The organism is Streptosporangium sp. NPDC049046, assembly GCF_040649155.1.
Taxonomy (GTDB): Bacteria; Actinomycetota; Actinomycetes; order Streptosporangiales; family Streptosporangiaceae; genus Streptosporangium.
Window position 1 is genome coordinate 54,441 of the sequence record NZ_JBEZEZ010000026.1, and the last position, 56,846, is coordinate 111,286.

A 56,846-nucleotide genomic window follows, 5' to 3' on the forward strand; every position below is an offset into this window, starting at 1 on the left:
CAGCGTACGACCATCGAGGAGACTCCCGCCCCCACGGCTACGCCGTCGGCGCTTCCCTCTGGAGCAGGAGAGCCGACCGGGGTGCTGAGCCGAAAGACTTCACTCTTGCCGCCCGAAGGAGACCGTTCAGTCCAGGATGCGGAGTCTCCACGGGTAGTTCGCGGGTCCCGCCTGATCGCAGGCGTACGACCTTGCGCCCATGGCGACCCATGCCGTGCCCGACTGGACGCACTCGTAATGGAACATGTAGTAGCCCTCCGTCCACCACACTGACGGTGCGGAGGCGCTCGCACCATGCGTCGCCTCGGTGGTGGCCGCAGTCGCCGCCGGGCTTGCGAACAGCAGGATTCCCCCGGCCACCACCGAGGCGGTCGCCATGGTAAGCGCGTTCTTGACTCGCATTTGTACGTCCTCTCCGTTCCTACTGCTGATGACGTGAGTTGGCGGTCACGTGTCCCCCGATCCCGGCGGGCGCGTGGCTCGCTTTCCTCCAGCAGGTCTACGGCACGGCCACTCGCGCAGGTCATGATCGTGCGCGTTCTTGTCCGTAATCCTGGAGTCCGTGTCCGTTTTCGACAGGGTGCGCGTTCCTGGACGAACCCCGCCCGGCCATGGCGGTAGAGGCCGGCACCTGCTGCCCGGTGCCCCGAGGACCAGGTGCTGCGCACGACACGGCGGGCGTCTTCCGCGTTGCCGAGCGCGTCGGCGGTTACGTCGCGTCGGCCGCCGAGTGCCCGCGGCCAACGGAACCCCGCTCCGAGCAGCTGCCGACAGACACGGGGCGATCGGGGTGTGCCCAGTGACATGAGCAAAACTTCATGGGACAAGGAAGCCGCCGCCCGAGTGCAGCCGGCCGCGGCGAAGAACCCCGACAGCCCCAACGCCCGCGACGGCCTGGATCGGGAAGCGCAGTCGCGGGCGCTGGCAGGGCGGTACGGTCAAGACGATCGGCGTCAAGCGGGAGGGCTCGCGCTGGTACGTGAGCGTGTCGTGTGACGACGTGCCCGCCGAACCGTTGTCCGCCACCGGCACTACCGTCGGGATCGACCTGGGTGTGGCGTCGCTGGTCACCACCAGCGACGGTGAGCACCTGGACAACCCTCGTCACCTGGCCGCCTCCGCCGACCGTCTCGTCGGCGCCCAGCGCGACCTCGCCCGCAAGAAACGCGGCGGCGCAAGGCGGTGGCCCGCGTCGCCGCCCTGGCCGAGTACAGCGGGCCTCCAGCTCACCGCGGCTCCATTCCCGAAACCATGCCAATCCTGAACGTACGAGCCACGTCCCGTCACGGAACGCGAATGGAGTTGATGAGTGAGGACGCCACCGAATTGGGCGGGACGGCCGCCGTGGTGCGAGGGGTCAGGTGTCGCCGTTGTCTCCGCGCAGAGCCGCCGCGAAGCGCCGACCCGGTGCCGGGTCGACCCCGAAGCGCTCGGCGTAGCGTTCGTGATTCTCCTCCCACCCCTCGTGCGCGTCCTCCTCTGAGAGGTCCTTGCCGGCGAGATGAGGCTCAAGCCGCGAAAGGTAGGCGTCCCAGCCGGTGGCGGTCTGCGCTGAGATGTCGCGGTCGTCGAAGACGTGGGTGAAGACCAGGCGGCAGCCGTCTCCGTGAGCGGTCAGATCGAAGCTGTACGCCTGGCCGGCATAGGTCCAGGCCAGGCGGTGGGGCGGATCGACCTCTGTCACCTCGCCGGTCACGCCGGCGACTTCGAAGCTCTCTCCCGTCGCCGGTGTCCAGTCCGCGGCCGCGGGAAACCAGCGCTCGAGCTCCGCGGGCACGCTGACGGCTCGCCACACGCGCTCGACCGGGTAGGCGAGCGTGCGCTCGAAGCGCAGCGCCGGGCGGCCGTCGATGGTTTCCAGGGTTCCGTCGATCATGGGTTCTCCTCCAGGTGTCGTTCCAGGGTGTCGAGGTGTCTGGACCAGAACACGCGATAGGGCTCCAGCCACTGGTCGACCTCGGCGAGGGGATCCGGGCGCAGCGCGTACATGCGCTGCTTGCCGTTTTTGCGCACCACGACGAGTCCGGCCTCGCGCAACACCTTGAGGTGCTTCGACACGCCGGGTTGGCTGAGGTCGAGGCGTTTCACCAGCTCCCCGGCGGGCCGCTCGCCGTCACGCAACAGGTCGAGAATCTGTCTGCGGTGCGGCTCGGCCAGGGCTGCGTAGGCGCTCATGCATTCATATTGCCAGATGGAAATATGATGCTGCAACGTAAAGCGGGGGCGGGCGACGATCCTCGTCGCCCGCCCCCGGCGCCGGTCAGGCACTCATCATCGCCGCCCGCCGAACCTCCAATCGTGGACCTCGATGTCGGCGTACCGGCCCGCGGTCAGGACGTCGCGTGCCGCGTCCGGTCCCGGCGCCTGGACCAGCAGCGCCGTACCCAGCCAGGTGGTGCCGTCGTCCGACAGCAACGGTCCATAGGCGATCAGGCCGTCCCGGCCGGGCGGCGGGACGAGGTCGGCAGCCTGCCCGGAGCCGAGGCCCACCACCAGATACCGGTCACCGCCGTCTCGGTCGCCGGGAAAATCCCACATGGTGCGCCCCAGTACGTTGCGCCATCGGCGCAGCATCACGTCCCGATACACACCGGCCTGGTAGTTGGGCTCTTCGAAGGCGAATGCACGCGCCGTGGCGAGATCGGGCAGATCGACGATATGCACACTGCCGGTGGCCGTCTCGCCGCCGGGGCCGAGGGTCGGGCCACGCGCGATCATCGTTGCCGCGTACCCGTCCATGTAGGACCAGTGCTCTTCCACCAGCTCGTCGCGCAGGGCCGCTGAGTCAGGTCGATCGCGGTGATAACAGAAAAACTCCATGCGAGGAGTCTTACCTTGACTTTCTCCCTCTCGTGAACGACGGGGGTTCCCGTTACGCCCTGAGGTTGGCGTACCGGCCTGCGATGCGCCTTCGCGCTGCCGGAGAAGCCGTGGTCCGGCCAGAGGTCGTCATACCCGCATCGTCGGACCAGTACGAAGGGCGGGAGAGCGTCACAGTCGTGTGGCCGTGCGGACCAGGCCGGCGAGGGCGAGGGAGCGGCTGTGCGCGGGCCAGGCGATGTGGGTGACGACGGGGGGCGCGTCGGTCAGGGGGACGGCGGTGTGCTCGGCCCACAGCCAGGAACGGGCGGAGTCGGGGAGGACGGCCACGGTGCGTCCGAGGGCGATCAGCTGGGCCAGCTGTGTCTGGTCGCGGATCTCGGGTCCCGGCCCTGGCGGGTAGACGCCGTGGCGGGGCCAGCGGGCGAGAGGAAGATCGGGGACATCGCCGACGTCGGCCAGGGACAGGGCCTTGCGCGCGGCGAGGGGGTGTCCGGCGGGCAGGATGGCGATCTGCCCCTCGGTCATCAGTTCCTCGCTGTCGAACCCGGCGAGGGAGTTGAACGGCGCGTGCATGAGCGCCACATCGGCGCGGCCGTCGCGCAGCAGCCCTTCCTGCTCGCAGAGGCCGCACGGCAGCACCTCGATCTCGGCAGCGCCGGGTTCGGCCGCGTAGGCGTCGAGAAGCTTTCGCAGCAGCTCGTGGGAGCCGGCGGCCTTCACCGCCAGTACCAGGCGGTTGCGAGGACCGTCCGGATCGTCGGCGCCACCGGCGCGGCGGGCGCGGCGGGCGGCGGCGGTGGTCGCGTCGAGGGCCGCGCGGCCCTCGTGCAGCAACACCTCGCCGGCGCCGGTCAGAAGGACGCCGCGGCGGTTACGTTTCAGCAGGGAGACGCCCAGGCGTCGCTCGAGCTGCTGGATCGCCCGGGACAGCGGTGGCTGGGCCATGCCGAGGCGTTCGGCGGCCCGGCCGAAGTGCAGTTCCTCGGCGACGGCCACGAAGTACCTCAACTCGCGGGTTTCCAGGGTGTCCACCGCCACAACATACCTCGGTGATACCTGCCGGGTATGACAGGATGCCGTATCGGTGTTGGATGCACCGCTTGTCCACCCGCGACCATCAACGGCATGAGCGAAACGAAGACCGCGCTGGTGACCGGCGCGAACAAGGGAATCGGGTACGAGATCGCGGCCGGGCTGGGCACCCTCGGATACCGCGTGGGCGTGGGAGCCCGCGACGAGGTTCGGCTCAAGACCGCCGTCGAGAAGCTGCGCGCCGCCGGGGTGGAGGCGTTCGGGGTGCCGCTGGACGTGACCGGCGACCAGAGCGTCACCGAGGCCGCGGAACTGGTCGAACGGCAGGCCGGGCGCCTGGACGTCCTGGTCAACAACGCCGGCATCTCAGGACCGGTGGGTCCGGGCTGGGTGCAGGACCCGACCGCGCTCGACCTCGATGTGGTCCGCACGGTCGTGGAGACCAACGTGATCGGCGTCATCCGGGTCACCAACGCGATGCTGCCGCTGCTACGGCGCTCGGCGTCGCCACGCATCGTCAACGTCTCCAGCAGCGTCGCCTCCCTCACCCGGCAGGCGGACCCGGACATCGAGATCGGCCCTGTCATGGCGGCCTACGCGCCGTCGAAGTCCTTCCTCAACGCCGTCACCGTGCAGTACGCCCGGCAGTTCGCCGGTACGGACATCCTGATCAACGCCGCCTGCCCGGGCCTGGTCGCGACCGACTTCACCGGCTTCCAGGGGCCCCGCACCCCCGAGCAGGGCGCGGCCACGGCGATCCGGCTCGCCACCCTGCCCGACGGAGGCCCGACCGGCTCGTTCTTCGAGGACGACGGCGTCATCCCCTGGTGATCTTCAACCTGTCGTGAACCTGCGGCAGGCCCCGCGCCCAGCCACTCGTCAGCCTTCGGCCCCGGATGGCTCGGCCCGCAGTTCCGCGGCGACGGCGCGTTCCCTGAGCTGGGCGGACTCGGCGCGCAGTGCCTCCATCTGGTCGCGTAGGTCCGACAGGCGCATCTGTTCCATGGCCAATCGCAGGCGCATCTCGTCACGTTCGGCGAGCGCCTCGGCGGCCCTGGCCGCCGCGCGCTCCTCCGCCTCGGCGATCTTCTCGGCGGCCCGTTCCTCGGCCTTGGCCACCCGGCGCGCCGTCCGCTTCTCCGCCTCGGCCGCCTGCTTGTCCGCCCGGTCGGCCCGTGTGCGCGCCTCGGCCGCCTCGGCCAGGGCTTCGGCATGGGCGGTCGCCGCGGCGTCGGCACGCGCCAGCGCCCGGTCCCGTTCCGCTTCGGCCGCCTCGGCACGTGCCCAGGCCGCCGAAGCGGAACGCTCGGCCTGTCCCCTGGCCTCCTGCGCGCTCGCGGCCTCCCGCAACGCCTGGTCGCGCTCGGCTCGTGCCCCCTCGGCCTGCTCCTGTTCGTGAACGGCCCGGGCCTCGGCCCGGCGCGCCTCGGCCTCCGCGGCCTCGACGCGCTCGGCCATCTCCCGCAGCGCCGCGTCTCTGGCAGCTTCGGCCCGCTGGGCCCTGCGAGTGGCCTCCTGCTCGGCCTGCCTGGCCCGGCGTTCGGTGCTGGCCGCCTCGTGCAGCGCGGCCAGTGCCTGCTCCCTGGCGGTCTCCGCGTCGGCCAGGGCGTTGTCGCGTTCGGCATTGGCCTCCTCCACGCGGCGCGTCATCGCGTCCCGCTCGCGCCGGGCGTGCTCGGAAGCCTCCCGCGCCAGGCGTACCTGCTCGAAGGCCTGTTCCCGCTCGGTGCGCGCGATCGCCACCCGGGTGTGCGCCTCGGCCTGCACCGCGCTCACCTTGGCCTCCACCCCCGCCGGGCTCAGCTCCTGCGCCAGCACCTGCGCCAGCGGCGCGATCGCCGCGGTCATCCCCTTCTCCATGCGCTCGTAGAACTCCTCGGCTCTGGCCAGTGCCCCCTCAAGCCCCGGTGTCGCCCGCCGCATCTCGCGTTCGCGCTTGGCCACCGCCTGGCAGTCTCCCTGCGCGCAGTAGGCCCTCGGTCGTCCCCTCCCAGGCCTCTGCTCGATCGGCGTCCCACAGTGTTTACACGGCGTCATCGCACCCGGCTCCCGCATGCGCAGCAGCCTAGCATCTTGATTTTCCAGAAATTAAAAATAAATAAACAAGATCTGTTGCGTCTCCCTCAGCTCCAAGTAACTACCGGGAATGTAAATTCCCGCAAGTTACTGTGCCGAACGGATCCGACGGCTGGAGACACCTGCAAATCCGCACTGGGATGTCTGCTGCAAACTGCCATGAAGTTGTCCTGGCGTAATGCCAGTTGATGTCAGTGGATTTGCCACTCCATGTCAGCAAAGTCACTAAGCCTCGCCCGATCCGCTCGGCGGAGATCCCCAGACGCAGGTAGTTTCCCCAGCTGAGAGCTCTGTTCTCCGGCAAACTCATCGCTTCGACGCCAGTCTGCCGCCGTGTCCAGGCCGCGTTCTTCCTCTCCACGAGCAGCGTCCCGTATGACCTGCTGAGGAGTCTTTAGCGTGCTCCGCGCCGCTCTTCGACCACGCTCGACTGACGAGCCGTGTCACTCTGCCACGTACTGACAGCCCTCATCAGCAGCTTGACCTGTGATTTTGCCGCTGAGTGTCAGTGCTGTTGTCACTGAGATGTCAGTAGCATGCCTTCGACGCTCCCCAACGGTCTCTCTCCACGATCGTCTGCTCTTGGTTCAACGCTCAGTCTCTTCGCCCGTCCGATTCGACGCCTGCACTCTTGAACGGGGGGCGGAAGTGGCGTTGAGAGAGGCGTTTTCCGGCGGCGATGGTCGCTGTGGCGCATGGGTGTGTGCGTCTCAGGGACGCTCAGCGAATTTCCTCTCGATGGGCGGCGGCGCCCGCGCCCTCGGCCGATGTGGTCTCCGGGGCCGGTTGGAGGGTGAGGAGCCGGCTGATTGTCTGCTGGGCGATCTCTTCGCGCTGCTCGGCGGCTTGGGCGCGGTGTTCGGCTCGCTCCAGTGCCTGTTGCAGGGCCTCCAGTCGGGCGTCGGCCACTGCGGTCGCGGTTTGCGCCTCATCGCGGTGAACTCGGGTTTGCCGCAGGTCCTCGCGTTCGGTGGCGAGTTTGTCCTTCAGTCGGGCGATGTGCGCGGTGAGTTCCTCGCGGACCCGGCCGGTCTCGGCGCGCGCCGCCTCGGCGTCCTGGCGCGCTTTCTGCTCGGCGGTCTCGGCGCGCTTAGTGCGGCTGCCAGCGGTTTTCAGGTCGCTGTGAGCTTGCTCGAGATCGGCGGTGCGCTCGGCGAGCGCGTTGCGCAGAGTGGCAACCTGCCGGTCGTGGTCGTCGGCCGCGGTGGCGGCCTGGCGGCGTTCGGCGTCCAGGACGCCTTGCAGGGCGTCGCGTTCGGAGGTGATCCGCCGAGCGGCGCGCTCAGCAGCCGCAGTGCGCTCAGCGGCGGTGGTGGCGTCCTGCTGGGCGCGGGCGCGTTCAGCTTGGTGCTCGCCGGCCGCGCGCCAGGCGGCCCGTTCGGAGTCCTCGGCACGTTGTTGCGCCGCGGTGGCCTGCTGGAGGGCCTTGTCCGCTGTGGTGATCGCGGCTTGGGCCTTGTGCTGGGCCTCGGTGGCCCGCTGTTCGGCGGCCGCGGCGGCGGCGCGGGCCTCTTCGGCGGCCTGTTCGGCGGCGTCGATCTGGGTGAGCGCGCCGGTGGTCACGGCGTTCAGTGCCTCGGTGAAGGCGGCCAGCTGGGCGCTCCACTGTTCGCCCGCGGCCAGTAGGTCTCCGCTGAGCGCGCCGGTGCGGCGGAGTGCGTCGGCGACGACCGGGGTGTGGGTAGCGGTGCGGGCGCGGTGCGCGGCGGCGCGGCAGGCGTCTCCGCAGTACAGGGCCGGGCGGCCGCTGCGCCGACCGGTGGGCTCCAGTCGGTTGACGCAGCCGGAGCGGGCACACATCCGCCCCGTATCGGGATCATCTGGGCCCGTCTCCAGAGGCGCAAAAGAGGCGAACATGCGGGAAGGATCTTCACTCACCGGCAAAGAATATCATCGTACCGTTCGCGAACGATCATATTTACGTACGTCACGAAACGAAATTTTGGAGATCGAGTGCACCTCGGGCAGGCTTGCGATAACTTTGCTTATCGAAAGCCTAAGAGCATCGAAATAGATCCGATGATCCTATGAATTGGTAGGGAGTGGCTGCATGCATCTGAAGCGCCCCAACGACGACGATGGCGTGATGTCGGACCTTGGTGCCGGTGACGGTGCCGAAGTGGATGTCTCTCCCGAGGAGCCGAGTTCGCCCGGGACCGCGCTCGCCTGGCGCGCTCCGGTCGATAATCCGGCACGGATGGACGATGCGGTCGTCTTGGACGGGGTGACGGTCACCGGCGATCGGCGCTCGGCCGACGAGTACGTGACCGAGGAGGCGGCGCGGCTGATCGCGGCGGCTCCGGCGGCCAACACCACTCGCGCCTACGCCCGTATCTGGGCCGACTACTTGTCCTGGTGCACCGCCACCGGCCGCACTCCACTGCCGGCCACCGCCGCCACTCTGGCCAGTTTCGTCGCCGAACTCACCGGACGTGGCCTGGCCCCGGCCAGCATCGACCAGGCGCTGGCCTGCGTGTCGTCCGCGCACGGCAAGGCCGGACTGCCCAGACCGCACACCACCGCCGCCCGCGACGCGTTGCGCGCCTACCGGCGCGCCTGGAGCGCCAAACCGGGTAACACGGTGCGCAAGGCCCCGCCGATCACCATCGACATCCTGCGCAGCCTCATCGCCCACACCCCCGACGACACCCCCACCGGGATCCGGGACCGGGCCGCGCTGGTGCTCGGCTTCGCGCTGATGGGCCGGCGCAGCGAGCTCGCCGCCCTCGACTGCGAACACCTCACCTTCCCACGCCAAGGACTGGAGGTGTTCATCCCCGTCAGCAAAACCGACCAGGACGCCGCCGGGCAGACCGTCGCGGTCCCCTACGGCTCACACTTGGCCACCTGCCCGGTCCGCTCGGTGCAGGCATGGCTGGCCGTGCTGGCTGAGCACGGCATCACCACCGGCGCGCTGCTGCGGCCCATCGACCGCTTCGGCCGCATCGGCGGCACCCCCGGCTGGGCCGGCCGCGGCGGCCTGCGCCTGTCCGGCGTCACACTGAACACCATCGTCAAGGACGCCGCCCTGCGCGCGGGCCTGGCCGACGCCGAACGCTACAGCGCGCACGGGCTGCGCGCCGGCGGCGCCACCACCCTGGCCGACGCGAACGTGCCCACCGGCAAGATCGCCGAACAGGGCCGCTGGAAGCCCACCTCCCCCACCGTGCACGGCTACGTCCGCGCCGTCGACCGCTGGAAGGACAACCCCATGGGCAAAGCCGGCCTGTAGGGGCCCGCCTTAACGAGATTAGTACCTTGCGCCGGAACTTCGATGGGTAGCCATGCCGTCCCATGCCACTCTCCTCTCAACGGGTGGCATGAATCCAAGAACCCGACTCCACCGAACTCGGGGTACATCACTCCACGAAACCCGGCGCGATTCAGTGGCCCGGGGCTGCGACCATTGCAGTCAAGCGCGCCAGACAGGCTGTCTGGCGCGGGCAAAGATGACAGTTGCCAATGTTTGTTATCTGCACCCTCAGCTGGACTGCTGAGCGCACGGAATTTCGTGATTATGGTTGCCCGAAACGGGATCCTTGAATGGCGACAAGATCGAATTCGCATCAGGATGGTAACGAAAGCGGTCAGAAGGTGAGGTCTCCGGCTTTCGGAGGGCTGAGTGGTCGAAGATGGCTGCGACATTGCAGAGGAAAGGGAAATCCGGTGTGGTCGAAGTGGTCATCGTTGGTCGCCGGACTGGCATTGTCGGCTGGTCTGGTGGCGGTTCCGGCCGAAGCGTCGGTGACATGGGCGTCGGTCACGAAGGTGACGGCCTCACCCGCCCGGCAGACGACCGACTGCCCGGCAAGTGTGGGATTCTCTGCCGTTGTCCACCTCGGCGGGAAGGGTGTTGTCCGCTACCGCTGGGTCCGCGCCGACGGAACCCAAAGCGCAGTCAAAACCATTACGGCGCGGGGGCCCAAACGCGTCACCGTACGAGACCGGCAGGTGTTCGACGGTGACGCCAAGGGCTGGCAGGCGGTGCAGATTCTCGGCGCCCGGCCCGTCCTCTCGCAAAAGGCGCGGTTCACGGTGACATGTTCGGGCCGCGAACCCGTTTACACACCCATTCGTCCCCTGCCTGAAGAAACCCCGCCAGAGCGGATACGGACTGCGGTCTCTGTCAAGGCCGCGCCTTCCAGCTACGCGGGCAAGTGCCCGGCGGAAGTGCAATTCACCACGCATCTCCAGGTCTCCCGAGTTCCGGCGCGGGTCGCTTACCAGTGGATCGACAGCGCGGGCGGCGAGGGGCCGATCCAGTACGCCATCTTCACCACCTCACGGAGTCGCACCCTCTCCACCACAGCCACCGTCACCAAGAGCACGACCGGTTGGAAGGCCGTCCGCGTTCTGCGTCCCCACGTCACCGTTTCGAGCCGGGCCGTGTATGCCGTCACCTGCGACACCGGGCCCGTCGTCGCGACCCCGAGCATCGACATCGGACCGTTCTGGAACTCAGGCAAGTGTCCGATGACGGTCCGGTTCACCGGGAAGGTGACTGTCAACAAGGTCCCCGCCACAGTGGTCTACGAATGGGTGAACGACCAGGGCGTCAAGGGCCCGTCGGGGACGCTGAGCTTCACCGGGCAGCCGGGCGCCCTCGCCGTCACCCCGTACGACTATCGGACGCAGGTCAAGGGCTCGGTCACGCTCAAGATACTCAGCCCCGCGGCCGAACCGGTCACGACCTGGTTCGGGGTGATCTGCCAGGATGGGAACCCGGTGGGAGCCCACGGCCAGGTGAACGAGGTCGAGTTCGCCGGGAACCAGGCCGACATGTGCGGGCCGCAGAGAGCGCTGCGCGCGAGGGGAACCGTCCGGGCCGCGAGTGGACCAGCCACCGTTACCTACGAGTGGATGATCAACGGTAGTCCCGTCGGCGTCACCGACTCAGCAACCTCCACGGGTACGGATCCATGGTTCCAGGACGTCGTCACCCTGGGGCTTCAAGGCCACCACGCGGTCTCCGGCTCGCTGGCGCTTAAGATCCACAACGACGGCACCATATCCCCGACGGTGAACTACGGCACGACGTGCGCCGACGCCGATCATGACATCTTCGTGGTCCACACGGTGCCGGACGCAAACCCCTTCTGCGGCAACAACGCGTGGGTCAAGAACCGCGCCTACTTCATCGCGAACGAATTCACTGGCACGGCCGACTACCAATTGATCAGGAAGGCGTCCGACGGCCAGTGGCAGCCGACCGGCGCCCCAACCACGGTCACGTTCACCGGGAAACCCAGCGAACGGATCTTCGTCAATCTTCCGTGGCCCGCGACCCAGACCGAGGCGGGCCAGTTCAAGCTGGCGCTGACCCACGGCGGCCAGATCTATGAGACAACACCGCTCTCATACACGGTCACCTGCCCTGCCTGACCTTCTCGTTGAGTTCGGCCGCGATCCCATCGGATCGCGGCCGAACTCAACGCCGGCGCACCGAGGCTGCCCAGGCAGGGGTCACCGTAGTCTTGGCCGAAAATCCAACGAACCCGCTCCTGACCTGCGATAAAGCTGGGTCTCGCGCTCATTGATCCGCCCGTCGGACACCCAATGATCGGGGCTTTCGCCCTCTGACGGTCCTCTGGCGAAGCGTTTAGGCCTCGGAACGGCCACCCGCGATGGTGACGGCGGGGTCTGTCGGTCAGCAACAGCGGAGAATGCAACGAACCCACCCGTGACCAGGGAACCCTTCGGGATTCGTGGGACGGTCAGCGGCGTTTTCGGCGGGCGACGTGGTCGGCGACGGCGTCGACGCCTGGACGGGCGTAGCGCTCCAGCGATCGGACGGAGGCGTGCCGCGAGCGGACGAGCAGGGTGGGGGTGTTGGTGCCGTCTTCGGCTTCGTGGGTCAGGGCGCTGTGCCGGAGCTGGTGGAGGGTCCACCCTCCGAGCAACTCGAGTTCGTCGGGGTCGGTGACGCCAGGGTTGGCCAGGGCGCGGGTGTGGAACTCGAACAACTCGGCGGCGCGCCGGTAGGACAGGCGGGCCCGGCTGGTGGCTCGGCACTTGTCCTTGGTCGGCGTGCGGGCGGGGGCCTTGCGGGTGGTGAGGAACATCGGGCCGCTTGATCGGCCTTTGATGAGGCGCGGCAGGAGTTGGGCGGTGCCGGACTGCCAGTGCACCCAGTCGGTCGCGCCGCCCTTGGAGGTGACGCGCCCGCGTTTGTCGTCGGGCAAGAGGTCGGGGATGTCGAGGGTGAGGATCTCCTCGGCCCGCGCGCACGTCTCGTACAGCATCCGCCACAGGGCCTTCTCCCGCAGCGGGACCTTCAACGCGAACAGGTCGGCGATCTGGTTCCTCGACAGTGCTCTCGTGCGGTCGGGCGGCGCGGGCCTGCGTTCGATCGATGATCGGGCTGGTGGTAAGCCATCCGCGGCCGCGCCATCAGGCGACGGCGGCCTTCATCACCGACAGCTCCCGGTTGACGGTGTTGGCGTCGATGAGGCGAGCACGTTCCACGAACGCTGCGGTGATCGCCTCGACCGCGCCGGGCGCCTCTAGTTCGGCGAGGGCGACGGCGGGCGGGGTGGCGCCGCGCCGGTCGGTGCCGAGTGGGGCCTGCTCGCCGCGGGCGAGCCACGCCCATGTGGTGAGGGAAATTTTGTAGATCCGCTTCGAGGATGCGGTGATGCCCGCGGAGCGGAGGTAGGCGTCGACCGCGGTGGCGAAGGTCTTGGGTTCGTCGCGTCCGAGGGGGATCACTTCGGCGGCGCTCGCGCTCATCGGCTCCGAACCCTCCCGTCTTCCCGCAGTAAATGCGTACACCTCGCGTCGGGGTGGTGATCTGAGCGTGCCAGGTCGGAGCGGGGACCGCCACCGCCTCGCGGGGCGTCTCCCGCAGTAAATCCGGTATTTACTGCGGGAGGTCTCTTGGGTGTCAGTTCAGCAGATGAAGGCGCGCTGCCACGGTTTCCAGGAACCAGGTCGAGTATTCGGCGGTGGGGTCGAGGTCTGCACAGACCGCGACCGACCAGTCGTCGCGCCGCAGGATGGTCAGGTACTGGTCGAGGAGGCGGGCTTGGTGGTCGGGTGGCAGGTTCGGGAGGTCGGGGTCGCCTTTGAGGAGGCGGTCTGCGATGTGGGCGGCGGTGTAGTAGCGGCGCGCGGTCGGTTGCTGGTGGGCCAGGTGGCTGACATGGGCGTCCAGGACTCGGCGGATCGCGTGATAGTAGTTCCAGGTTTGGCCCATGCCGTTGTTGTTCGCCATGAGGCTGAGCAGCCGGCCGGTGTGGTCGATGAGGTCATCGTCCGGGTCGGGTGCGGTGATGGCCTCGTGGACGTCGGCGGCTTTGGCGACGGCGCCGACGTAGTAGCCGTTGAGAACGTCGCCGTTGATGGCTTCGCGCAACAGCCACGGGCGGGCGGCGGCCCCTCCGACCTCGCAGAGGGCCTCAACGATGTAGACCCGGCCCCATCCCGCGGTGCGCTGGGCGAGCCACAGGAGCGCTTGGCCGCCGCCCATCCGCCGTTTCAGCGCGTGCGCAGCAAGGGGGCCGAAGGTCTCCGACAGCAGACCGATGTGCTTGATCAGGTCGATGTCCTGCTCGTCCCAGTCTGACGCGAGCATGGCGAGGCCGATGATGGTCGAGCATTCATCGGTACTGTGGCGGACGAGCCAGCGGCCGGTTTCCTGGACGCGTTCGAGGTCTGCGCGCAGCGCGGCTGCGGTGATGTGCTCGTTGAGGTGGATGGGGACGTCCACGTCGTGGAAGGCCCAGATCAGGTCCTGCGGCGAAGCGTCAGAGCGGTCGAAATAGGTATCCAGGATTACGGCCGCTCCGGCGCCCTGGCGCCGGCGATCGTCGTCTGGCGCACGGGTCCGCCGACGGTGGGCGTCGCTGACCGGGTAGGGCTTGCCGTCGTTGGGGAGGGCGGCTTCGGGACGCAGGCGGTGGAGCTGTAGAGCATGCTCGTACAGGCTCATCTGGTTGTCGAGCGGTCCAGGCCCGGATGCCTCGCTCACCGGCGGGCGGAGGGCTCGATTCTCTTGATCATGATTCCAGCATAGGGCAGCCTGGGTGCCCCGGCGCACGCCTGTCCTCGGCACCGACATTTCACCAGCGGAGTGTCGGCCTCGCGCCAGCGACGGGGCCGAGTCGGTGGAACGCCTACAGATAGTTGCGCCAAAAAGGCACAGCGGCCTGCGGAGTCCAGTCTTCGGGGCGTTCGGGCCGGGGTTCTTCGAACTCCTGGTTGATGTAGTCGAGCAGGTCGGTGCCGTAGTAGATGACGTCTGAGCCCCGCATCGACAAGACCGGGTGCCCGAAGGTGCCATGCCCTTCGGGCAGGAACCTGTGCGCGTAGACGGGAACCATCGTGGGGGCTCCGGACAGTTGTGATCGTGCGTGTTCGATGGCCGCTGCGAGCGAGTCCGGGCGCTCGCCCCAGACGGGCTGCCAATGTCCGCGCTCAACGTCCTCAAGGAGGAACTCCTCCGGCCAGTTCAGCTGCTTTCGGAGTTCGGCAGGATCGCCATCGCGCCAGTCGGGCCAGGGGCGTTCCCAGGCGTAGCTCACTCCGGGCTCGTCGTCCCGTGGTTCGTGGACAGGCAGGCCGGCAGAGAGGAAGGCCCTGTGGTCATCAGCGAACACGAATCCGTACTCGTCCTCGATCCGTGTGAATTCCGCGTCGGTCAGGCCGGGCTCGATCACACAGCAGCTCAGCTGGACCAAGCGCTCCGCTGCTGCCCTTCCGAGCAGGACTCCCTCTGCGCTGATCATGCTTGGACCGTATCGCGAGACCGCCTTTGCTGATGAGCGCGCGGAGTCGTCCAGGCGGTCCTTGCTGAGGAGCTACAGCCAAAGGAATTCAAGGGTTGAGGAGGAAGCTGGTGCCGGCGTCGGTGACGACGGTCGGTCGTAGCGGTCGCCAGCCCTTGATGAGCTTGGCAAGTTCGGCTTCGATGTCGACCGTGATGAACCCGAAGAAGTTGATGTTCTCGCGGTGGCCGAAGGCGATGAATGACAGCAACTCGTCGCGGATCTCGCGGCCCTGGGTGCGTAGCTCGCCGATCGCGACACCGTAGTACTCCGTTGTCCAGGTGATCACGGCGTTGGTGAGCACGGTCAGACACCATGCCTGCTCGGTCTGGTCACTGAAGTGCGGGCGGACGATGGTGCCCTGCTGGGCGTAGTGCAGGTCCCGGCGCAGGGCGTGCAGGCTCTCGCCCTTGTTGAGCTGCCGGGTGATCTTCCGCCGGTACACCGGGTCCGACAGGTAGCGGGCGGCATGCAGGGTCCAGCGCATCCGCCCCCACTCCTTCAGCGCCGCCGCCAGGGTGTTCTGCCGGGACGCCGCCGACCACTTCCCGACGATCAACGAGGCGGTCGCCTCCCCGAACTTCAGCGACCCGCCCATCCGCAGTAGGTCGGGGTAGCACTCAGTGATCAGGTCTTCGTTCCACCGGTCGGCCAGGAGCGGCCCGGCGTGCGGGTAGAGGGCGTTGGTGGAGCCCGGGTTGCCGACGCGCAGCATCGTGATCCGGCCCAGGTCCCGGATCCGCGGGGTGAGGGCCTTGCCGACCAGGTCGAACAGCCCGAAGTTCACCAGGGTGGCGCCGTGGGTGTCGGTGGCGTGCTCGGTGATCAGCAGATCGGTCTGGTTACCCAGGATCTCATCCAGGGTGAGGTGGCCCTCGCGGGTTGTGGGGACGATCTGCTGGGTGCCGTAGGTCGACCACTGGTCGGAGACGTGGGTGTAGGTCGACAGGACTTGGCCGCCGTGGATCGTCATGTTCCGGGCGGTCAGGGACTTCCCGCGGACCGGGAATCGCTGCCCGTCCGAGGACGACATGGTGCCGCCGCCGAACTTCTTGGCCAGCTCCAGCCCGTAGTGGTGGTTGACCAGCACGGTGTTGGCCTCCCGCAGGGTCTCCCCACGCACGTACCACTCCTGCGTCCAGGCGAGGGGGTCGTAGGGGACGCCGCACGCCTCCGACATCCGGGTCAAGCCGAGGTTCGTGGCGCCGGCGATGAAGTTCGTGCGGGCCTCCAGTTCGATCAACAGCGAGGCGATCGGCACGAACGGCAGCATCCCCGACAGCTCGTCGCGCAGCTGGCGCGCCTCGCCCGGGATGTCCTCGGCCGACAGCGGCGGGATGATCAACCGGCCGTTCTCGTCCAGCCTGACCGCGCCGGCATCGTTCGGTGCCGAGTTCGCCAGGGTCTGCTCCAGGTCCTCCATCGCCTGGTGGAACTCCTCCTTCACCTGCGCGATCGCGTCCGCCGCCGCGGCCGGTTTGCGGATCAGCTGGCAGAACTCCGCCCGCCGGGGCTCCCACTGCTCGGGGGTGAACAGGTAGGTGCCGGGGTCAGCGTACCGGCGCGACCCGGGCACGTATACGTCCCCGCTGCGCAGGCCGTCGCGCAGCACCAGCACGGTACACAGCTCCCAGTAGTGCCGGAACGCGGTGTCGTCGCCGTCCCGCTTGGCCTTGGCGAGGTAGTCGGCGTACCGGGCGGGCACGAACGACTTCGGAGCGCCGGCCGGGACCTTCCGGCCGCCGACCCGGTTCAGCTCCTTCAACCTCCCGACCGCGTCCATCAGGTCGGCGGTGCCGGGCCCGCCCTGGAAATCGATCACGTTCAGGACGTGTGGAGTGAACTGCCGCAGGTAGGTGTAGGACGCCTCCAGCGCCGACAGCCGACCGTGGTCGCGCGGCAGTGGCTTCCACGACACCGAGGCGACCTCGCGCAGCTTCTCCAACCCGATCTGAGTCCGCAGCAGCCCGCCGACCTTCTCATCCGGGATGCTCGGATCGTTCAGCACCGGCAGGATCACATCCATCAACAGCTGCCGGGCCTCGCCCTTCTTGGCCCGCTCCGCCAGCGCCGCGTCCGTCTTGGCCTTCGCGCGGGACTCGCGCGCCGACACCGCCTGGTCGAACAGCGCGATCACCTCGTCCAGCTGATCGACCGCCGACTGTGCCACCAACGCCAGCAGGATCGGGAACCGCCGCTCCCCGTGCCGCTCCAGGCCTTGCGCCGAGGAACGGCGGCCCAGCGTCGCCAGGAACCTGCGACGCTCCCGCGACAACGTCGAAACGTCGAGAGGTCCAGCTCGTGGGCGTCCATCCCGCGCAGGAACAGCAGCCGCTCGATCGCCGTCTTCACCGCCGCCGCGGTCGCCTCCACCGCCGGCGTCGTCAACCACGTCGACCGGGTCATCCCGATCTCGGGATCGACCGCCAGCAGACCGTCCAGATCACGGCGCATCCGCCCCGTCAGCATCGGCGCCACCCGCTCGGACGTCAGTGCCGTGGCCCCAGAGCGGGCCGTGCCGACCATCTCCATCAGCGTGACCACGCCCGGCCGCTCCACCTTCGCGCCGATCAGGTACTCCGCCGCCTGGTGGAACAGCAGGCTGGGCGTGTCGTGCTCCATAGCCCGATCCAGCAGGAACTGCTCCAGTTCCTTCAACGACTCCCCGCCGGTCGGCACCGGCTGCCATTCCAGATACTCCCGCACCAGCTTCAGATGATCGCTTCGGGTCTGCGCCCGATGCCCGTACTGGGACAGCACTCCGGGGAACACCGCCAGCTGGTTCGACAACCGCGTCATCGCCGCCTGCGGCACAGACCAGATGTCATCCGGCACGAACCCCAGCCACGGCAACGTGCACACTGGACGGCCAGCCCCATCCTCGCCGCAGGGCCCCGGCCGCCGCTCTTGCCGAGGTTGTCGATGAACCCCAGATCCTTCCGCGTCAGCGTGAAGTACCGGATCAGCTCCTCCCTGCCGATGTCCGGATACGACCGCAGCCGCTCCATCTGCTCATCAGTGAAGAACCGAGTCGCCAACCCACAAACCCCAACGAACGCATCGAAAACGGTACGAACCGTAACGGCAAACGATCACCGTCGTCCCCGAATCCCGGAGGATTCACTGGTCACGGGTGGGTTCGTTGGATTCTCCGCCGTTGCTGTCCGACGGGCCCCGCCGTCGCCGTCGAGGGCCGTTCCGGGGCTTGAGTGCTCAGCCAGAGGCCGATCAGGGGGCCGAGAGCCCTGTTCATCGGGCGACGGCGGGCGGATCAACGAGCTCGAGACCCGGTGTTATCACAGGTCAGTGCCGGTTTCGTTGGATATTCGGCCAAGACTACGGGGACCCCTCCCAAGAAGGACAAGGCCGCCCGACGGCGCCGCCCCGAGCGGCGCGTGGCGTCCTCAGGCAGGCGGGCGCGGATGAGCCTGGAGACGGTCAGCACCGTGATGATGAACGCTTTGCCGGAGGTGTTGCCGCTGCTCGGGCTGGCCGGAGTGTGGCTGTGGAACGTCGCTGAAGACGGCGAAGGCGCCGCCTACTGCGTGGACGGCTGCCTGACGTTGCACCACGCCCTGGCCGAGTACGGCATCGACTCACGGGTGGAGGCGGTGATCCTCGACCTGGAGGGCAACGGCACGCACACCCGGTACGGCGGCGACGGCCCCAACTACAACCCCAACGGCACCTTCAACGGACACGCCGTGCTGATCGTCCCTGCGCGGCCAACCGTCTGCTGGACCCGACCTTGCAGCAGTACCGCGAGGTTCCCGACACCGAGGCGGCCACGCTCCCGCTCGTGCTCAAGCTTGATGGGGCGAGCCTCGGGCCGGGGGCGATTGAGGTGGCTCGCAGCGATCACCGGGTGCGTTATCACCCCGTGCCGGAACACCTGCGCGAGGCTTGGCGCAACGCCAAGATCACCGCGAACGAGGACGTCTATCGATGGGCGGGCGCCAACCTCGCGGCGAACGTGTTCGACATGCTGCGCAGCAAATTCTTCCGCGACGCCACCCTTGCCTCGCCCTATCCCCGCTTGCATCGCCTGGTGCAGGCGCTGGGCGAGGCCGAGACGGTCGCCGACAGGCAGGGGGGCTACCGGTTCCGCCGAGCCGGGGCTGCCGGTGAGGTTCGCCTGGCCGACATCCCCTGACCCGTCGCGGTACACAGCAGATGCAGGTCTCGACAACGAGTCCGACCTACCGGTGTCCGCTCGTCAGCTCTGGTGGTGCCGAATGCTCAGGTGCGCCGCCAGCGCCTCGATGTGGGCGGGGTCGGCGGCCGGCTGCAGCGCGGGGAAGTGCCGATTGAAGTACCCGTCGCTGATCGCCCGCATCGGCAGTACGGGGCCGCCCTTGCCGGGAGTGGAACACAGGGCGTGCTGGATGCTGGGATCCAGCAGCGTGGTGTCGGGGACGATCCATGCCGTGCCGCCCTGGATGCCGCCGGTGAGCCGGTAGATGATGCCACCGCGGGAGTAGGAGCGTCGATCATCAAGCCACCTCTGCGGCACCAGGGTGCCGTCGGGCTTGAGGAGAGCCCCCTTGCCGTCCTGGTCGAGCCCCAGCGTTCCGGCGCCGCATCCCTTGGCGTCGATGACGAGCCAGGTGGCGCCGGTCAGCACGACGTGGTCGATGTTGGCGCTGCCCAGGCTGAGCGGTTTCATCCCCGCGCCGCGCACCTGGTCGAACCTCTCCAGGTCGTGGAAGAGGTGGAAGTGCTCGGGGCGGGTGTTCAGCCATTGCTCCAGGGCCCGGGCCACCTGCCGTTCGTGAAAGGCGCCTCGCCGTGCGTCCGAGCCGTACTTCGCACCGCCGGAATCGCTCAGGCTCCAGCCTGGCGTCCCATGCACGGTCACACTCATCGACACACCCCCATCGGGACCTTCGAGAGTTGGGTGAGTTGGCCCCGACGTTACCGGCCGACACCGGCTTCATGGCGGCCGTTCTCTCACCTTTCGAAGGATCCACTCCCGCCGTGTGGCGGCGTGCCGGATCGGCGCGGTCACTGCAGCGCGACCGGCATGGGTTTGTTGCTCGCCAGCGCCCGCCGTGTGGGCGACGAATCATGCGCCCTCCGCAGCGAGGGCCGGTCTGCTTGCGCGTGGGCCTGGTGTACAGCACGGACCTTGTCAGCCAGGCGCTGGAGCCCGTCGTCATCGAGCATGCCGCCCGCCCAGCCGCCGCCGGTGGGCGTGGAAGCCTCCAAGGCGGCGGCCTTGACCGGCCGCCCCTCCGGGGACATCCGTGCCAGCATCTCCAGGGCCAGGTGGCCGTTGGGCGCCGTGGTGTGCACGATGAAGGTGCCGTCAGGGCGTAGGACGCGCTTCGGGCGGTCAGAGGCCGTACAGATACCGATCCCGTGTTCTCCTGGAGGCTTACGCCCCCCATCTATGTAGAGGAACGCGCGTGCAGAAAATGTCCCCTGCTGCAGAACGGCTTGTCCGGCTCCAGCTGGAGGACGGCCCGGGACCACGGCGCGGCCGAGGCGCCGACCCGGCCGGTCGGCCGACCCAAGGCCGACTCACACAACAAGAAGATCGGGGAAGCTGAAGTACTGCCCGGCCTTCCCCTGCCGGTTTGGCTCGATCGAGGACGCTCGCGTCTTACGCCAGGAGTTCTACGCCTGGTACAACCACGATCACTACCACTCCGGGATCGGCTATCACCTTCCCGCCGACGTGCACTACGGCAAGGCCGGCATGGTCCGCGATCGGCGTGTCCACGTCCTGGCCACCGCCCAGGCCGCCTGTCCCGAGCGATTCGCCTCCGGTGGCACACCCACCCCGCCCGATCTGCCCGGACCGGCATGGATCAACAAACCCAACGACCTGGACCAGAAGGGCGAACAAGAAAAGCTGACACGGAATTAGACCAGTTCAGCTGCCTTGATCAAATTGACAGGTTCCGCGTCGACCTTCTTACTTGCGCGGAGCAGGCTGGCCTGAGCCGGACGCTGACGTGCCTTGACAGCACCCTTCCGGATGAAAGGCTGAGGTTCTTCTTTCTGGTCAAGGAGGACCACGATGACCGCGACGCCCCCCGAAGCTCTCACCTCAGACCCCGCGGCACCGCAGATCGCACAGTCGCTGGCAGAGATCCGCGCCAAGGGCACGGGCCTGTTCTCCCAGGCGCTGGTGATGGCCAACGGAGACCTCTCCTTCGACGAGGCGCACAGCTACAAGACCCCGGTCGCGGGAGCGCGTTCCGGGGGGACGACACGCTACTCCCTGACGGATACCAAAGACGCCAGCCGCAGCTACCAGGGACGCGTCGACAAGGCGCAGGCGCGCATGTCCAAACAGGACAGCGAGGTCGCCGTCCTGCAGGAAGCCTGGGACTGGATCGAGGCGCTTCATTCCTCGTTCCCTCATGACGCCCACATCCGGGTCGTGGTGGTCGGCAACATCGGGCCGTGCACCGGATGCAAGGCCCGCCTGAAGCTGTTCCGGCAGGACCTCATCGGCGTGTTCGGACCCGGGCGGGTGATCGTGGAAAGCGTCTACGACACCAGCCAGATGTTCATCACGAAGAACTACGAAGAGAAGTACGAAGACTACGAGACGGGGGCCACGAGCACGGTCTCGACGACCTACGGATACGAGGGCGCGACGGTGGAGGCCTACCAGCCGCCGGGTGCTCCGCAGAGCGTGTCGTACTGGCTGTACCAGGTGGGGTAGGTGGTCCCGGGGCAGTACGCTGCCGAGCTCGTCGGCATGGTGATCACGCCACCCACGACGCTTGGCCCTTTGAGCTGCAGCGAGGTCTTCCCCAGCGCCCGCGCCACGGAGGGGGCCTGATGGTAGCGGCACAGAAAACAACGGATATGCAGGTCAGCGGCCTCTCTTCCGGGCTGTACTCGAAGACCCTTACAAGGGGTTCCGGTAGTAATGGGCTTTCCCTCGTAACGTAGAGACATCGCCATAAGGGGGAAACGGCGACGACAGCTTGAACCCGAGGAGTGCACCGTCAAGCACTTCCGGGCAGCGTGTGAGCGGATGGGCGTTGCCCAGTCAATGGGCCTGGTCGGCTCCTCCCCCGACGACGACGCCGCCGAATCGCTGTTCTCCAGCCCTGGAAGCGGACACGGTCAGTTACTCCCGGCTAATGCTGGTAGTAGCCACACCACACGGCAGACCACTAAAAAACGGCAGGCAACACCACACAACAGAATCACGGGGTGCTCCTGTCCTGGCGAGGGCATAGAAAGTGCTTGACCCGCCCCGCCCGGGGCGTATGGTCCGATCAGGAACGTTTCTTACCGGTTCGCCGGTGAGGTGGTCACGCTGGGGGTGTAGCCGGACTGCTCGTCAACGAGTGGCGCGACAAGGTGCAGCGCATGCCAAACGCCAGCCGGTGGGTGACGCGGGACCCGATCACTGGAGAGATACGACATCGACGCCGGTAACCATTCATTGACCAGCCCTATGGGGTGCGTACAACGGATTGTCGTCGGCCGCACGGATGATCTCCCGGCGTGGTTACTCACCGGCATGTTCCGCCTCCGCTACGAGGTGTTCTACGAACGCCTCCGCTGGGACGTCGACAGCCTCCACGGAATGGAGCGAGATTCCTACGACGACTGCGATCCGGTCTATGTGATCAGCCATGGGGAGGTCTGCCGGGAGGTCACAGGGTGCTGTCGGCTCCTGCCCACCGACGGTCCTTATATGATCCCCGACGTCTTCTCCGAGACGCTGCGCGGCGCCCCTGCTCCTCGTGATCCGAGCATCTGGGAGCTCAGCCGCCTGGCCACTGGCCGGGCCTGGCCCCGCACTACGGCAGCGGGTTTCGGCACGCTTGCCCTTGCGCTGCTCCGGGACGCGTTTCGCTGGGTTGATCGGTACGGTGACACGGTGGTCGCGGTCTCAGGCGTGGCCCTGGAACGGCGCCTGCATGTCATGGGTGTTCCCACCCGGCGTTTCGGTGACGGCAGGGCGACGCGCCTTGGCCGGCTTCTGTGTTCCGCTTATGCCGTCTCAACCCAGGCCTTCCTTGAGAACGCGCCTGCCGCGCCAACGGCGGCGACGATTCCCTGCCAGGACGAGTCCTAGGTAGTACTTCGTTAGGTTGGTTCGGGTGGGTGGTGTTCTGGCCGTTCTGCGGCGGTTATGTCGCGGTGGCAGCTGGGGCACGTGCCGGTCCATCCCCCGTTCCGATGCATGGCGGCGCAACCCGGCCTGGCTCACACTGGTCGACAAGGCGTACCTGATCGCCGACCACCCCAATTCGAATGAGCCGCAGACCTCAGCGGAGTGATCAGTGCGCGTGACGCTCGCATTAGTGGCCCGTCTTTCTCTTAGAGGTCGTCTCATTTGGCCAGGTTGCTATAACAAATCGCGCAGCGAGTGGTTGGCCCACATTCTTGCCCCGCTCCACTCGGTCACCCTCCGGGGCGCCGCCACGCAGGTGCGGACATTCAGACGGACGGGGAAGTACGGGCACGGTGGATGTCAGCGGCGGGGTAGGTGGCCGTCCTGGTCTCGCCGAGCAGCCTGCCGTAGAAGTCGTTCATGACAGCGGCGACAAGCGCGTGGCGCCTGACGATCGCCGCGACAGGCTCCGGGACGCCCGAGAGAAAGTCGCCTCTTGCGCATCGCCGTACGAGATCGAGGAGCTCCGCCCGCCCGGCCGGGCGGCTCAGGGCGATCAGCAACTGGTTGACCAGCTCCCTGGCCACGTAGGACTCGTCGTGGCCGGCGTTCAGCTGGAGAAAGGCACGCTCGGCGGTCGAAAGCTCGAACCGCGAGGAGGCCGCGAGGCCGAAGTCGGTGAAGTAAATGCGGCGGCCGTCAGTGAGGATGTTGCCGAAATGCGCATCGAAGTGAAGCAGCCCGTTCGCGTTCATGAAGCAGACCCCGGCAACCAGTTCCCCCTCCAGCAGCGAGCACGCCGCTTCGGCAGCGTCCCCGCCACGGGCGGCCTGCGCTTCCAGCCACCGGCTCACGTCCTCCTGGATGTACTCCAGGAACAGCACGACGGCCGCCGACGCACTTGCGAGCGCTTCTAGTCGCGCGCGCACTGCCGGGGACGACTCCCAGTACGCCGCGGCCTCCTCCAACTCCGCCCGCTCTCCGGCCGTCGGCGTCCGGACCGGCTCCGCCAGTACTCGCCAGTGGTGCAGCAGCGGGAAGCCCTCGTAGCGCCCGCCGACCACCCAGCCGGTTGTCATGACATGCGCTGCCAGCTCGCGCCACGCGCCGAAGCCCGACCCGGATCCGAGCCCGTAGTGGCAGAACGCGGGAAGCCTGAATACGTTCGCCGTGGAGCCGGTGTTCTCCGGACATCTCTCCAGGTCAGTGAGGGGAACGCGCTTGACGAAGACCCGCTTGCCTTCGATCTCCAGCAGTGCCGTGGCACCGCCGACGCCGGTGCCACGGTGTGGTGCGGCCTCCACAAGTTCGGCGAGACGCCGGTCGCTGAACAGCGCTAGGGCGGTAGAGACCGAGCCGTGGCGGGCCAGGCGGGCGGCTCGGGACATGTCCGGGCTGTTCGGGGGCGATCCGGTCATGATGTACCTCATTTCATGATCGTCATGGCGAGACTATCGTGTGTCTGCCCGGAAGCGATCGGCCATTTCGGTCGTTGGATCTTCCGTGGATGCGTTCCTTCAGCCGCTGGTGCCGGACGAGTTGTGGGAGCTGTTTCAGCGGGTGGTCCCCCGGCACCCACCTGACCGCAAGGAGGCGGACGGCGGCGGGCCGAAGACCGCCTGATCCTGGCCAGGATCATCTTCGTGGCCATACCGGCTGCACCTGGCGGCAGCTGCCACCGATCTTTGGCGCGTCTTGGCAGACTGCGCATCGCCGCTTCGCCGAGTGGAGTGCCGCACGGGGGTGATCCAAGCTGTATCGGGTCATGCTGGATGAGCTCGGTTCCCGCGGCGAACTGGACTGGTCGCGGTGCGTGATCGACTCGGTCAGCGTTGGGGCGGCCGAAGGGGGGATCTGACAGGCCCGAATCCTGTCGATCGCGGCAAGAAAGGGCCGAAGATCCATCTCATCGCTGAGCGGACCGGATTGCCGCTGTCTGTCGCTATCAGTGCGGCCAATACCCACGACAGCCAGGCCTTGGAGCCGTTGGTGCGCAGCATCCCACCGATCCGCTCGCGCCGCGGACCGCGCCGACGACGGCCTGGCGAACTCCACGGCGACAAGGGCTACGACTACCCACACCTACGGGCTTTCTTACGTGGGCGCGGCATCACCCCTCGCATCGCGCGCCGTGGAATCGAGTCCAGCCAACGACTGGGGCGCCATCGCTGGGTCGTCGAACGAACCGTCTCCTGGCTGGCCGGCTGTCGTCGGCTCCACCGTCGCTATGAGCGGCGAGCCGAGCACTCAGCTCCTTCGTCGCCATCGCCGCTGCTCTCATCTGCTATCGCCGACTCACCAAATGAGACGACGTCTAAGGAGGGGCAGCTCACGGAATTCGGGCCAGAGCCAGGATTCAGACGTCGTTGACAAGGATGTCGTGGAGGGGGCAGGAGGTCTCGCAGGGCGCTTCGAGACCCGTTGCGAACCTGAACGCCCCGAGCGCCCGGATCGGTCGCGCGCTCGGTCTGCGGTCTGGTTCGCATCACGACGGTGTTGAGCAGGTGGGATCGGGCGCCGATGAGAAATGGCGCCGACAGTCGTCTAAGTAGACGTCCGATGAAAACGCGCTGCGCGCATCAAGGGAGAGCAACGAGATGAGACCACTTCGATACTCGATCAACGTCACGCTCGACGGCTGCTGCCATCACGAGGCAGGGCTCCCCCCGAACGAGGAGTCGATGCGTTACTGGACCGCTGAGATGGAGCGAGCCGATGCCCTGCTGTTCGGCCGGGTGACCTACGAGATGATGGAGTCGGCGTGGCGGAAGCCGGCCACGGGCACGTGGCCTGACTGGATGGATGAGTGGCAGATCCCGTTCGCCGAGACCATCGACCGGGCGAAGAAGTACGTCGTGTCGAGCACGCTGAGCGCGGTCGATTGGAATGCCGAGCTGGTGCGAGGCGACTTCGGGCAAGCGGTTCAGCGGCTCAAGCAGGAGTCAGGCGAGGGCCTGTGGGTGGGTGGCGTGACGCTCCCCCAGGCGTTGGCGGATCTGGGACTGATCGACGAGTACGAGTTCCTTGTGCAGCCGGTCCTTGCCGGACACGGGCCGACGTTGCTCGCCGGTCTGCGCGAGCGCATCCAGCTCGAGCCCGTGGACCGCCGCGAGTTCCGGTCGGGGGCGGTCGCCCTGCGATACCGGCCCACGCGAGTCACGGCTTGACGTGATTCATCCGGGCACGTTGGCCGCTCCCTCGCGACGGAACGACGGCCCGGAGTCGCGTTGGCCGCGCTGGCCGTGCCCCCGAACGCGCGGACATATCGACGGGGGACATCGCCCCGAGGTGCCGGTAGCGGACAGGGCAAACGTTGCGAATCGCCGTATAGGGGCATGAGACGCATCCGAACGGAAAGTCATGGTAAGCCGCTCAACTCCGCTCTGCTAGCGGGACTTTTCGTTCCGATGCGCGTCATGCCCCTTGAAATCCCAGAGTTCCCGCGAACCCAAAGGTCGAGTCCAGGCTGTTGGGGTGGTCTGGGAGGTTGCGCACCCTTGGGTTCGCCGGAACCCAAGGCCGTCTACGGTCAGCCGTTCCCGGAGCGGCACCGGGCGGCGCCCCAAGGCCTGGCGACGCGAGACCACGCCGGCCCGGCGAGCAGTCAAGGCGCCTAAGTCGGTGTACGGCGCCAACCCCCGCGTGAGCAGGCATCCTCTGCCAGGGCGGCGCCCAGCAGCGGACCGAGTCATCCCCGACCGGGACCGACACATGACTCCTCGGCTTCACCACCACTACAAAAACCTCAACGAAGAGGAAGAGGTTTCACCGATCCCGAGACCCCTTCAACCGTCAAAGCGACGTGCTCTGCACGAAGAATGCCCAGGTCCTGGAGCTATGGCCACGATGGAGGGCTCAGGGAACTGTGGGGTTATCCCTTAATAAGGCGGAGTTCCGTGTCGATGCCGTGCATGGCAGGGCTCCAGCCGAGTTCCTTGCCCGCGGCGGCGCCGGACAGGCGCTGGGAGTAGGTGAGGGCCTCGGCGAACGGCCCCATGGCGGCCAGGGCGGCCTGGAGGGGGAGGGAGGCAACGGCCCCACCGGCGCCGAGGGCATGGCTCGCCCGCACGGCGAAGTCGCGGTAGGACAGGGACTCCCCGTTCGTCGCGAGGTACAGTGCGCCGGCCGGTGCCGTCCGCACCGCCCGGACGCACAGCTCCGCCAGGTCGTCGACGTGGACGAAGGCCAGCAGGTTGTCGCCGTCACCGACGTGGTGCACCTGTCCGGAGGTGCTGACGTCGGCGAGAAGCGATTCCGCGATGAAACCGCTGGCGCGTCCGTACACCATGGGGGCGCGCACGACCACCGACCGGACACCTGCTTGGGAGGAGCGGCGGATCTCGGCTTCGAGGGCGGAGCGCCAAGCGAGGAAGACCGGCGGGTCATCAGGCGTGTCGACGTCGACCTCGGTAGCCGAGCCGGTGTCACCGGTGCCCAGCGACCCCGTCACGTAGAGGAACGCCTTCTCACTGCCAGCCAGACGGGCGAGCACCGCCCGGACGGCGGCGGTGTCCGTTTCGCGGAACGTGTCAAGGTCGAACGCCCGCCAGGCGAAGATCACCGCGTCGGCTTCCACGGCCCGATCGATCCACCGCTCGATGTCCCCGACCTCACCCAGATAAGCCCGCACGCCCTTCCTGCCTAGGGCCTCCGTCGCCTTGGCCGACCTGGCGAGTCCGACGACCTCGTGACCCTGCCCGACGAGCCTGTCGGCGATCGCGCCACCGATGTATCCGCTGGCGCCGACGATGAAGACTTTCACCCGAATCCCTTACCTCAGAGGAGACCATACGAGCGGCGGGCCTCGCTCCTCGCGGAGCGGCCGTCTCCGCGACCTGGCCCCGTCCGGAACAGACCGGCCCACCTCCCGTGAGGTTAGAACCTTGACGCCGGTGTCAAAGCAAATCGGGCGATGGAGCGTGGCGGCGCGGCAGCGGCGAGAAGGTCGCCCGGTGGCGACCGGACCCGAATCGGCATGCCACCTCCCGTGGGGCTCACACAGCCGATAATCCCGATACCGGGCGGATGTGCGCCCGATCCGGCTGTGTCAAACAGCTGGAGCCCACCGGCCGGCGCAGCGGCCGCCCGGCCTGTACCTCGCCACGCTGGGCGCCCCGATGCCACCGCTGGAGGACCTGATGGCACCCCCGGCATCCTGGTCGACGACTGCCTCCCAATCCTGGCCAAAGAGGCTGCCCCAGGGGGTTCCCGAGCGGCCCTCCGCTCCCGAACGTGTCCCCAGCCGCCAGGTAGCGATGTGCGGTTCAGTTGGTCCAGCGAGCTGGAGGGAACCCGTACGTATGAAAAATCGATTGCCTGTGGTGCTCGTACGGATGATCCTGGATGGATGGATCTTGAGCGCGCTGCGCGGGACTGGCGGGCCGATGGCTTCGTGATCCTCCCGGGGTTCATCCCTGCAGAGGAGTTGACAGCGGCGGTGAGCGAACTGGGTTTGCTTTTCCCCTCCGCCGAGGGCTTTCATGACGGCACCGACCCGCGCCGCGTCCGCTTCATCGGCGACGAGTTCGCCGGGATCGACACCTTCCCGTTCGCCAGCACCGAGATCAGCCTGCTGACAGTGAACCATCGCATCCTGGCGCTCGCCCAGGTGCTGCTGGATGACAGCGACGTCCATATCTACACGGCCGAGGCCTGGGCGAAGTACACCGGTGCCTGCGACTACGACCAGGACCTGCACCGCGACTACCTCAACCACACCTTGCTGGTCCCCAGCACGGCACCCGGCTGTCTGCAGGTGGAGATGTTCGTCTTCCTGGCCGACGTCCCCGAGGAACTCGGGCCGCCGCATCTGCTCTCACGTAGGCACACCGTGGACGTCCCCGCCGTCCCGAACTGGTTCCTGCGGCCGGGACAGCACAGCGCATGGCGATTCAACGACGACAGCGGCAGCCCACAGATGTATGGGGCCGAGGTCTCTGGTGCGGGGCCCGCCGGAACGGTCATCGCCTTCGAGTCCGGCACCTTCCACCGAGGCACTCAACTAACAGCACCTCGCGGCGCCCGCTACAGCATGCACCTGGGCTTCCGGCCATCCAGCCTCTCGTGGGGGCAACGTGTGGGATGGGCAGCGCGCAGCTTCGAACGAGAATGGGTCGACTTCGTCCACCGCGCTACACCTCGCCAACTCCAAGCCTTCGGGTTTCCCCCACCAGGGCATTCTTATTGGACTGCGCAGACGCTGGCCGGCATGGCACTGCGGTATCCGGAACTTGACCTCACGCCATGGTCGGCCTCCGCTCCCGCAACACGCAGGTCTTGATTTGCTTCTGTGCCTTCGCGAAGGCTGTCGGGATTAGAAGGTTTCCCGACAGGCGGCCCAGAGGCACCTGTAAACCGGATTCCCGGGGATGAAACACCACGCCAGGCGGCCTGGTTCGGGCGCTGATTGACGACAGTATTTTCCGACAGGTAGAAGGGGGCTTCGTCCTTCTTGAGGAGCGCCGGTGCGGATCGTCTACTCCCGCTCGTCCACCGCGACCCAGTCGCTGCTGCGGCAGCGGCACATCCTCACCGAGGCCGGGTTGCTGGTCCGGGCCGAGGGCGTCGCGGCGGGGTTCCACCCGGCCGAGGGTGTGCTGCTGTTTGAGGACCCGGCGACCACCTCCAAGGTTCCCGCGCTGGAGCGGCCCGCGTTCGCCAAGGTTGCCGCTGCTGCGCATCCCGGCGACACCCTCACGGTGTCGGAGCTGTTCCGGCTCTGCCGCGACCTGGTCGACATCCACACCGTCCGCGGCTGGTGCCAGGCCCGCGGCGTAGTGCTGCGGGTCCTGTCCGGGCCGCTGTCGAACTTCCACGACCTGGCCGCCAACGACGCCACCACCGACCTGATCATCAACGTGATCACCGCTGTGGGGCAGTTCCAGCGCGACCTGCAGAACGATCTGACCGCCGAGGGGATCGCCGCGGCCGAGGCCGAAGGCCGCTACCGCGGGCGGCCGGCCGCGCTGACCGGCGCACGCATCGAGGAGGTGCGGTCGGCGTTCACCCACCAGGGCGCCTCGATCGCGGCGCTCGCACGTGCGCAGGGGGTGAGTCGGGCCGCGGTCCGGACCGCGCTGGCCGGGCTGCTGCCCGACTAGCCGGCTTCGTCCCCTGGATCATCCTGATCGAGGGGACGAAGCCGATCAGGCCGCGAGGCCGAGGTCGAGGTGGCGGCCCATGTCGATGTCGATCGTGCCGTAGAGGTTGGCGTTGGACCAGAACAGCGGGGACAAGCCGCGTTTGTCGGCCTCGGTCAGCTTCTGCTGCCAGGTGGGGTCCTTCAGGACGGACTGGACGAGCAGGGTGTTGATGAACACCAGCGCGGACTGAAGCAGGTGCAGGCTGAGCATGGAGACCTCCTGGTGCTCCTTGTCGCTGCCCGGGAGGGTGCCGGCGCTGCCGTAGAACAGGTCGGTGTTGGCCGAATTCCAGTTCTCCACGACCTGCAGGCCCTCGTGGATCTCGCGGCGCAGTTCCTGAGCGGCGATGTACTCGGCGACGAAGATGCTCTTGACGGCCTTGCCGAGTTCCTCGATGGTCTTGTAGGTGGGGTGCTTGGGGCCGCCGCGGGTGAAGCGTCGCAGCACCTGCTCGGCCTCGGCCGTGCCCAGCCGCAGGGCGGTGGCGTACTTGACCATCTGGTCATACTGCTGAGCGATGATCTCCCAGTCGATCGACTTGTCGGCCACCATGCCCGTCAGGCAGGACGGGACCTGGTCATCGGCGTCGGCCTTCACGAGCTTCTGATGGGCGATCCTCTTGATTCGCGGCAGCAGCTTGAACCCCAGCAGGTGGGAGAACGCGAACCCGACCAGGGACTGGCCGTGGCTGTCGGTGTACTGGCGGTCGATGGTGGCGTCGGTGCAGTGCCGCAGCACGCCCTCCATCATCGCGGCGACCTCGGAGGCGTTGCAGGACCGTAGCTGGGAGTAGACGCACACCGACTTGCGGTCCACGTGCCAGTAGATCATGACGCCGTGGCCGCCGTAGCGGGCGTGGTACTCGGTCATCAGGTTCGACGACCAGGACCCGAACTTCTTCGAGTCCGACGCGCACGCGGTGCCGTTGCCCCACCACAGCGGGTCCCGCATCCTCAGGGTGGCGTTCACCAGGGTCGCGATCGCCGCTCGCAAGTTGTCGCGGTTGACGAACAGGTGCCTTGTTGCGCGCAGCGCGGCCTCGGTCTCGCCGTGGCGGCCACCGTCGGCGACCCGTTTGATCCCCACATTGGTGCCGAGCGCGTACAGCACCAGCAGCAGCCGTTTGCGGATCACCTCCCGCGGGGTCGCCTCCCGGGTCGCGACCGTGGTGAACGCGTCGGTGAAGTCGGTGACGAAGTCGGACTCCTTCAGGAAGTCCAGCAGATCGATGATCCCCCAGCGGGCGGCGACCTCGGTGTGCAGCGCCCGCAGGTTCTCCGGCACCTTCAGCTTGCCCAGGTCAGGGATGTGCCAGCGCGGCTCACCGCGGTGCGTCTTCACCTTCGTGCCGCCGGAGCGGTTCTTGCGGACCGCCTCCCCGCACGCCGCCATCGAGGCGCGCATCGCCTCCTTCAACGTCTCGATGAACACACTGCTGTCCAGCGGCTGGCGCATGTTCTCGTAGTGGACGTCCCGGTTGTCCTCGAAATTGGTCGGCAAGTCCTCCTCGGGATTGCGCCAGCGGCGGGCGCCGGCGACGTAGATCTCGCGGCGGCGCAACGCGTCCTTCAACGACACGATCACGCACAATTCGTAGGAGGCCCGCTCGATGACCACGTTCTCGTCGACGACCGCCTCCAGCCAGCCATCCGGAACCACCCCATGGATGGGGACGTTCTCGGATGCGTCGTAGTGGCGGGTGGTGTTCGGGATGTCGGCGTAGCGCTGCAGCAGGTCCACGGCATCCATCACCGGCCGGTAGGCGGTGTTGTTGCACTTGAACTCGATCGCGGCCAGCAGCTTGGGCAGCATCCGCCGGTAGTAGGAGGTGTAGGAACTGGTCAGCACCGTCCGCACCCGGGCCTTGTAGGCCCTGGCGTCCGCCTTCGCTTCCGCCACCAGCGCCCGCAGCGTGTTCTCCCCGCCCGGCACCGCCGGGAACACCACCTGCCGGACCGTGCCCTCCGGTGCCCGCAACGACGCCTCGGCGATCGAGAACAGCTTCTCGGTCTTGCGGTGCACCTTCTTGGCCTCGGCCTCGATCGCCCGCTCGACCTTCCGCTCCGCCCGAGTATTGATCTTCGACACCAGGCCGATGAACAGATCGACCAGTGCGTCCGTGATCTCCGTCGTCCGCGACCACGCCAACGCGGCCACCAACGTCAACCGGACCGGCGGCTGGTTCGCCGCGAAGTCCGATGGGTGCGAGGCCATCGCCCTCGCCCGCCAGGAGGCCACCAGCCGATCCGAATACCCGCCGAACAGATCCACCGCCAGCCCCAGAGCCTTCGCCCGCCGTAGCTTGACGATCTCCTCCAGCAGCGTCTCCAGCCCCAACCGGCCCGGGTCGGACTTCAACTCCAACAAGAACCCGTCCTCACCCGTGGCCAGCTCCCACAGCGACCGCGCCGAGTTCGCCGACAATCCATTCAGCACATGCAGGCAGAACTCCCGCTCGAACCGCGCCCTGCCTGCACCCACGATCCGCTCCAGCCGACCCGGCGGCTCGATCTTCGAGGTCCGGCAGCGGGCCAGCAGCGCCGCTCGCAGCCCTTCGTCCGTGAACACCATCGGGCAGATCTTGTCCGCCAGCCATTCGGCCAGTACATCCTCATCCGCCCGGGTCGACTCCCGAAACCCCAGCGCGTCCCGCACCTGGGCCCGGTGCCGCTCGATCGACCGGCCCGACCAGTCGTATTCCGCCAGCAACGCCGGCTCGACCTTCACCTGGCCGGCCACATAGTCCACCGCAGCCCTGGGCAGCTCACCCGCGTGCCGCGGGAACCGGCCCTCCTGCTCGAAGAACTTCAGCATCAGGCCGAACCCCAGACGGGTCGCCCCCGTCTTGTTCCCCACCAGCTCCCAGTCGCCGTCCAGCAGCGTTCACGCCGCGATCAGCTCCTCCGGCTCCCACTCCCGACGCACTCGAACCGCCCTCCACCCGACCGCCTCCCACACCAACACGATCAAGCGGAAACTCCACCCAACTAGCCACATTCACCGCACCGAAACGATCACGAACCGCAATCGTGACCTCTCACTCCTCTACCTAGCGGCTGGGGACATGTTCGGGAGCGGAGGGCCGAGCAGAACGACTCGTCCGTGGCGCGCGCCCTGGCCGTCGCCCTGCATGTGGTCAGCCGCCACGCCGACCGGGTCGGTGCGGAGCTCAACGCCTCCTCGCTCGGCGGCGCCGCAGCCGAGAGCCCGTAGCCGCGCTGCTCGCCCGGGGCTTTAAGAGAGCGGCGTTGATCAGGCGAAGCATTGGCAGAGCTCAAGATGGGTCACTAACGTCCCAGGTCAGAACAGGTTTGGCGGGTGGTGACACATTCGTTGGCGGCGTCAGCCCTGCTGGCGACGTTTCAGACCGCCGCCCCCGGGGCGGCATCGTAGGGCAGGGACGCCGATGCCTACCCTCGCCCCGAGGGTTGTTGCCCAACACAGAAACTGCCCCTGACCTGCTTGATCGGTGCGCGCGGCAGGCCGTTGGCCCGGGGCGACCCGCTGGTGATCATGCCTTAGATCGGTGAGACGAATCATCGGATACCTCAGCTTGGATGAGACTGCCTCAGATGGAATGAGACAGGACGGCCCGGAACACCGGCGCCGAACATCGGCCTGCTGTTCGGCGCCAGACGGACTCGCCGGTCGACGACTGTCCGAGTCCTGCCCGGATATCCGGATCACAGGGAGCTGGAGCGCTGAGCGGCGCTCTGCTGGCCACACGAGTACGGACATCCTTTGACACTGGCCCTGCGCTGTTCGTCCGCCAGCGACCCTCTCGGCGAGTCGGTTTCGCGTCGACACGTCATATGATCATGGACTTCTCGTGCCGGGGCGCCGCGCGCACCGCCGTACCGCGATCGACATCGCCCCATGGGCAGAGCAGCGTCGAGAACCGGGACACGGGAATCGATCAGTGGCGTAGTTCAGCGATGTCGCTGAAACCTGTGCCAGCAACGTCGCCCGAAGGATCCGGGCGATGGACCTCCCCCAGGGAGGCGAGGGTGGCGCCGTTCGCGGTTCGTTCCAGGGAGTCGGTGCCCTCACCGACGAAGACCTCGAAGAGCCGCTCGTGGTCGAGCGCGGTCGTGACGAACGTCCCGCTGCCCGCCGCCGGCAGCGCACCCCATCCGCCTTCCTCCCGGACCATCTCGACCTCGGCCCACGTGGCGATGGCGCGGTCGATGGCCACGCAGGCCGCGGTGGGGTCGTGCAGCAGCTTCCCCCCGGGCCGCTTGCGCAGGTAGTGCTTCATGCCGGCGAATATCAGGGCGAGCCCGGCGGTGCGGTCGCGATGTGGTCGCAACCGCTCGTGGAACTCGCCGTCGTAGGCGACGCCGTGAGTGACGTTCTTGGACACCAGCTCGCGCAGTGCGATCCCGGTCGAGGACAGAGCGAGCAGGGCCGCCCGGGGCTCACCGTTGAAGTTGAACGTCGGGCATACGGTGCGGCCCTCGAACTTCGTCAACCGGTGCTCGGGCGGCACGACGTTGTCGCCCGCGAACCCGCCCTGGGCCACCCACCGGCTCAGACTCACTCCCGGATACGTCTCGAGGAACCGCCGGAGGTTGTGCAGGGGCCCGCCGGTGAGGAGCGTGGCCCCGGGGTGACACTGTAAGGTCTCGGCGATGACGTCGGCGGGCGGGGCGTCCGGCTGGGCCTCGGGAGGGGTGCCGAGCCAGCGGTCATGGAAGCCCGACACATGGCTCTTACCCGTACCGGGATCGCTGGCGCCCACCGCGACATCGTCTCGCTCCAGCCGTCGCAGGACGTGCCGGACCAGTCCCACCTGCGTCGGCGACCCCGGAGTGACGGTGACCGCGCGCAGTCGTACGGCCGGATGGCCCGCGACCAGGCACAGGGTCAGTACGTCGTCGGGATCCTGGGTCTCCAGATCGAAGATCAGGTCTAGCATCGCGGAGATGTCCTTCCGTGAGTCCAGGCGAACCCTCCCGGAGCGTGCCGTGATCGTATTCATCCGCGACAAAGCGAAGCGACCGATTTAATCGGGTGTGCGGCTTCACCGGCCGCCGGGCGGACATCGAGGCATGGGGTCTGGGGGCCGGTCTCGGCCCGCGCCGGGATGGGGGTGGTCAGGGCTCCTCCGCTCCCTGAAGGCCCTGTTCTCGTACAGCTACCGCCAGGTGGCGTGTAGCGCCGAGTAATCAGTCGAGTCCTTCGAGGGTGGCCTCGCGGATGTTGTCGCGTTCGGTCTCGGCGAGGGCAGCGAAGAACGCGAACAGGATCCGGCCTGGGCCGGTGGGGTCGTAGATGCCGGGCAGGGGTCCGGCGAGCATCTCCAGGACCAGGCCGTGTGCGACGAGGTGGTCGGCGAGGGCGGTGAGTTCGGCGGCGTCGCGGCCGAGGCGTTTCATCTCGTTGACGGTGAAGATGACCCGGCAGTGCGGGGCGTGGGCCTTGATCTCGCGAGCCTGGGCGAGCGCGGCCTCGAACCGCGGGCGCACCCGTATCCGGGTGGAGATCTTCTCGGAGAAGACCTTGTCCCGGGGGATGCTGTCGCTGGTCGCGCCACCCTCGACCCGGCTTGGGTGAAATGTTTGCTCCAGAGCCGGTTCGTTCAGGTGGGCGATGTCAGGAAGGGCGATAGGTGGGCGCGTTCGCCTTGGGCGCTGAAGAGCGTGAGCAACTCCGCGGCCTGAGAGTCGGCGCTGCCGATCTGGTGCGGGATACGGGTGTCGAACTCCGCGGCTTCGCCAGGGCCTAGCTGGTATTCCTGGTCACCGAGGACGAGCCTGACATATCCGTTGAGTACGTAGAACCATTCGTACCCCTCATGGGTCTGCAGTGTCGTCGTAGCCGATTTCCCGGCCGGTGGATAGATCACTTTGTAGGCCTGGATGCCTCCGGGACGTCTGGTCAGCGGCACGACGGTGAAGCCGGATCGCCGCACTGGCCGCAGGTGGATACGTGGATCGCCGGTGGGCGGGGCCGCGACCAGTTCGTCGAGCGGGACGCCGTGCGCCCGCGCCAGCGGCAGCAGTTGCTCCAGTGTCGGGCGCAGTTTCCCGTTCTCGAGACGCGACAGCGTGCTTGCGGTCAGGCCGGTCTCTGCCGCCAAGGCGGCCAGCGAGATGTTCCGGGCCTGGCGTAGTGCGCGCAGGCGCGGGCCGACGCCCGCAAGGACGTCGTGCGACGTGACGTTCATGAACCCATGATGCGGATCCGCAACGTTTCTCGCAAATAGGCAACGCTGCTGGTCATGCTGGTAGCGGAGGTAAGTAACCAATGCTCACATCAGCAGCAACTTCGAGACCAGCAACACAGTGGTCGCGCACCGTCGCAGCCGTCACGGCCGCGCTCGTCCTGACGACAGCTTGTACGACCACCGGCGGCAGGGCGCAGAACACGACGTCGCAGCAAGCGAGCGCCACCGTCGCGGCAGGTTACGACGCGGCCACCCGGGATGACGCCCAGTTCAACCGTCAATTCAAGCACGAGACAGCCGACATCGACGGCGTGAAGATGCACTACGTCACCGGCGGCACCGGCGAGCCACTCGTCCTCCTGCACGGCTGGCCCCAGTCGTGGTACTCGTGGCGCGAGATCATGCCGGCGCTCGCCGAGAAATACACCGTGTATGCGCTTGATCTGCCGGGACTCGGCGACAGCGAGGGTGCGCCGTCCAGTTACGACAAGGCCACCCTGGCCCGCTACGTCCACCGGTTGCTCGCCGGCAAGCTGGGGCTGAACAAGATCAAGCTGGTCGGGCATGATCTCGGCGCCGGTGTGGCGTTCCAGTACGCCACACAGTTCCCGGACGAGGTTGTCAAGTACGCCCACCTCGACTATCCGATGCCCGGTCCCACCCTCAGCGCGAACGCCTACCGGCAGGCGAGCTGGCACATGTCATTCCACAACCAGGACGGGTTCCCCGAGCTGCTGGTCGACGACGACGTCCGTGACTACCTGTCTCTTTTCTACGGATATGTTGCCTATGGTGGGACCAGCTTCGGCGGGCCGGGCGCGAAGGCTCCCTTCACCGCACAACAGATTGACGAATACGCCCGCACATACCAGCGCCCGCAGGTCCTGACCGGTGGGTTTGAGCTTTACCGCACCCTGGACCAGGACGAACGGGACAACAAGGCTGCGAAGCCGATCACCATGCCGACGATGCTGCTGACAGCCGAAGGCACGCTCGACTTCACCCGCTCGACGGTCCAGCCCCTCATGTCCAACATCACCCGCGCTGTCGAGGTGCCCAAGGCCGGGCACTGGCTGATCAAGGAGAACCCAGAATTCGTCACCACCGAGCTGGTGAAATTCTTCGCGAGGGGGGCGGACCGATGACCGATGCACTCAATGCCGAGTCGTTCTGGGAACAGCACCACCGCGCCCGGCGCGGCGGCGGTACCGGGCACCCCAACCCGGTGTTGAAAGAGACAGCCGAGGCATTGCATCCCGGCGATGCCCTCGACCTGGGATGTGGCGCCGGCGGCGACACCATCTGGCTTGCCCGACATGGCTGGCAGGTCACCGCTGTGGATATCTCAAGCGCCGCCGTGGAACGGGTGCGTGCACGCTCCCGGCAACTCGGCATCGACGGCCGGGTGACCGGCGAACAGCACGATTTGGCCCGGAGCTTCCCCGACGGGCAGTTCGACCTGATCTCCGCGCAGTACCTTCACACTCCCTTCGCACTGGATCGCGCGCGAGTACTGCGTACCGCGGCGCACGCACTGCGCCCCGGCGGTCATCTCCTGATCGTCGACCACGGCTCGACCGCACCCTGGTCATGGAACAAAGATCCCGACACGCATTACCCCTCACCCGGCGAGACCGCAGCCGAGCTCGCCCTTGACCCGGCCCGGTGGTCCGTCGTACGCGCCGACATGCCGCACCGCCGGGCCACCGGACCGGGAGGCCAGACCGCCACCGTCACCGACAACGTTCTGCTCATCCAACGACATGATCGGAAAAGCTGATGCCGCCAACCACCCGAACCAGGAAACGCAAGGACATCGGGCCCGAATGGACCGCCCCCGGGGAGAAGGCCACTCTGGTCGGTTTCATCGACTACCTCCGCAACGCGATCATGGACAAGGTCGCCGATGTACCGGAGCCCGAGGTCCGCACCGCCGGCGTGCCCTCCGGCACCAACCTCCTCGGGCTGATCAAACACGTGACCGCCGTCGAGAGGTTCTACTTCCTCGAAGAACCGATCACCAACATGCGCCGCACTTTCCAGCCCACTCGTGACGAAACCGTCGACGGCCTGCTCGCCGGCTATCGGGCAACGATCGCGCAGGCGAACCAGGTCATCGCAACCTGGACCGATCTGACCCAGCCAGCCCCTCGGCCGCCCGGCCGCAGCGCTCTGCCGCCGTCGCGGCGATGGGTGCTGGTCCATATGATCGAGGAGATTGGACGCCACGCGGGGCACGCGGACATCATCCGCGAAAGAATCGACGGATCCACCGGCCGCTGACAGCCACTGCCGCCAACTCTCAATCGCGACCCGCACGCGCTCATCTGCTGCTTGATCGGACGTACCCAACTCGGCCAATCCCGGAGACTGCCCGGACCGCCTACCGTCACGATGCGTAACGGTTGATTCTTTGTGCGGCCAGCGTCTCGGTGGTGACTTACGTAGCGAGGCTCCCGTCAGGGGTGGGGCCCGATCTTTCTGTCGGGAAACCCTGTCGTCAATTCTTGGGCGGAATCGGCCATCTGGCGTCACGGTTCGTTGCTCTATGTCCGGTTTTCGAGAGGGCTTACAGGGCCCGATCAGAGGGTGTCGTCAAATCCTCCAATCCCGACACCTCTGATCAGCTACCCATTGGCGGAAGGGAGGAAAGCCAGCTATCGGCGCACAACGCCGATGGCTGAGTAGTGGCGGGCTCTCAGGGGAATCCTCACCCTTGCCGGCGCGGACGAGTACCTTGCCCTCGCGGGCCGACAGCGGAACGTCTTCGACGTTGAGAGCGACCAGTTCGGAGAAGGGCAGGGCCGAGGGGACGCCCACTCCCAGCACTGTCTCGTTCTCCGCGATCACCCCGTACAGCGCGTCGGCCGTCAGCCCGGTGAGGAGCAGCCCCGACAGCCCCGCAACCACCGTGTACGGCCTGCGGCGCGGGCGCCGCAGGCCCACCGCGAGCTGGACCAGCGCGGTGAGCACGAACAGCCCGAACGGCAGCAGGGGTCACCATGTCCGCTGTGCCCGGTAGAGGGCGGAGGTGAGGTGGAGCTCCCCCGGCCGGACGACTCGGTAGGCGGCCTGCCCGGGATCACAGGGCGGCGCGGCCGCCGGGTCGACGAGGAAGGCGGCGATGGTCCGCCGGCCGCATCTGCATTCCGGTTGCACCCCTACTTCCGAGAACGTGTCATTCTCGGAAGTTCCACGAGATCGTCGACGGGATGGTCCGCAAGGCGTCCTCGTCGGCAGATCTCCTGATCGTGACCAGGTGCAGGAGGTTGTTCGCCGCGTTGGCGTCGCCTGCCTGCGCGGCCTTGGAGAGCCAGGTCTCGGCCTCGGCCAGCTCGCCGCTTTGCATCAGCACGAGCCCGAGCACGTTCATAGCCCGCACGTCGCCGAGTACGGCGCTCTTTTGTGACCAGTTTTTCGCCTCGGCCAGCTCACCCCGAACCAGCGAATAGGTGGCGAGTTCGGTGATGGCTGTGTGGTCGCCCGCCTCGGCGGCTTTGCGCCACCAGACCGCGGCCTCCACGAGGCGGCCCTGCCGCCGTAGCAGATTTCCCAGCCAGGTCATCACCGTCGTATTGCCGGCTGTAGCGGCCTTGCCCAGCCAAATCTCGGCCTCGGTGGCCTCGCCCCGCTCGTCGTAGAGTGCGGCGAGGCGTAGTACAGCGTTCGGGTCGCCGTTCTCGGCGGCCCGCCGGTACCATCTCACCTCTTCGTCAGCCGAATCGCCGTTCTCCTCATCCAGCCAGTCTGGCGCCGGCTCGCCGGTGATCTGCTGCCATCGCGTGACCACGTCCTCGGGCGCCTCCCTGTAAGCGCTGCGGAGCAGGCAGAACGCCTGGTAGGTCGTCGTGTCGCGAGGGCTCAGTTCGATCGCACCGAGCTGGCTGATCCGGATTGGTACCGTCAGGGACGCCGCTGCGTCTCCCGGCCGGGCGGCCTCAAGACGCAGAAACCCGAGTGTCAGCATCATGTGGAGGAAGTCGGTGCCGTAGCGCGCGAAGGAGCCCGTGACCAGCTCGTTGCAGAGTTCGACCGCCCGCTCAGCGATGTCCAGAGCTTCGCCGAACCTCCCGTGGTGCATGAGCAGGACAGCATGCCCGTGGAGCGCCTTGGCCAGGCCTGCCTGGTAGGCGTCCGGCTCGGCCTGGGCCAGTGGCTCGTAGATCTCCACCGCGCGTTGGGCGTGGGCCAGTGCCTCCTCGGTCAGGTTGGCGGCGGTGCAGATCGCGGAGAGGTTGCCCAGGGCGGCGCCGAGTGCCTGGGCCTCGCCGGCCTGTTTCCCGGGTGCCTGCTCGTACAAGGCGACCGAGCGCCGCATGGCGGACAGGGCCTCATCCGTCCTCGATTTGGGGAACATGCAGGCGAACGTGCTCAGCACGGATGCCAGGAGAAGTCGGTGCGTGCCGGAGTCTTCTGCGGCGAGTCGTTCGGCGATGTCCATTGCCCGGTGAATCGCGGCAGTGGCGTTGTGCCGGTCGCCGACCTTTACGAGCTGGTCGGCGAGCTTGGCCAGCGCGGTGGCGAGCCTGGGCAGGAACAGGCCGGGAACTTGCTCCGCGAACCACTCGTAGTAGCTGACCGCGAGCTGGAACCCTTGCACTGCCTGTCCGGGCCGGCCCAGCGAGGCCATGTGCTGGGCCGCAGTGATGGCGGCGGCTGCGAAGGCATCCTGATCAGCGGCAGTGTGCAGGGAGTCGGTATCCAATTGGAGGGCGACGATGGTCCTGTGGACCTGATACTCGAGGTCGGCGAGGAGTCGGCTGCGGGTGGGAAACGCCTCTGTCAACTCCCACAGACGCTTCAGCGACTCGGTGGAGGGGGGCATGCGGTCGACGGTCTTGGCCAGAGCCGACAGCAGGGGGGCGGGGTTCTCGATCTGCGGCGCCACGGCCACCGCGTGGCGGGAAAGATCGGGTCGGTCGTCGAGCAGGTCGGTGATCCTGTCGGCCATGTCGGGCTGGTGGAGGGCGGCGCGGGTGAGGACGCGCATGGCCTGCCGCGCCTGGGCGGCGGAAGGAGCGGCCAGGACGCTGGACAGGAAGCCGCGGTCCTCGCGGGCAACGACCGCGACCAGGTGCTCGGCGAGCAGATCGGGTTGCAGTGATCCCCAGTGCGTGGAGCCGCCATTGGGGCTATCCGCAGCGCCTGCGCCGGCCCTGGGAGCGGGGTAGAGGTCGCGCAGCCACCGTGCTGTCCGCCGACGCCGCTGGTGGCCGTCGTCGGTGTCGTCGCCGAGCCCGGGCAACCGCCGGAGCAGGGCCAGCGCTTCGGTTTCGTCGGTCGCGCCGCACAGTGCGGCCGCGGCCACGGCCGTCCGCTGGTCCTCGGGTTCGAGCATGACCCTGTATGCTTTGGCCGTGCTGGACCAGTACGGCCGCTCGTGATCGAGGACGACGTCCGCCGCGCCACCCGCAGTCGCAGCGGATCCGGGGGCGAGCAGCGCGGCGAGAGCCTCCATCGCGATACTCAGCGGTGACCCGAAACGATCCGGTGACAGGTCCGGCCGCGTCACCGGTTTCGGCGCGCCGCCCCCGAGTCGCCGCGCCATGCTTCGTGCGGTGTCGATGAACACGCCCTCACGGTCGCCAACGGGCAAGGCACCCAACTCGTCAACGGGGGCAGTGGTGAGCACGTCACGCAGGTGGCGCCCCGTTCCGTCGATGAGCTGGCGCCACCACTCGCCCGCCGCGCGCGCCAGGAGCAGGATCCGCAGCGGTGACGGGCCACGGTGTCCCATGGCGGCGGAGACCAGGTCGCGCACTGAATCGGGCTGGGACTCGGCATAGTCGTGGACCAGTAGCGTGGGCACGCGGAGCCCGGCCAGCACGTCGCGGACGGGCCGCAAGTCCGCGTCGTGGGCAAGCGTCCCGATCATCCACCCCTTGTCACGCAGGATCCGCGCCAGCTCGTACGCGAGGCGTGTCTTGCCCCGCCCTCCTGGGCCGGTTAGCAGCCGCACGCTCACTTCGGACCCGTCACACCATTCGAGCAGCCGCCGCACCTCCTCAGCGCGACCGCGGAAGCCGATGGTTTCTGCGTCGGCACGCAGCAGCGAGGCGGGCGACAAGCCGGGCGCGGGCAGAGGCGGTGCGGTGAGGATCGGGGCGAGCTCGACTGGTTGCTCCGTAATGTCGGAGCAACCTGCCTCGGCCAGTACGCGGCGGAAGCCCGGGTCCGCGAGGAGCCGTTCCACGGGAATCGCGAGCAGACGGCGATGGTCGTACGTCGGCATCGAGTCGGTGACCATGGCCGTGACGAGGCCGTAGCACGTCACAGCCGCGCCGGAGAACCCCGGCCACGGAGAGGACAGGCTCGGGACCGGATCGGGAAGGGGAAGCTGCAGGGAGTGCGGCGCACCGGTCAGGGGATCCAGTTCGCCCCGCAGGAATTCGAGCCCGCGCCGGTGGTTCGCGAGTCGCTGGGCGCGCGGAAAACCGGCGGTCTCCCAGGGAATGCCAGGGTTGCAGCCGATGAGGCGCCCCCAGCGAACCGGACCGAGTGCCGATCCTCGACCTGCACCGGTGGCCGGCACACCGCCGGCGCCGGAGCCCGGCCCGACACCATGTGCACGATCCTCCCCCGCGTTCGGTTCAGCGCCCGCGATGCCGCTCACGCCGCGGGCGCTGCTCGTGCCGATCGTGATCAGCGCGGCGTCGTATTTCTGCGATGCCCAGGCCAACGTGCCCTCATGGTCGTGCGCCTCCTGGAGGAAGCGGACCACGATTCGGCTGGGATCGGTCACCAGGTGCCGGGCTGTTAGAACGACTCCTGCCGCGACGAGGTAGCCGCTTCCGTACTCCCCCGCGTGCACTTCGACGATTCTGGCCGCCTCCATGTCTCACCCGGTCACCGCGGAGGCAGACCAGGCTCCTCGTCGGAGATACGCACCGGCTCCTTGGTTTCGCCATCCCGAGGATGAAGAGTGATCGTCAGCCGGTGAGTGCCAGTGTGTCCGACGCTCTTCTCCCTGCCCAGGCTCAGCACCCGCACGTCCACACCTCCCGAGGAGTTCCGATCCTCGCGAACGTCGACGGCGAACTCCATCTCCACTGGTCCGACCTCGAAGCTGAGCTTCGCCTGCTCGGCCTGCTCCCGAGCCGACTCCAGCTCCGCGCGCACGGCGTTCACGGCCTTGGCCAGGCCCACCCATGGCTCTTCCTTTGGCTCTGATCCCGCGCTCTTTCCCACGTATCCTCCGTTTCGCGCCTCGATCCTCCAACGGGGGGATGGCTCTCGGGAGTTCCTGCCAATCCCCACGCACCTTTGCCGACGTCCAGTCCTCCACGTTTAACTGCTTGGTCACGTACCGGCCGATTGTGCACCCGCCGTCTGTTCTGCACCTTCTTCGGCGGTTGGCCGTCCAAATAGAAGAAATTCTCCAGTTCCGCGGGTGTCGGGTCCGCCATAAACTGGTCATATCGTCCCATTTACTCAACAGGCAAGTACTCATGCGACACGATCCGTAACCATGGGCGGTCACGTCCAGGTAGACGGCGGCTGGGTCTGGTTCACGGCTCATGATGTTCCGAGCTGGGCCAGCGCCTCGTAGGCAGTGGAGCGGCCGATCTTGAGGGTGCGGGCGACCTCGGTGACCGAGACGCCGTCGTCGACCAGACCGCAGTGTGGCCATTTCGGCGGGGGCGCCGCTCAGTGGCCGCCACCGTCGGCGTGCTTCCGGCGGTGGAGGTCGGCCTGCATCTGGGCGAGCCACTCCCGGCCCCTTCTGCGCCCGTCGGGGAGTTGGTCGTCGCGGTCCCAACGCCAGGAGACCACGAGGGCGAGGCTGAGGATCCGGCAGTCGGCGAGCAGCCCGGAGTCGGCGCCTGGGTAGTGTGCGGCGACGTCCTCCGGAGCATGCGCGAGGTCGAACTCGACGGGTCCGCGGCAGGCGGTCTCCAGGTCGATGAAGAGCGGTCCGTCCGCGGTGGCGAGCAGGTTGCCGGGGTGCGGTTCGCCGTGCAGGAGCTGTTGCCGCGTGCCGCGGTCCAGGATCGCGCGGCTGATTCCGCGGAGGGTATCGCTCAGCAGAGCGCGTTCTGTGGCGCCGAGGTCCGGGCTGACAGCGGGGTCCTCGACCACCCGGAGGGCGTCGGCGACGCGGCCGGTGAAGTGCGGTGCGGCGAAGTCGATGCGGCGCAGGCCGGCGTGCAGCCGGGCCAGGGCGTCGGCGTAGGCGGCGGGCGGGTGGTTCTCGGGTGCGGCGGTGGGCTCGTAGTAGGTCCAGAGAGTGACGGCGAAGCCGTCGCGGACATGGACACGGGGCTCGACCCTCGGATCCAGACCCGCCACCGGGCTGCCGGTCCCGGCGAGGCGCCGGGCTATCTCGACCTCGAAGTCGAGGCGGTGCGCGAGGGGCGCGACCCGGGCGAGCATGCCGCTGGGCCGCAGCCGGACGGCGATCCGGTTCGAGTTGTGCAGCACAGCGGCATCTTCGGTGCCCAGACCGTACTCGGCGGCCGTGTCGACGGCCGCGGCCACCGCCCGCGAGATCTCGGTGTCCTTCACGTGTTCGGTGCCTCTCCCTGCCGGAGTCGATGTGTGCGGCGCAGACCCTTGGCCCGGCCGAGCGTCTGATGCATCGTGACCAGGCCGACGCGGCCGGACATAGCGGACCCCGAGGCCGTAGTCGTCCCGTGCCGTCAGGGGCCGGTCAAGGAGAGCGCTCACGTCCGGATCACCCCGAAGCAGCGCCGTGCTGCAGCCGGTACCGGCCCGGCTCGACCTGCTTTCCGTCGACCAGGAGCCGCTCGTCGTCGGTGAACTCGATCCCCTCGCGGACCTGCAGCACGGGCAGGTCCTCCTCGTCATCGCTCATGCCGTTGAGCCTGACCGCCCGGCCGCTCCCTGTCTCGAGAACGGGTCAGGTGTACGGGTGTTGTGGGTTGGCGGCCGCAGACGTTGTGGGGCGGCGTCGACTTCGATGAACAACTGCCGCCGGTGATCACCTGGGAGGCTTTCGGCGGTGTTTCCTGCTGCCGAGGATGTTTCGTGCGCTCGTCAGGCCTCTTTGGCGAGTCCGCTGATGGTTTCAGTCCCGTCGTCCCAGCGCCAGCGCGTGTAGTGGCCGCGCAGGTGGACGCCGCCGATCCAGCGGTCGAGGCCGTTGAGCGTGACGTGGTCGGCCTCGCCTGCGAGTACCCGTGCCCCGGTGTCGGTCAGGCGCAGGCGGGTGGCGTGGTCGACTCGATGGCCCGCCTGCGTGGCGTTGAGTAGCGGCATCGATGCGCGAGCCATTCGGTCGATCATCGCGAAGTACCAGATGTCTCCGAGGTACGGGCGCGTTTCCCGCGCTGCCGCGCGGGCGAACGCGGTCCCGGCGTCGGGCGCGCCGTCGGCAACAGCGGCGAGCACCCGTCGTTCGGTCAGCGACAGCCCGTCGCGGGTGGCCGGGTACTCCCGACTGAGCCGGTCGAACGCCTCGCCAAGGAACCGCAGCTCGGCCGAGCGGCTTGCGGCGATGGCGCCGAGGCCGTCGGGCGTCGGCGCGCGGAAAGCGGCCCAGGCGCGGGTGGCGAGCCGCAGCGCGGCCGGGGTCAGCCGGGCACACGCCTTCGTCGCGGGCAGCTCGCGCAGCTGTTCGGCGGTCAGCTGGCCGAGGCCGCCGAAGCGGGCAATGCCGGGGTGTTCGCCGATGCAGATCAAGATGATGCGCTGCGCGGGCACGTCGAGGTCGGCGAGGCGGGCGAGGATCTGGATAATCTGCAACTGGTCGTACAGGTCAGCCTCGAACCACAGCACGTACTCGCCGTCTCGGTTGGCTTCCAGGGTGCGGTCACGTTCGGCGAACATCGCTGCGGCCTCACCGCGCTCATCCGCGCCCGCCTCGATGAGGAAGGCGGCTCTGATACGGCGGAGCTCCTCGATCCCCACCGCGGGCACTGGGCCATCGTGCAGGACGTCGCGCCAGAACAGCACACGCCGGGCGAGCCCGGTTCCCGGCAGGTCCGTGGTGTCGCCGTTGCTGACATGCAACGCCGCGATCATCTGGTCATCGGCCGGCCGCCCGGCGAGGAGCTGGCCGCGGGCGGCCGCGTACGACTCGCCGGTCTTGGCCATTCGAGCGCGCACGCGCCGTTTGAAGTCGGGCTGCTTCGTCATGGTCATCTCCCGCGCGGCCCGTCCGCAGATCCCCCAGCGACCGGTGCGGCGGACGCGCGATCGACAACGAAGCTCCGGCCGAGAGGTGGACCTCCCTTTGCCTCCGTGAGTAACCCGGCTGGGGCGGGTCGCTGGAGGTTCGGCGCGGACGGACGCCGTCCCGTCAAGATATCCCGCCTCGACGTGAGCAGTCGCCAAACAGGCCTGGACGGCGCCAGGTCGGGTGCTCCGCGACTCAACCGGACTCGGGACACGCCATTCCGATGTTCCTCAACCCCCGAGTACTTCCTGGATGAGGAGCATGGGGAGCGCGGCACTAACTGGCGCATCCTGGTGTGGGACGTCCCTGCCACGGGCTACGACCAGCGCAGCACGGTGCCGCCTCCCGATGATCCGCTCCGCGTGGGGTATGCCCTCGCGATGGCCATCGAGGGCGGCGAACCGCACTACGTGGGCAGGTGGAGTGGAGCCGACGTCCGCAAGCGACTGCGCGATCTGGTGGTGCGGGCCGAGGCATCGCGCACCAGACAGGCCGTTCCTCCTCCCGCCTGAGCTGGCTCTTCTTGGGTGTCACATTGGCGTGTTTGGTCTGGTCTTCTGAGATTCTCAGTCGGGTGGCATGTCGACGAAGCGGCTGTAGTGGCCCTGGAAGGCCACGGTGATCGTGGCCGTGGGGCCGTTGCGGTGCTTGGCCACGATCAGGTCGGCCTCTCCCGCGCGGGGGGAGTCGCGCTCGGCGGCGTCCTCGCGGTGCACCAGGACGACGAGGTCTGCGGTGCGGGCGACGGCGTCACACAGATCGGTGTGCAGGTCCGGCAGTCGGCCGCCCCCCACCTCGGGCAGGCGGTCGAGATCGGCGGAGACGATGATAGGGACCTCCAACCGCACAGCGAGCGCCTTGAGAGTGTGCACGGTCTGGGTGACCTCGTGTTCACGGGTGCCGCCGCGCACGTCGGGGCGGATGTGTGGCGCAGGCCGTCGATGGCGACCAGGCGGGCTGCGGGCTCGTCGGCGGTGCAGGCGCGGGTGATGTGGTCGCTCAGCTCGCTCAGGGGCCAGTCGGCCGGGGTGGCCACGTGCAAGGGGGCGTCGGCGAGACGGGGTATCACGCGGGCGAGCGCGGCCCGGTCCTCGTCGCGTAGGGCGCCGCAGCGCAGCGCGTGACCGGCGACGCGGGCCTCGGCCGAGGTGAGGCGGGTGAGCAGGTCGCGGCGGGAGGACTCGTAGCTGACCAGCAGGGTGGGGGTGTCGCGGTTGAAAGCGGCGCCTCGGCAGAAGGCGAGCAGCAGGGTCGTGCTTCCCACCCCGGGGCGGGAGGCCACGACGGTCAGGGTGCCAGGGGGAAGGTTGATGAGGACAGCGTCGAGATCGGTGATGCCGGTAAGGGGGCGGCTAGGCGGTCGGCTGCGAAGGTGTTCGGTGCCGGAGTGATCTGTGACGTCGAGGTGCTCCAGGAGATCGAGGAACTCCTCGCGGGCCGGGACGGGGGCGGGGGCGTAGGGCATGGCGGTCATCCTGCCAGTCGAAGGCTCTCGTCCACCCGCTCCAGCGCGCGGACGACCGGGACGGCGTTCGCGTCGGCGGCCGGCGCAGCCGAGAACCGGGAGCCCTCTGGCGTCGTCAGCGTCGCCACCAGGTCGCCGGGCAGCGCCCGCGACGGTGGCGTGCAGCCGCTTGTCCGCGACCGTCCGGACCTCCGACACCTGCCGGGCCAGCACGCTCACCCCCGTCAGCAGCATCCAATTGCGGCGCAGCCACCCCACCGCGTTGTCGAACAGCGCCTTCGGGCCCTCGGCGTGCGTCCATGCCCGCCCGTGCAGGAACGTACGGAACCGCCGCGACCACTCTGGGTCGTCGTACTCGTGGTAGTCGTAGGCGTCCCGGATCTCCCACGCGTGCTCGTACGGCCTCGGGGAACATCGGTACAGCGGTTATCGGTGAGAACGATTATGGTCGTCTAGCACAGTGATCCACTTCGCCGCCGGGGTTCGGTGAAACGGCTCCGGGCCTGCTCCGGTGCTGGCTACGGTCCGGCTCGTGCCGGTGGAATTTCTGAGCGATGAACAAGCTGAGGCGTACGGCCGGGTCAGACCGACAGGTGTGCCTGGCGCTCCGGGGAGTCGGTGCCCTCACCGACGAAGACCTCGAAGAGCCGCTCGTGGTCGAGCGCGGTCGTGACGAACGTCCCGCTGCCCGCCGCCAGCAGCGCGCGCCATCCGCACCATCACCCTGCTGCGTTACCTGTCCGAGCCGGTCTTGCGCGAGCAGATCACCGCCACCCGGCTGGACCTGGAACCGCGTGTCCTGTTCGGAGCCTCATCCGCCCCCTGGCAGCGGCAAAAATGCACTCGCTCGCTGCACCGGGGGCCCGCTAGTGTCGCGCGGATGAGCGACGTTTCTCTGCCTCTGCTCTGGCTTTCGGGGCCTACGGGTGTCGGGAAGTCCACGGTTGGCTGGGAGGTGTTTGCGCAGCTGAGTCGTGCCGGCGTCAAGACGGCGTTTGTCGACGCTGACCAGATCAGCCTGTGCTACCCCATGCCCGAGGGCGTGACGCATCGCCTCCGCGCGCGGAATCTGGCCGCGATGTGGCCGAACTTCCGGCAGGAAGGGGTGCGATGTCTGGTCCTTGCGGGCTTCGTTGACACTCCCGAGGAGGTTCGTGAGTACACCGCCCTTCTTCCTGAGGCCGCGTTCACGGTGTGCCGACTGCGCGTCGATAGCGCTGAGCTCAAGGAACGGTTCCTCGCGCGGGGATGGCGTCCGGATCTGGTACAGGAGGCGATCATTGAAGCGGAAGCCCTGGAACGCAGTGACTACGCCGACGTGTGCGTGGACACCGGCGGCTTAGGGGTGTCAGAGGCAGCCCGGCTGATCTGTGAGCGGGTTGGAGGATGGCCGGGCACCCTCCCCTCCGCGACGCTGCACAGCGTCGTTGACCAGCAGAACCACCCGACCTCCCAGGCGGATGCCGCACCTGCTTCCGCGTCGGTACCTGTGCTGTGGCTGTCCGGCGCTATGGCGGTTGGGAAGTCGACGGTCGGCTATGAGATCTTCATGCAGGTCTATCGGAGCGGCGTGCGAGCCGCCTACGTCGATGTGAAGCAGATCGGTGCGCTGCGCCCCACCGCGGACGACGACGTGCTCAGCCATCGTCTCAAGGCCCGCAACCTCGCGGCCATCTGGGCAGGGCATCGCGCGGCTGGCGTCCAGTGCCTGGTCATCTCCGGGGAAGCAGACTCCGATGACACTCTCCGTGGCTACGCCGAATCGCTGCCCGACGTGGCATTGACCGTGTGTCGACTGCATGCGGAGCCGGCAACGCTGGCCGAGCGCGTCGCGCAACGTGGCCAGGGAGGCGGGCCGACCATACCGGGTGATGAGCTGCGCGGGCTGGACTCGGAAGCCCTGTACCGTATCGCCGAACGAGCGGCGCACGAGGCCAGGGCGCTCGACAGCGCCGCGGCAGGTGATCTGCGCGTCGACACCGACGGTCGGTCGGTTCAAGAGGTGGCCGAGGACGTACGGGCTCGTGGCGGCAACTGGCCGAATCTCTTTTCCTGAACGCAGTCCTCTCGAGCGGGGTCAGCCGCCACGGACAGCGAAATCCCGAATCTGACGGCTGAGGAGAGCCCCACACCGATCACGTTGACGCGCTCCCCGGTTGAAGGCCGGGGATTCAGTCCGTGCCGCGTCATGCGGCACCTCTGTGGCTTCCTGCTTCATCGGTGTCTGCCGCCGCGAGCGGTGGTCTTACGTCACCTCCACGGGCGTTTAACGTCTCCGCCTCCCGCCGCGTTTCAGCGGCGGGTTTCCGTCCAGCGGCGACGGTTCGTTGGCCTTCGGTGAGGATGTTGCGTGCGGCGTTGACGTCGCGGTCATGGGTCGCGCCGCAGGGGCAGGTCCATTCCCGGACGTTCAGCGGCATCGACTCTTGCCGGGTGCCGCACTGCGAGCACGTCTTCGAGGACGGGAACCAGCGGTTGATCTTGGCGAAGGTGCGGCCGTACCGTTTCGCCTTGTACTCCAGCATCCCGACGAAGGCCGACCAGCCCGCGTCATGGACGCTCTTGGCCAGCCGGGTGCGGGCCAGGCCGTTCACCGACAGGTCCTCCACGTACACCGCTTGGTTATCGCGGATCAACTGGGTGGAGAGCTGGTGGGTGAAGTCCCGGCGCGCGTCGGTCACCTGGGCGTGCGCGCGGGCGACCTTGACGACGGCCTTGCTGCGGTTGTTCGACCCCTTCGCCTTACGGCTGAGGGCCTTTTGCGCTTTGCGGAGTTTCTTGGCCGCGCGGCGCAGGAATCGTGGGTTGTCGATCTTCCGGCCGTCGGAGGTGACCGCGAAGTGGGGGAGCCCCAGGTCGACGCCGACCTCGGCCGCGACCCCGGCAAGCGGTTCCTCGGACGCCTCCACGACGAAACTCGCGAAGTACCGGCCCGCCGCGTCCTTGATCACCGTGACGCTGGACGGCTCCGACGGCAGGGCCCGCGACCAGCGCACCGCCACATCGCCGATCTTCGGCAGGCGGAGTTTCCCGCCCGCGGTGATGGCGAATCGGGCGTTGCGGGTGAAGCGGATCGCCTGGTGGTTGTCTTTTCGGGACCGGAACCGGGGCGGGCCGAGCTTCGGCCCCTGACGCTTACCGGTGATCGAGGCGAAGAAGTTGCGGTAGGCGGTGTTCAGGTCGGCCAGAGCCTGCTGCAGCACCACCGCCGACACCTCGCCCAGCCACGATCGTTGCGGTGCGTGCTTCGCCTCGGTGATGACCCGCTTGGACAGGTCGGCGTCGGAGATGTACGGCAGGCCCGCCTGGTGGGCGTCGGTGCGGGCGACGGCTTCCGGCGCGATGGCGTACTGGTCCATGGTGCGGCGGATCTCCTCGCGGACCTCGGGGTTGTCGATGGAGTCGATGAGTTCCGTATGTACGTAGCCCGGCGAGATCGCCGTTGTCCGCAGCACGCCGTCGGTGGACTCCTGCCGTAACCCTTCCAGGAGGGTGCGCACGGTGTTCTTGGTCGCGGCGTAGACCGCCATCGTAGGGGTGATCTTCAGACCGGCCGTCGACACCGTGGTCACGAGGTGGCCATGCCCCTGCTCGCGGAACACCGACAGCGCTGCGGCGATGCCGTGCATCACGCCGCGCAGGTTGACATCGATCATCGCTTTCAAAGCATGTGCGATCGTGGGATGAGTGAAGCGGCGCCAGGCCTGAGTGCGGAGAAACGTGGCGCGTACTTCGCTCCGGTGGAGGTCGGCAGCCTTCCTCAGTACGCGGTGGACGAGCACCTGCGCATCGACGGTGACCTCAGCTATTTGCAGTTTCGGCTCCTCGCCCGGCTCGCCGACGCGCGCGGGGCGAGCTGCGGATGACCGACTTGGCCGACGGTGTCGTGTACAGCCACAGCGGGCTGACCTGTCAGGCGGGCACGCGGCTCCGCCCGCCACGCGAAGCTTCGTGCTCCGGCCGCCGGGAGCAACGAGGAGAGTTCTGCCGACCGGCGGTAACCCCGGCCGAGACGGATGTCACCCGCCACATCACATTTGCTTCGAATTCGAAACGTGCTAGTTTCAGAAGTGCTTCGAAGTCGAAGCACAACGGATTCAGGAAGACGAGGCTCGTCATGAAGGCAGTGCGTTTCCACGAGTACGGCACCCCCGAGGTCCTGCGCTACGAAGACGTGGACCAGCCGGTCCCCGGCGTCGGCGAGGTCCGGATCCGGGTGGCGGCGACGTCGTTCAACCCGGTCGAGGGCAACATCCGCGCCGGTGTCATGCAGGGCCCCATCCCGATCCGGCTGCCGCACACCCCCGGCATCGACATCGCGGGCAAGGTCGACGCGCTCGGCGAGGACGTGACCGGCTTCGACATCGGCGACCGGGTGATCGGCGCCCTGCCGCTGACCAGCACCGGCGCGGCCGCCGAGTACGTCATCGCCCCGGCCCGGATTCTGGCGGCAGCCCCCACGAGCGTCCCGCTGGTGGACGCCGCCGGACTACCGCTGGTCGGGCTCACCGCGTGGCAGGCGCTGTTCGACCACGCGAAGCCGACCGCCGGCCAGCGGGTGCTGATCAACGGCGCGGGCGGCGCCGTCGGCGGCTACGCGGTGCAGCTGGCCAAGAACGCCGGCACGTACGTGATCGCAACGACCGGCCCACGCAGCTCCGAGCAGGCCAAGACGGCCGGCGCCGACGAGATCCACGGTCCCGGGATCCCGGAGCTGTCCGAGCCGGTCGACGTCGTGCTCAACTTCGCCCCGATCGCCCCGGAGCAGATGGCCGCTCTGGCCGCCGTGATCCGGGACGGCGGCGTGCTGGTCAACACCACCGTGTGGATGCCCGCTGCGTCCGACGAGGCCCGCGGCGTACGGGGGATCAATCTTTTCTTCCGTCCCGACGCCGAACAGCTCGCCCAGCTGGCGACCCTGCTTGACGCCGGCAGGCTGCACCTCGGCGCGACCCGGCGGGTGCCGCTGGCCGGACTGGCGCAGGTGCACGCCGAAGTCGCCACCGCCCCGGTCAACGGCAAGGTCGTCTTCGTCGCCCCCGGCGCCACCCTCGACTAGAGGAAGGCACTCGGTCCCCACCGCGCGTTCGCCGCAGTGCTCGCCCCTATGGCTGAAGCCGTGGCGGGTTGCACACCCCGGTGGCCGGTGACGTCCCCGCACACCGGACACCGCGGACCGGATCCGCGTACCTCCTCGTCAGAGGAGTACGCCGCCGGAGACCTCGATACGCTGGGCAGTGACCCAGCGCAGGCTCTCGGAGGCCAGCGCGGCGATGGCGTCGCCGATCTCTTCGGGCTCGCCGACGCGGCCGAGCGCGGTCTGCCGGGCAAGGCCCTGGCGCATCTCGGCATCGTCTCGCATGGCTCCGCCGTTGAAGTCGGTGGCGGTCGGCCCTGGAGCGATGGAGTTGACCCGGATGCCGCGGGGGCCGAGCTCTGCGGCCAACGTGCGACTCAAGATCTCGACGGCGGCCTTGGAGGCGGAGTAGACCGAGGTCGCGGGACTGGTGTGCCGGGTCAGTGACGACGAGACGTTGATGATGCCGGCGCCTGGCGCCAGCAGCGGCAGAAGCGACTGAATGAGGAAGAACGTGCCCCGGACGTTCGTATCGAACACCGTGTCGAAGTCGTCGGGCGTGACAGCTTCCAGCGGGCCGAAGACGCCAACCCCTGCATTGTTGACCACGATGTCGAGCCGCGGAGCGTCGCCGTAGCGCTCCAGTAGTTTACTCAGCTCGGAAACAAAGGTTCCGAAAGAGGAGACATCACTGATGTCGAGGCGCAGCACAGCGGCAGCCCCGCCCGCGGCCCGTACCTGCCGCGCCGTCTCCTCGGCGCCGTCCACATCACCGCGATGGGTGACAACGACACGCACCCCGCACCTCGCGAGGGCGAGAGCGGCGCTCCGTCCCAGGCCACGGTTGGCGCCGGTCACCAGAGCGATCCTGTCGACTGCCATCAACAACTCCTTCTTCATCACATGGCACCCGAAGGACGGGAGGCGCCACAGATTAGATGCGAGTCGTGTGACTCGCCTTTCTTTCGCACCATATGCCGACAAAAAGAGGCGAGTCAAGTGACTCGCCTCGTATGTCAGGGCATACTGCAGACATGGCAGCAGAGCTCTCCGCGCACCACCGCCGACTCGCCCGACAAAAGCGCGAGGCGATCATCTCCGCAGCCACGGAGCTGTTCCTGAACCGCGGCTACGACGGCACCTCCCTCGCCCGTGTCGCCGAGGCGGCGGCCGTCTCGAAGTCCACCCTTTTCAAGCAGTTCCCCACCAAGGCGGCTCTCTTCGAGGCCATCGTCACCGAGTCCTGGCAACGTGACACCGGCGACACCGTCGCACGACCTCAGGCCGGGGACCTGCGCTCCGGGCTGACATCCATCGGTCACCGCTACGCCGATCTGATCGGCCGGCCCGGCATGACAGCCCTGTTCCGCATCGTCATCGCCGAACTGCCCCGTTTCCCCGAACTGGGAAGGATGCAGTTCCAACTCGGCAAACTGCCCTACTTCGCCTCCGTCCAGCAATACCTGGAATCCGAGCACGAGGCCGGCAACGCCGACGTCCCCGATGCCGAGAGCGCCGCCAACCAGTTCCTCGGCATGATCGCTAACTACGTCCTGTGGCCTCGCATGCTGCTGACCGACTGGGATCCCACAGCCTCTGACACTCGCTACGCCGTCGAGCAAGCCGTACAGACCATGCTCGCCCGCTACCAGAGTGCGGGCCAGTGCTCCGGCCTTCAGGCCGGAGGTCAAGGCCCGCGCGGGAGCGCCCGCTATGGCGCGAGCGTGCCCTGACCTTCCTGCGACGACGCGGATCAGAGGGTCGCGGCGAGGGGAAGACCGGCCAGCAGGCGGTCGCGCAGGGCGTCGCCGCGGATGCCGAGCTCGGGAAGGTCGTCGGGGCCGGGGGCGCCGGTGACCAGCAGTTCGGGTACGAGGAGGCGGCTGAGCGGAACCTCGGGTGCCGGGTCGACCAGAGCGCCGATGGAGGCGGTGGACAGGTCGAGGTAGGCCGGCGCGAGGGTCCTGCCGTGGAGGGTGCCGGCGACAAGGTCGGGGCAGAACTCGTTCCAGAAGAGCGAGACGGTGGTGCGCAGGTCCCCATGGATCATCACCAGCTTGTCGGTCATGTCGCCGACGAAGGTCTCGGCCGTCACGTGGCCGCGTACGACCAGCTTCGCGTCACCGGCCAGGTAGATGTTCCGCGCCCGCAGGTTCCCGAGGACGATCAGAGCGGCGGCCCCGTCGTCCACATCGGTGATGTTCCCGTCGACGACCAGGTCACCGTCCACGATGTACCCGGTTGCCGCCTCGGGCGTGCCCTCCCGCCACGGCGTCCGCTCGTGCTCGTCGAGGGGGAGTTCGCCGGTCACCGCGGCCGACCCCGGAACCAGGATGTACTCCTCCTCGTACAGGTTCTCGTAGGTCTCCTTCGGCAGCCCGCGCTGCTCGAACAGGTCCACCGCATCGTCCCAGGCGAGGTAATTCGATCGCATGCGCGCGACCATAGCAATGAAACGCAGTCGTACCGTCTCGAAACCGACGTTGGATGTGGCGCGTACATTGCTGCGGCCTCCAACGATCGGGCGAAGGCCCAGTGGCCTGCGACCACGTATCCAACCGGCCCGCGACGGTCCGTTATGCCCGTGGCCTCATTCGGCCACCCGCACGCCCTTGCCGGTAGTGGGGCACGGCCGGATACTCAAGGCCGCTGACGAGCTTCGCGGCGGATCCTCCTTACGGAATGGGACGTGATCGCATGCCCGATGAAAGCACCAGCCGGGACCAGGCCAGAGCCGAGGCCGACGCCCTCGCCGCTTGGCAGGCCATCCCGTACTCCGTCTCCCCCGAGGAGGCGCAGCGGATCTCCCGAGCGTATCTGGACGAGGCCCGCGAAGAATTCGAGGAGCAGACCAGCCGGCTCCCCCAAGCCGACCAGGACAGGACTCGCCAGATCGAGGCGCAGCTGAACGCCAACGGCAGGCAGGTGTACGCCAACGCGAGATGGTGGGGTTTTGAGATCGTCCTCAACGCCGCAGCCGCCCAAGCCGCCGCCGAGATCTCGGAGTTGGTAGGGGAGATCGTGGCCATGGCCGTCCGTCCCAGGACGCTCGGCCGGTTGATCGAGCTCTCCTTCCAGATCCGTTCTCTCATCATCCAGATCGTCGGCAGGGACCACGGTTGTCGGCTGGTGTCGCCCTGGTTCGCCCCGGGGATGCTTCTGCCCATCTCTCTGGCCCCCAGGCAGGACACCTCGCTGTGGTGGACGACCATGAACACCTCTCACAACTGGAGCGAGAACGAGAGATTCCCCGGCCACCTGTCCAGGTCCAATCCGGCGCTGGCCGAGTTCCGCGGCCGGCTGTACGCCGTGCACCGCGGGGACCGGGACGAATCGCTCTGGTGGACCGCCTACGACCCCGGCAGCAACGAGGGCTGGAGCGACAATGTCCCCTTCCCCGCCCATCGCAGCGCCGACGGCCCTGCCCTGGCCGTTTACAACAACTTCCTGTACTGCGTGCACCGAGGCGGCGGCAACGACAGGCGCCTGTGGTGGACCCGCTTCGACGGCAACCGCTGGAGCCCCGACACCCGCATGAACGGCGCGTCCAGCCGAGGCCCGGCCCTGACGACCTTCAACGGCATGCTGTACTGCGCCTACCGGGACGCCAACAGCGATCAGATGTGGTGGACCCGCTTCAACGGCACCAGTTGGAGCAACGACCAGCCGTTCGGCAGCCACTTCACGGCCTCCAACCCCGCTCTGGCCGTCTACGGCGGCGTGCTGTATTGCGTGTTCCGCGGTGGAGGCTCCGACCACTTCCTGTGGTGGACCAGTTTCGACGGCACGCGCTGGAGCAGCGCCCGTCGGCTGCCCGCGCACCGGAGTGCGGAGGGCCCTGCCCTGGCCGTCTTCAACAACAGGCTGTACTGCGTGCACCGAGGCTCCGGCGACCAGAGCCTGTGGTGGACCAGCTTCAACTCAGCCGACTGGAGCCCCGACATCCGGCTGCCCGGCCACCTGAGTGCTCAAGGTCCCGCCATCGTCTCCTACCGCGAACCCTACGGCACCGAAGACCAGCTCTTCTGCGTGCACCGCGGTCATGGGTAGAAGCCGCCACCGCCGCC

General features: G+C 67.9%; 52 protein-coding genes and 3 pseudogenes (1 of these 55 only partly in view). 23 read left to right on the forward strand and 32 right to left on the reverse strand.

The genetic code is table 11. The features are described from left to right. Positions 1-14, reverse strand: the start of a protein-coding gene (locus AB0B96_RS30780; protein ID WP_362904274.1) for a hypothetical protein. The gene continues 208 nt to the left of window position 1, outside the view; only the first 14 of its 222 coding nucleotides appear in the window; its start codon is at positions 12-14; its stop codon lies beyond the left edge, outside the window. Between the two features lie 112 nt (positions 15-126). Continuing rightward, positions 127-402, reverse strand: coding sequence for a hypothetical protein (locus AB0B96_RS30785; protein WP_362904276.1), 276 nt, complete (start codon positions 400-402; stop codon positions 127-129). 402 nt (positions 403-804) lie between these two features. Between AB0B96_RS30785 and AB0B96_RS30790 the strand changes: the two genes are divergently transcribed. Both AB0B96_RS30790 and AB0B96_RS30795 read left to right on the forward strand, forming a co-directional pair. Beyond that, a complete protein-coding gene (locus tag AB0B96_RS30790; RefSeq protein ID WP_362904278.1) occupies positions 805-996 on the forward strand; it encodes a hypothetical protein in 192 nt (63 codons plus the stop codon). Further along, complete coding sequence (locus tag AB0B96_RS30795) at positions 986-1,264, forward strand: transposase (RefSeq protein ID WP_362904280.1); 279 nt, start codon at positions 986-988, stop codon at positions 1,262-1,264. Before AB0B96_RS30790 ends, AB0B96_RS30795 begins: the two co-directional genes overlap by 11 nt. A gap of 93 nt (positions 1,265-1,357) precedes the next feature. Here the strand turns inward: AB0B96_RS30795 and AB0B96_RS30800 are convergent, their stop codons facing one another. The 4 genes from AB0B96_RS30800 to AB0B96_RS30815 all read right to left on the reverse strand — a co-directional run bounded on the left by AB0B96_RS30800 (position 1,358) and on the right by AB0B96_RS30815 (position 3,855). Next, a complete protein-coding gene (locus tag AB0B96_RS30800; protein ID WP_362904282.1) occupies positions 1,358-1,876 on the reverse strand; it encodes an SRPBCC domain-containing protein in 519 nt (172 codons plus the stop codon). Then, on the reverse strand, positions 1,873-2,175 hold the full coding sequence (locus AB0B96_RS30805; RefSeq protein WP_362904284.1) for a metalloregulator ArsR/SmtB family transcription factor: 303 nt from the start codon (positions 2,173-2,175) through the stop codon (positions 1,873-1,875). Before AB0B96_RS30805 ends, AB0B96_RS30800 begins: the two co-directional genes overlap by 4 nt. 96 nt (positions 2,176-2,271) lie before the next feature. Beyond that, positions 2,272-2,820 carry a YciI family protein gene (locus tag AB0B96_RS30810; protein ID WP_350949677.1) on the reverse strand — a complete coding sequence of 183 codons (549 nt, stop codon included), beginning with the start codon at positions 2,818-2,820 and terminating at the stop codon, positions 2,272-2,274. A 171-nt stretch (positions 2,821-2,991) separates the two neighbouring features. Beyond that, positions 2,992-3,855 (reverse strand): LysR family transcriptional regulator, encoded by an 864-nt coding sequence (locus tag AB0B96_RS30815; protein WP_362904287.1) that lies wholly within the window; start codon positions 3,853-3,855, stop codon positions 2,992-2,994. A gap of 93 nt (positions 3,856-3,948) precedes the next feature. Here AB0B96_RS30815 and AB0B96_RS30820 point away from each other — a divergent pair, with 93 nt between their 5' ends. Then, positions 3,949-4,686, forward strand: a complete 738-nt coding sequence (locus AB0B96_RS30820; RefSeq protein WP_350949675.1) for an SDR family oxidoreductase — start codon at positions 3,949-3,951, stop codon at positions 4,684-4,686. A 48-nt stretch (positions 4,687-4,734) separates the two neighbouring features. Here the strand turns inward: AB0B96_RS30820 and AB0B96_RS30825 are convergent, their stop codons facing one another. Next, the gene (locus tag AB0B96_RS30825; protein ID WP_362904289.1) at positions 4,735-5,799 is read right to left on the reverse strand and encodes a hypothetical protein; all 1,065 of its coding nucleotides are present in this window, start codon (positions 5,797-5,799) and stop codon (positions 4,735-4,737) included. Between the two features lie 852 nt (positions 5,800-6,651). Then, complete coding sequence (locus AB0B96_RS30830) at positions 6,652-7,809, reverse strand: hypothetical protein (protein ID WP_362904292.1); 1,158 nt, start codon at positions 7,807-7,809, stop codon at positions 6,652-6,654. Positions 7,810-7,981: 172 nt separating this feature from the next. Here AB0B96_RS30830 and AB0B96_RS30835 point away from each other — a divergent pair, with 172 nt between their 5' ends. Continuing rightward, on the forward strand, positions 7,982-9,163 hold the full coding sequence (locus AB0B96_RS30835; protein WP_362904294.1) for a tyrosine-type recombinase/integrase: 1,182 nt from the start codon (positions 7,982-7,984) through the stop codon (positions 9,161-9,163). A 455-nt stretch (positions 9,164-9,618) separates the two neighbouring features. Then, the gene (locus AB0B96_RS30840; protein ID WP_362904296.1) at positions 9,619-11,313 is read left to right on the forward strand and encodes a hypothetical protein; all 1,695 of its coding nucleotides are present in this window, start codon (positions 9,619-9,621) and stop codon (positions 11,311-11,313) included. A 332-nt stretch (positions 11,314-11,645) separates the two neighbouring features. On the opposite strand, the gene AB0B96_RS30845 is transcribed toward AB0B96_RS30840, so the two are convergent. The 6 genes and pseudogenes from AB0B96_RS30845 to AB0B96_RS30870 all read right to left on the reverse strand — a co-directional run. Further along, on the reverse strand, positions 11,646-12,209 hold the full coding sequence (locus AB0B96_RS30845; RefSeq protein WP_362904298.1) for a site-specific integrase: 564 nt from the start codon (positions 12,207-12,209) through the stop codon (positions 11,646-11,648). Positions 12,210-12,321: 112 nt separating this feature from the next. Continuing rightward, complete coding sequence (locus AB0B96_RS30850) at positions 12,322-12,660, reverse strand: hypothetical protein (protein WP_362904300.1); 339 nt, start codon at positions 12,658-12,660, stop codon at positions 12,322-12,324. A 154-nt stretch (positions 12,661-12,814) separates the two neighbouring features. Beyond that, complete coding sequence (locus AB0B96_RS30855) at positions 12,815-13,861, reverse strand: hypothetical protein (RefSeq protein ID WP_362904302.1); 1,047 nt, start codon at positions 13,859-13,861, stop codon at positions 12,815-12,817. A gap of 184 nt (positions 13,862-14,045) precedes the next feature. After that, positions 14,046-14,657, reverse strand: coding sequence for a hypothetical protein (locus AB0B96_RS30860; protein ID WP_362904304.1), 612 nt, complete (start codon positions 14,655-14,657; stop codon positions 14,046-14,048). A gap of 88 nt (positions 14,658-14,745) precedes the next feature. Further along, a complete protein-coding gene (locus tag AB0B96_RS30865) occupies positions 14,746-16,971 on the reverse strand; it encodes a Tn3 family transposase (RefSeq protein WP_362904306.1) in 2,226 nt (741 codons plus the stop codon). A gap of 299 nt (positions 16,972-17,270) precedes the next feature. Further along, a pseudogene (locus tag AB0B96_RS30870) lies at positions 17,271-17,704 on the reverse strand (DUF4158 domain-containing protein); the annotation flags it as partial. 740 nt (positions 17,705-18,444) lie between these two features. Here AB0B96_RS30870 and AB0B96_RS30875 point away from each other — a divergent pair. Then, positions 18,445-18,849, forward strand: a complete 405-nt coding sequence (locus tag AB0B96_RS30875) for a hypothetical protein (RefSeq protein ID WP_362904308.1) — start codon at positions 18,445-18,447, stop codon at positions 18,847-18,849. A gap of 63 nt (positions 18,850-18,912) precedes the next feature. Here the strand turns inward: AB0B96_RS30875 and AB0B96_RS30880 are convergent, their stop codons facing one another. Continuing rightward, entirely contained in the window at positions 18,913-19,560 is a 648-nt protein-coding gene (locus AB0B96_RS30880) for a nuclease-related domain-containing protein (protein ID WP_362904310.1), read from the reverse strand. Between the two features lie 140 nt (positions 19,561-19,700). Further along, on the reverse strand, positions 19,701-19,991 hold the full coding sequence (locus tag AB0B96_RS30885; RefSeq protein WP_362904312.1) for a hypothetical protein: 291 nt from the start codon (positions 19,989-19,991) through the stop codon (positions 19,701-19,703). A gap of 385 nt (positions 19,992-20,376) precedes the next feature. Here AB0B96_RS30885 and AB0B96_RS30890 point away from each other — a divergent pair, with 385 nt between their 5' ends. From AB0B96_RS30890 to AB0B96_RS30900, 3 genes are all read left to right on the forward strand, one after another. Then, entirely contained in the window at positions 20,377-20,568 is a 192-nt protein-coding gene (locus tag AB0B96_RS30890) for a hypothetical protein (RefSeq protein WP_362904314.1), read from the forward strand. A gap of 153 nt (positions 20,569-20,721) precedes the next feature. Then, on the forward strand, positions 20,722-21,375 hold the full coding sequence (locus tag AB0B96_RS30895; protein WP_362904316.1) for a hypothetical protein: 654 nt from the start codon (positions 20,722-20,724) through the stop codon (positions 21,373-21,375). An 813-nt stretch (positions 21,376-22,188) separates the two neighbouring features. Beyond that, positions 22,189-22,749, forward strand: a complete 561-nt coding sequence (locus tag AB0B96_RS30900) for an acyl-homoserine-lactone synthase (protein WP_362904318.1) — start codon at positions 22,189-22,191, stop codon at positions 22,747-22,749. Positions 22,750-23,114: 365 nt separating this feature from the next. Here the strand turns inward: AB0B96_RS30900 and AB0B96_RS30905 are convergent, their stop codons facing one another. Next, positions 23,115-24,206, reverse strand: coding sequence for a serine/threonine protein phosphatase (locus AB0B96_RS30905; RefSeq protein WP_362904320.1), 1,092 nt, complete (start codon positions 24,204-24,206; stop codon positions 23,115-23,117). Between the two features lie 85 nt (positions 24,207-24,291). On the opposite strand from AB0B96_RS30905, the pseudogene AB0B96_RS30910 reads away from it, so the two are divergent. Together AB0B96_RS30910 and AB0B96_RS30915 are read left to right on the forward strand one after the other, a co-directional pair. Further along, positions 24,292-25,094, forward strand: a pseudogene (locus AB0B96_RS30910) (IS5 family transposase). A gap of 291 nt (positions 25,095-25,385) precedes the next feature. After that, the gene (locus AB0B96_RS30915; RefSeq protein ID WP_362904322.1) at positions 25,386-25,955 is read left to right on the forward strand and encodes a dihydrofolate reductase family protein; all 570 of its coding nucleotides are present in this window, start codon (positions 25,386-25,388) and stop codon (positions 25,953-25,955) included. Between the two features lie 704 nt (positions 25,956-26,659). On the opposite strand, the gene AB0B96_RS30920 is transcribed toward AB0B96_RS30915, so the two are convergent. Then, entirely contained in the window at positions 26,660-27,550 is an 891-nt protein-coding gene (locus tag AB0B96_RS30920) for an NAD-dependent epimerase/dehydratase family protein (protein ID WP_362904324.1), read from the reverse strand. A gap of 585 nt (positions 27,551-28,135) precedes the next feature. Here AB0B96_RS30920 and AB0B96_RS30925 point away from each other — a divergent pair. Continuing rightward, entirely contained in the window at positions 28,136-29,068 is a 933-nt protein-coding gene (locus tag AB0B96_RS30925; RefSeq protein WP_362904326.1) for a phytanoyl-CoA dioxygenase family protein, read from the forward strand. 184 nt (positions 29,069-29,252) lie between these two features. Continuing rightward, positions 29,253-29,888, forward strand: coding sequence for a recombinase family protein (locus AB0B96_RS30930; RefSeq protein WP_362904328.1), 636 nt, complete (start codon positions 29,253-29,255; stop codon positions 29,886-29,888). A 45-nt stretch (positions 29,889-29,933) separates the two neighbouring features. On the opposite strand, the gene AB0B96_RS30935 is transcribed toward AB0B96_RS30930, so the two are convergent. The 4 genes from AB0B96_RS30935 to AB0B96_RS30950 form a co-directional block, all read right to left on the reverse strand. Further along, the gene (locus tag AB0B96_RS30935) at positions 29,934-32,810 is read right to left on the reverse strand and encodes a Tn3 family transposase (RefSeq protein ID WP_362904375.1); all 2,877 of its coding nucleotides are present in this window, start codon (positions 32,808-32,810) and stop codon (positions 29,934-29,936) included. Positions 32,811-33,846: 1,036 nt separating this feature from the next. Beyond that, the gene (locus tag AB0B96_RS30940; RefSeq protein WP_362904331.1) at positions 33,847-34,848 is read right to left on the reverse strand and encodes a nucleoside hydrolase; all 1,002 of its coding nucleotides are present in this window, start codon (positions 34,846-34,848) and stop codon (positions 33,847-33,849) included. A 250-nt stretch (positions 34,849-35,098) separates the two neighbouring features. Continuing rightward, complete coding sequence (locus AB0B96_RS30945; RefSeq protein WP_362904377.1) at positions 35,099-35,539, reverse strand: recombinase family protein; 441 nt, start codon at positions 35,537-35,539, stop codon at positions 35,099-35,101. Further along, complete coding sequence (locus AB0B96_RS30950; protein ID WP_362904333.1) at positions 35,512-36,099, reverse strand: XRE family transcriptional regulator; 588 nt, start codon at positions 36,097-36,099, stop codon at positions 35,512-35,514. Before AB0B96_RS30950 ends, AB0B96_RS30945 begins: the two co-directional genes overlap by 28 nt. Positions 36,100-36,179: 80 nt before the next feature. Here AB0B96_RS30950 and AB0B96_RS30955 point away from each other — a divergent pair, with 80 nt between their 5' ends. The 4 genes from AB0B96_RS30955 (at position 36,180) to AB0B96_RS30970 (ending at position 39,121) form a co-directional block, all read left to right on the forward strand. Further along, entirely contained in the window at positions 36,180-37,244 is a 1,065-nt protein-coding gene (locus AB0B96_RS30955) for an alpha/beta hydrolase (protein WP_362904335.1), read from the forward strand. Beyond that, positions 37,241-37,879 carry a class I SAM-dependent methyltransferase gene (locus AB0B96_RS30960; protein WP_362904337.1) on the forward strand — a complete coding sequence of 213 codons (639 nt, stop codon included), beginning with the start codon at positions 37,241-37,243 and terminating at the stop codon, positions 37,877-37,879. Before AB0B96_RS30955 ends, AB0B96_RS30960 begins: the two co-directional genes overlap by 4 nt. Beyond that, positions 37,879-38,382, forward strand: a complete 504-nt coding sequence (locus tag AB0B96_RS30965; protein WP_362904339.1) for a DinB family protein — start codon at positions 37,879-37,881, stop codon at positions 38,380-38,382. Before AB0B96_RS30960 ends, AB0B96_RS30965 begins: the two co-directional genes overlap by 1 nt. A gap of 490 nt (positions 38,383-38,872) precedes the next feature. Next, positions 38,873-39,121 carry a hypothetical protein gene (locus tag AB0B96_RS30970; protein ID WP_362904341.1) on the forward strand — a complete coding sequence of 83 codons (249 nt, stop codon included), beginning with the start codon at positions 38,873-38,875 and terminating at the stop codon, positions 39,119-39,121. A 156-nt stretch (positions 39,122-39,277) separates the two neighbouring features. On the opposite strand, the gene AB0B96_RS30975 is transcribed toward AB0B96_RS30970, so the two are convergent. The 5 genes from AB0B96_RS30975 to AB0B96_RS30995 all read right to left on the reverse strand — a co-directional run bounded on the left by AB0B96_RS30975 (position 39,278) and on the right by AB0B96_RS30995 (position 46,197). Continuing rightward, positions 39,278-42,934: a hypothetical protein gene (locus AB0B96_RS30975; RefSeq protein WP_362904343.1), complete on the reverse strand. Its 3,657-nt coding sequence runs from the start codon at positions 42,932-42,934 to the stop codon at positions 39,278-39,280. Between the two features lie 11 nt (positions 42,935-42,945). Continuing rightward, positions 42,946-43,287: a trypco2 family protein gene (locus AB0B96_RS30980; RefSeq protein ID WP_362904345.1), complete on the reverse strand. Its 342-nt coding sequence runs from the start codon at positions 43,285-43,287 to the stop codon at positions 42,946-42,948. A 459-nt stretch (positions 43,288-43,746) separates the two neighbouring features. Further along, complete coding sequence (locus AB0B96_RS30985) at positions 43,747-44,604, reverse strand: phosphotransferase (RefSeq protein ID WP_362904347.1); 858 nt, start codon at positions 44,602-44,604, stop codon at positions 43,747-43,749. Positions 44,605-44,773: 169 nt separating this feature from the next. Continuing rightward, on the reverse strand, positions 44,774-44,914 hold the full coding sequence (locus tag AB0B96_RS30990) for a hypothetical protein (protein ID WP_362904349.1): 141 nt from the start codon (positions 44,912-44,914) through the stop codon (positions 44,774-44,776). Between the two features lie 182 nt (positions 44,915-45,096). Next, positions 45,097-46,197 carry a hypothetical protein gene (locus AB0B96_RS30995; protein WP_362904351.1) on the reverse strand — a complete coding sequence of 367 codons (1,101 nt, stop codon included), beginning with the start codon at positions 46,195-46,197 and terminating at the stop codon, positions 45,097-45,099. Between the two features lie 333 nt (positions 46,198-46,530). On the opposite strand from AB0B96_RS30995, the gene AB0B96_RS31000 reads away from it, so the two are divergent. Further along, a complete protein-coding gene (locus tag AB0B96_RS31000) occupies positions 46,531-46,749 on the forward strand; it encodes a hypothetical protein (RefSeq protein WP_362904353.1) in 219 nt (72 codons plus the stop codon). A gap of 54 nt (positions 46,750-46,803) precedes the next feature. On the opposite strand, the gene AB0B96_RS31005 is transcribed toward AB0B96_RS31000, so the two are convergent. Together AB0B96_RS31005 and AB0B96_RS31010 are read right to left on the reverse strand one after the other, a co-directional pair. Further along, on the reverse strand, positions 46,804-47,148 hold the full coding sequence (locus tag AB0B96_RS31005) for a DnaB-like helicase C-terminal domain-containing protein (RefSeq protein WP_362904355.1): 345 nt from the start codon (positions 47,146-47,148) through the stop codon (positions 46,804-46,806). Between the two features lie 26 nt (positions 47,149-47,174). Further along, positions 47,175-48,125: pseudogene (locus tag AB0B96_RS31010) on the reverse strand (DnaB-like helicase C-terminal domain-containing protein); the annotation flags it as partial. A 457-nt stretch (positions 48,126-48,582) separates the two neighbouring features. Between AB0B96_RS31010 and AB0B96_RS31015 the strand changes: the two are divergent. Further along, positions 48,583-49,758: a hypothetical protein gene (locus AB0B96_RS31015; RefSeq protein WP_362904357.1), complete on the forward strand. Its 1,176-nt coding sequence runs from the start codon at positions 48,583-48,585 to the stop codon at positions 49,756-49,758. 130 nt (positions 49,759-49,888) lie between these two features. On the opposite strand, the gene AB0B96_RS31020 is transcribed toward AB0B96_RS31015, so the two are convergent. Then, positions 49,889-51,466 carry an RNA-guided endonuclease TnpB family protein gene (locus AB0B96_RS31020; RefSeq protein WP_362904379.1) on the reverse strand — a complete coding sequence of 526 codons (1,578 nt, stop codon included), beginning with the start codon at positions 51,464-51,466 and terminating at the stop codon, positions 49,889-49,891. Between AB0B96_RS31020 and AB0B96_RS31025 the strand changes: the two genes are divergently transcribed. Both AB0B96_RS31025 and AB0B96_RS31030 read left to right on the forward strand, forming a co-directional pair. Then, entirely contained in the window at positions 51,386-51,568 is a 183-nt protein-coding gene (locus AB0B96_RS31025; RefSeq protein WP_362904381.1) for a hypothetical protein, read from the forward strand. The two genes, AB0B96_RS31020 and AB0B96_RS31025, sit on opposite strands and share 81 nt — an antisense overlap. A 251-nt stretch (positions 51,569-51,819) precedes the next feature. Next, complete coding sequence (locus AB0B96_RS31030) at positions 51,820-52,761, forward strand: NADP-dependent oxidoreductase (protein WP_362904359.1); 942 nt, start codon at positions 51,820-51,822, stop codon at positions 52,759-52,761. A 138-nt stretch (positions 52,762-52,899) separates the two neighbouring features. Here AB0B96_RS31030 and AB0B96_RS31035 read toward each other — a convergent pair whose 3' ends face one another. Further along, on the reverse strand, positions 52,900-53,679 hold the full coding sequence (locus tag AB0B96_RS31035; protein WP_362904361.1) for an SDR family oxidoreductase: 780 nt from the start codon (positions 53,677-53,679) through the stop codon (positions 52,900-52,902). 134 nt (positions 53,680-53,813) lie between these two features. Between AB0B96_RS31035 and AB0B96_RS31040 the strand changes: the two genes are divergently transcribed. Further along, on the forward strand, positions 53,814-54,512 hold the full coding sequence (locus AB0B96_RS31040; RefSeq protein ID WP_362904363.1) for a TetR/AcrR family transcriptional regulator: 699 nt from the start codon (positions 53,814-53,816) through the stop codon (positions 54,510-54,512). A 20-nt stretch (positions 54,513-54,532) separates the two neighbouring features. On the opposite strand, the gene AB0B96_RS31045 is transcribed toward AB0B96_RS31040, so the two are convergent. Then, positions 54,533-55,213 carry a polymer-forming cytoskeletal protein gene (locus tag AB0B96_RS31045; protein WP_362904365.1) on the reverse strand — a complete coding sequence of 227 codons (681 nt, stop codon included), beginning with the start codon at positions 55,211-55,213 and terminating at the stop codon, positions 54,533-54,535. A 263-nt stretch (positions 55,214-55,476) separates the two neighbouring features. Between AB0B96_RS31045 and AB0B96_RS31050 the strand changes: the two genes are divergently transcribed. Further along, complete coding sequence (locus AB0B96_RS31050; protein WP_362904367.1) at positions 55,477-56,829, forward strand: hypothetical protein; 1,353 nt, start codon at positions 55,477-55,479, stop codon at positions 56,827-56,829. Positions 56,830-56,846 lie beyond the last annotated feature (17 nt).

Bases quoted from the DNA above. Each gene is read 5' to 3' on its own strand.
- AB0B96_RS31015 (WP_362904357.1), top strand. From the start codon at position 48,583: ATGAGCGACGTTTCTCTGCCTCTGCTCTGGCTTTCGGGGCCTACGGGT.
- AB0B96_RS30905 (WP_362904320.1), bottom strand. From the start codon at position 24,206: ATGACCGGATCGCCCCCGAACAGCCCGGACATGTCCCGAGCCGCCCGC.
- AB0B96_RS30810 (WP_350949677.1), bottom strand. From the start codon at position 2,820: ATGGAGTTTTTCTGTTATCACCGCGATCGACCTGACTCAGCGGCCCTG.
- AB0B96_RS30950 (WP_362904333.1), bottom strand. From the start codon at position 36,099: ATGAACGTCACGTCGCACGACGTCCTTGCGGGCGTCGGCCCGCGCCTG.
- AB0B96_RS30895 (WP_362904316.1), top strand. From the start codon at position 20,722: ATGACCGCGACGCCCCCCGAAGCTCTCACCTCAGACCCCGCGGCACCG.
- AB0B96_RS30805 (WP_362904284.1), bottom strand. From the start codon at position 2,175: ATGAGCGCCTACGCAGCCCTGGCCGAGCCGCACCGCAGACAGATTCTC.
- AB0B96_RS30955 (WP_362904335.1), top strand. From the start codon at position 36,180: ATGCTCACATCAGCAGCAACTTCGAGACCAGCAACACAGTGGTCGCGC.
- AB0B96_RS30820 (WP_350949675.1), top strand. From the start codon at position 3,949: ATGAGCGAAACGAAGACCGCGCTGGTGACCGGCGCGAACAAGGGAATC.
- AB0B96_RS31050 (WP_362904367.1), top strand. From the start codon at position 55,477: ATGCCCGATGAAAGCACCAGCCGGGACCAGGCCAGAGCCGAGGCCGAC.
- AB0B96_RS30960 (WP_362904337.1), top strand. From the start codon at position 37,241: ATGACCGATGCACTCAATGCCGAGTCGTTCTGGGAACAGCACCACCGC.
- AB0B96_RS30940 (WP_362904331.1), bottom strand. From the start codon at position 34,848: ATGCTAGACCTGATCTTCGATCTGGAGACCCAGGATCCCGACGACGTA.
- AB0B96_RS30860 (WP_362904304.1), bottom strand. From the start codon at position 14,657: ATGATCAGCGCAGAGGGAGTCCTGCTCGGAAGGGCAGCAGCGGAGCGC.
- AB0B96_RS30850 (WP_362904300.1), bottom strand. From the start codon at position 12,660: ATGAGCGCGAGCGCCGCCGAAGTGATCCCCCTCGGACGCGACGAACCC.
- AB0B96_RS30800 (WP_362904282.1), bottom strand. From the start codon at position 1,876: ATGATCGACGGAACCCTGGAAACCATCGACGGCCGCCCGGCGCTGCGC.
- AB0B96_RS30975 (WP_362904343.1), bottom strand. From the start codon at position 42,934: ATGGAGGCGGCCAGAATCGTCGAAGTGCACGCGGGGGAGTACGGAAGC.
- AB0B96_RS31025 (WP_362904381.1), top strand. From the start codon at position 51,386: ATGAGTGAAGCGGCGCCAGGCCTGAGTGCGGAGAAACGTGGCGCGTAC.
- AB0B96_RS30990 (WP_362904349.1), bottom strand. From the start codon at position 44,914: ATGAGCGATGACGAGGAGGACCTGCCCGTGCTGCAGGTCCGCGAGGGG.
- AB0B96_RS30900 (WP_362904318.1), top strand. From the start codon at position 22,189: ATGTTCCGCCTCCGCTACGAGGTGTTCTACGAACGCCTCCGCTGGGAC.
- AB0B96_RS31045 (WP_362904365.1), bottom strand. From the start codon at position 55,213: ATGCGATCGAATTACCTCGCCTGGGACGATGCGGTGGACCTGTTCGAG.
- AB0B96_RS31035 (WP_362904361.1), bottom strand. From the start codon at position 53,679: ATGAAGAAGGAGTTGTTGATGGCAGTCGACAGGATCGCTCTGGTGACC.
- AB0B96_RS30790 (WP_362904278.1), top strand. From the start codon at position 805: ATGAGCAAAACTTCATGGGACAAGGAAGCCGCCGCCCGAGTGCAGCCG.
- AB0B96_RS30855 (WP_362904302.1), bottom strand. From the start codon at position 13,861: ATGAGCCTGTACGAGCATGCTCTACAGCTCCACCGCCTGCGTCCCGAA.
- AB0B96_RS30965 (WP_362904339.1), top strand. From the start codon at position 37,879: ATGCCGCCAACCACCCGAACCAGGAAACGCAAGGACATCGGGCCCGAA.
- AB0B96_RS30835 (WP_362904294.1), top strand. From the start codon at position 7,982: ATGCATCTGAAGCGCCCCAACGACGACGATGGCGTGATGTCGGACCTT.
- AB0B96_RS30880 (WP_362904310.1), bottom strand. From the start codon at position 19,560: ATGAGTGTGACCGTGCATGGGACGCCAGGCTGGAGCCTGAGCGATTCC.
- AB0B96_RS31040 (WP_362904363.1), top strand. From the start codon at position 53,814: ATGGCAGCAGAGCTCTCCGCGCACCACCGCCGACTCGCCCGACAAAAG.
- AB0B96_RS30915 (WP_362904322.1), top strand. From the start codon at position 25,386: ATGAGACCACTTCGATACTCGATCAACGTCACGCTCGACGGCTGCTGC.
- AB0B96_RS30925 (WP_362904326.1), top strand. From the start codon at position 28,136: ATGGATCTTGAGCGCGCTGCGCGGGACTGGCGGGCCGATGGCTTCGTG.
- AB0B96_RS31030 (WP_362904359.1), top strand. From the start codon at position 51,820: ATGAAGGCAGTGCGTTTCCACGAGTACGGCACCCCCGAGGTCCTGCGC.
- AB0B96_RS30995 (WP_362904351.1), bottom strand. From the start codon at position 46,197: ATGACGAAGCAGCCCGACTTCAAACGGCGCGTGCGCGCTCGAATGGCC.
- AB0B96_RS30785 (WP_362904276.1), bottom strand. From the start codon at position 402: ATGCGAGTCAAGAACGCGCTTACCATGGCGACCGCCTCGGTGGTGGCC.